Here is a 57538-nt window from a genome sequence, read left to right as displayed (position 1 = left end):
TTTGCGCGAGCTTGATCGCGGAGACCAGTTCTTCGGGCAGGTCGAGTTTGGCCAGCGCACTGGTGGGAACGTCGATCAGTGCCACGCCCAGGGCCTGCAGGGCTTCCGAGTCGCGCTTGAGTTGCGATTTGCTGATGATGTCGACTTCTTCTTCATCGCCGTAATCTGCCTCGGGGGCGGTGTCGATGAAATCGTCTTCGGGCTCGTCGTGGTGGTGCTTGCGGGCCATGGTGTCCGTCCGTCTGTAGGTTGACTGATATGATAACGGACGACCCCAATCGCCGCCCCTTTGGCGTGCGGTTTTTTGCTGGTGCGTTTGTTGCGCCGCTTATCTACTTTGCCGAGTACAAGCCTGTGACCGTTTCCCGCGATGCCGGTTTTTCCCATGCCCCTGATGCACTCAGTGCGCTGGCCGAATCGATCCTGGCCGAGGCCCGTAAGCAGGGGGCGACCAGTGCCGAGGTGGATGTATCCGAGAGTGTGGGTCAGAGTGTGACGGTGCGCTTGGGCGAGGTTGAAACCATTGAATACAACCGCGACAAGGGCGTGGCGCTGACCGTGTATTCGGGGCTGCGCAAGGGGCATGCGTCGACATCGGACTTTTCGCCAGCGGCATTGGCGCAGACGGTTAGTGCAGCGCTGGCGATTGCCCGCAATACCGCGGAAGACAGTGCCTCGGGATTGGCGGACCCGGCCCGTTTGGCCACGGCGTTCCCCGATCTGGATCTTTACCACCCCTGGGATTTGCCGGTAGAGGCGGCCATTGAGTTGGCGCGTACGGCTGAGTCTGCCGCCATGGCCGTGGATGCGCGTATCCGCAACTCCGAGGGGGGCAGTGTGTCGGCCCATATCGGGCAATCTGTGTATGCCAACTCGCACGGCTTTGTGGGCGTGAACCGCAGTTCGCGTCAGTCGATTGCGGCGACAGTGATTGCGCAGCAAGACGAGGCCATGCAGCGTGATTACTGGTACAGCATGGCGCGTGCCGCGGCAGATCTGGAGGATGCGGCCAGCATCGGCCGTCGTGCGGGTGAGCGTACCGTGGCGAGGCTGAATGCACGGCGTGTAAAGACGGGGGACTACCCGATCCTGTTCGATGCCAGCCTGGCGACAGGACTGATCAGCCACTTTGTGTCGGCGGCGTCGGGTGGCAGCCTGTATCGCAAGGCGAGCTTCCTGCTCGATGCACTGGGCAAGCCGGTGTTTTCGCCGCTGGTGCAGATTGTGGAAGACCCGTTCGTACCGCGCGGTTTCGGCAGTTCGAGTTTCGATGCCGAGGGCGTGGCCTGTGTACGCCGCGATATCGTTACCGATGGGGTGCTCAATGGCTGGTTCCTGGGTAGCTACTCGGCACGCAAGCTGGGTTTGCAAAGTACGGGCAATGCGGGCGGCAACCACAATCTGATCGTGACCCCGACGGCGGGTGATCTGACCGATATGTTGCAGCGGCTGGGTACGGGTCTGTACGTGACCGAGCTGTTGGGGCAGGGTGTCAACGGTATTACGGGTGACTACTCGCGCGGCGCGGCCGGATTCTGGGTCGAGAACGGGCAGATTGCCTGGCCGGTGGAGGAGATCACCATCGCGGGTAATCTCAAGGAGATGTACCAGTCCATCGTGGCCATCGGTTCGGATGTGGAAACGCGGGGCAGCAAGCGCGTGGGGTCGATCCTGATTGAACGGATGACGGTGGCCGGCGAGTAGGCCGGCCCCAGCAAACCCGCGAGGCCCCGGCGCCATGTTCTCCGGGGCCTTTTCCTGGTGTGCCCGGACCTGTGCACGCGCGCGAGATAGTTGTCGCGTTGCTGCGGGTTTCCATGACGCGCTGCTGATGCTTTGCAGGCCCCATGACATGGCGCGCTTGTTCAGGGCGGCGCGACTTGCTAGAACGATGCATGCCCGCCTGCTTCTCTACCCGTCTTTATCTTGCTGCACTCTGTCTGTTTTGCCCTGTGTTGGCGACCGCGGCGCCGGTATTGCTGGCAACTGGTACGGCTTACCCCCCCTTTGCCGATGAGGCTGAACCCGGTGGTGGCTTGACCGTGCAGATAGTCAAGGCGGTTTTCGCACGCATGGGGGAGGCCAGCCAGATTGAAGTGCTGCCCTGGAAGCGGGGCTATGCCGCCACGCTGGCAGGCAAGTATCAGGCTACGTTTCCGTATATCCGCACGGCGGAGCGTGAAAAGGTGTTCCTGTACTCGGCGCCCATCATCCAGAGTCAGTCCTATCTGTTCACCTTGCCCGGCCGGCAGTTTGATCTGCACCGGCCCACCACACTCAAGAAGCAGGCGCTATGTGTGCCCAACGGTTGGGCAGCCGTGGGGCAGGACAAGGTCGATGCAGCGGTGGCCATGGGCACGCTGCGGCTGGAACGGCCGAACGATATCCATAGCTGCATCCGCATGGTCAGCGCTGGCCGCGCGGATGGCATCGTCCTGATGGATTTGCTGGCCAGAACATTGTTCGCAATCAACGGCATGGAGCACCGCTTCGAGCGGTCTGCCATACCCGTGGGGGCGACCGAGCTGGCGCTGATTGCGCCGCGTGATGCGCCCGGCTCGGCGGCGCTGCTGACCAGATTCAATGAGGCCTTGATGGCCATGAAGGCGGACGGCAGCTACCAGCGCCTGTTACCGGATGCGCCGCCCGCCAAGAAAACAAAAAGCCGCTGACGAATCAGCGGCTTTTCATCTTGCCTTGCAGTGGCTTAGTCAGCCTTGGCAACACGGGTGCCGGGCCAGCCACCCCCGAGTGCCTGGTACACCGTAACTAGCGCATCCACGCGGTCTTGCAGCGCACTGACGTGATCGCGCTCGGCGGCGAGACGATCACGTTCGGCGTTGAGCAAGTCCAGATAGCTGCTGACACCGGCTTTGTAGCGCTGCTCGGTCAGTACCTTCACGCGGTTTTGCGCTTCGGCACGGACTTGCGTGGCGGCCAGCGACTCGCGTGCGCCACGATGGCCGGCCAGTGCGGCGCGGGCATCGCCATAGGCTGCGCGGGCTGCCTGGGCATAGGCGATGTCGGCGGCTTCCTTGCGTGACTTGGCGGCGTCCACCTGGGCATCGATGCGTGCCATGCCCACGATGGGTTGCAGCAGGCTGGCAGCGATGTTCCAGGTACGGGCCGGGGCGTCGAGCAGGTTGCTCAGCGAGGCGCTTTCGCCACCGGCAAAGCCGGTCAACGACAGGCTCGGGAAGTAGCGGCGGCGGGCTTCACCGAGCAGGGCTTCGGCGTAGGCGTACTGGGCTTCGGCACGCTTGACGTCGGGCCGGCGTTGCAGCAGGTCGGACGAGAGGCCGACCGGAATCTCCGGCGCCTCGGCCAGCTTGGTCAGACCGTTGCCACGTTCGATACGACCTTCCACCACATCCTTGGGGTTGCGGCCCAGCAACACGGCCAGTGCGGCCTCGGCCTGCACGCGGCCAGCGCGGGCCTTGGGCAGGGCGGCGGCTACGGCGGCGCGTTCGGTTTCGGCGAGCTTGAGCTCGTAGTCGCCAATCGCACCGACCTTGTAACGCGCGTTGGCAATCGCCAGCGATTCGTCACGTGTGGCCAGCGTTTGCGTCAGCAAGGCTTCGTTGGCATCGAGTGCGAGCAAGGCGAAGTAGCTCTTGGCTGTTTGGGCCGCCACGGCAGCGCGCGTGGTTTCCTTGGCGTACTCGCTGGCCAGCAGCATGGCGGCGGCGGCGTCCTTGGCTTTCCAGACCCGGCCCCACAGATCGAGCTCATAGCTGATGGCGATGCCGCCACGATGGTTGCTGCCTACGCCGGCCTGGCCGGGCTGCGATACCTCATTGCTAGGGTTCTGGCGGCTCGATGTGAGGCTCAGGCTGGCGTCGGGCAGCAGGGCAACGCGCGCTTCGCGCAGCGTGGCCTTGGATTGCTCGACCCCGGTGAGGGCGGTCTGCACGTCGGCGTTGTGGGCCAGGGCTTCATCGATCAGTGCTGTCAGCGTCGGGTCGTTGAAGCTGGTCCACCAGGCGTCGAGCTCAACCGCAGCTTGTTCGCTGCGGTGCTGCGGCAGTTCGACCGCGGGCGGCACGGCCGTGGCGCAGCCGGCCAGCGCGGCCGCGAGGGTCACGGCGAGCAGGCTGTGTTGCAGGTTCTTACTTTTCATCGCGATGTGCTCCTTCAACGATGCCATAGTTGTTCTCGGCACTCGGCGGCACGAGTTCTTCGGCCGGCGTTTTGATGCGCCAGTCGGTGATCAGCTTGTAGAACAGCGGGACAAAGAAGATGGCCAGGAAGGTTGCGGCAATCATCCCGCCGACCACACCGGTACCGACCGAAGTCCGCGCACCGGCACCGGCACCATGGCTGATGGCCAGCGGCAGTACGCCAAGAATGAAGGCCAGCGAGGTCATGATGATGGGGCGGAAGCGCAGACGGGCGGCCTCGATGGCAGCGGCGGCTGGCGGATAGCCTTCGTGGTGCTTCATGACGGCGTATTCCACGATCAGGATCGCGTTCTTGGCCGCAAGGCCGAGTAGCGTGACCAGACCGATCTGGAAGTAAACGTCATTGCTGTAGCCCCGCAGGAATACGGCCAGCAGCGCACCGAAGATACCGAAGGGCATGGCCAGCAGCACCGAGAACGGCAGCGACCACTTCTCGTACTGTGCGGCCAGGATCAGGAACACCATCACCGCAGCCAGTACCAGCGCGAGCGCAGAGGCACTGGTGACCTTCTTTTCCTGGAAGGCAGCGCCTGTCCATTCAAAGCTCACGTCCTTGGGCAGCACGGACTTTGCCAGACCTTCGAAGGCGGCAATGGCTTCACCCGAGGAGTGACCGGGCTTGGGGCTGCCCAGCAGCTTCACGGCCGGCAGATTGTTGTAGCGATCTACCGTATCCGGGCCGGTGCTGTACTCGACCTTGGCGAAGGCCGACAGCGGCACCATCTGGCCGTGCTGGTTCTTCACATACATATTGCCGATGTCTTCAGGACGCTTGCGGTACTGCGAATCCGCACTCATCAGCACCTGCCAGGCACGACCGTACTTGTTGAAGTCGTTCACGTAATAGGTACCCAGCGTGCCCGACAGCGTGTTGAAGGCGTCGTTGAGCGGTACACCGAGTGCCTTGGCACGTTCGCGGTCCACATCCACATACAGCTGCGGCGCGTTGGCTTTCCACAGCGTCTGTACGCCGGCCAGCACCGGGCTCTGCATGGCAGCGCCCATCACGGTGCCAACTGCCGGTGCCAGCGCCTTGGCGCCACCTTCACCCTTGTTCTGCAGGTAAACGGTAAAGCCACCGGTGTTATCCAGGCCGAAGATGGCAGGCGGGGCGAAAGCCAGTACCAGCGCTTCCTTGATGCCACCGGTCTTCATGAAGAACTCGCCGACCAGCGCCTTGGTGTCCTGGGTACGCTCGTCCCAATGCTTCTGGGTAACGAAGATCGTGGCGGCGTTGTTCTTGAAGCCGCCGCCGATGAAATCCAGACCGGCAAAGGCAATCACGTGCTCGTTGGCCGGGTTGGACTGGATGGCGCCCACCACTTGCTTGAGCACCGCGTCGGTCCGTTGCAGCGAGGCGCCATCGGGCAGGAACACCGCGCCGATGTAATAGCCTTGGTCTTCATCGGGTACCAGCGAGCCGGGGGTGATCTTGAACAGACCCGCCGTCATCACGATCATGCCGCCGAACAGGACGATGCCGAGCAGGCCACGCTTCATCATGAAGGTGACACCGCCGACATAGCGGCCGGTCATGCGGTGGAACCAGTCGTTGAACCAGAGGAAGAACTTGGCCGTCTGCTTGTGTTCGCGCTTGAGCATCAGCACGCACAGGGCAGGGGTCATGGTCAGCGCAACCAAGCCCGAGAGCACCACGGCGATGGAGATGGTGACCGCAAACTGGCGGTACAGCTCACCGGTGAGACCGCCCAGGAAGGCAATCGGGACGAATACGGCGCACAGTACAAGCACGATGGCGATGACCGGGCCGGTCACTTCCTTCATGGCTTGCAGCGCTGCTTCACGCGCGGGCAGATGCTGCTCGTGCATGATCCGTTCGACGTTTTCGAGCACCACGATGGCGTCATCCACCACGATACCGATGGCGAGCACCATGCCGAACAAGGTCAGCGTGTTGATCGAGTAACCCAGCAGATGCAGACCGGCGAAGGTACCGATCAGCGACACCGGTACGGCCAGTGTCGGGATCAGCGTGGCGCGCCAGTTCTGCAGGAACAGGAACACGACGAGGAACACCAGCACCATGGCTTCGGCCAGGGTCTTGACCACTTCCTTGATCGACACTTCCACGAAACGCGTGGTGTCGTAAGGCACGGCGTAGGTCATGCCCTTGGGGAAGTCGGCGGCCATTTCGGTCATGGCGGTCTTGACCTCGGTGGCCACATCCAGCGCATTGGCGCCCGGCTGCAGGAAGATACCCATCAGCACGGCAGGCTTGCCGTTATAGGTACCGTTGAAGTCGTTGTCCTTGGAGCCGAGTTCGACGCGGGCAATATCCTTGAGGCGCAGCTTGGCACCGTCGGACTGGCTGCGGACGATGATGTTCTCGAACTCTTCAGCCGAACTCAGACGACCCTTGGCGGTAATGGTGTAGACCATTTCCTGATTGCCGCCGTTGGGCGACTGGCCGATCTTGCCCGGTGCGAACTGGGCGTTCTGCTCGGCAATCGCAGCCGCCACTTCGGGCACGGTGACCTTGAGCTGCGCCATGCGATCGGGCTTGAGCCAGATGCGCATTGCGTAGTCCTTGGCGCCGAAGATCTGCACGCTGGTGGTGCCGGGGATCTTCTTGATCCGGTCGAGCACGTTCAGCGTCACATAGTTGGACATGTAGATGTCGCTATGCGTGTTGTCCGGCGAGTAGAAGGCCAGCACCTGCAGGAAGGCGGACGAACCCTTCTCCACGGTCACACCCTGGCGGCGGACTTCTTCGGGGAGCTTGGCATCGGCCTGCTTGACGCGGTTGTTGACGTTCTGGGCAGCCTTGTCGACATCGGTACCGATTTCGAAGGTGACGGCGATTTCCACCGCGCCGTTCGAGGTCGAGGTCGAGGCTACGTACATCATGCCCTCGACGCCGGTAATGGCGTTTTCGAGCGGAGCCGCCACGGTTTCGGCAATGGTTTCAGCCGAGGCACCGGGGTAGAAGGCGCGCACCTGAACGACCGGTGGCGAGATTTCGGGATACTGCGCGATGGGCAGGATACGCATCGCCGCCAGACCCGCGATCACGATGAAGATCGAGATCACGAAGGCGAAGATGGGCCTGTCGATAAAAAATCGGGAGAACATGGAGGCGGATTCCTTATGAGCCTTGTCTCTTTCCTTCTCTCTCAGCGAGCGGGTCTAGGTGAGGCGGCGCGGTGCAATGCGGCAACGGGCGCTTCCTTACCCCAACCCCGGTCACCGGGGGAGACGGGCTGTATTAGTGCTTGGCGGCGGGGGCGCCACCGGGCGGCTGTTGGGCGGCCTTGGCGGCTTCTTCGGGCGTCATCGGCACAATCGGCGCAAACGGGAAGAAGATGCGCGCGGTGCCATCCACGATGACCTTCTCGCCACCCTTGAGACCCTGCTTGATCAGCCAGCCGTTCGGCTCCTTGCCATCGAGGCGGACCCAGTCACCCACCACGACCGGCATCGGCACGGCGGCCGGCTTGCCATCCTGGCCGGCGCCCACGGTGTAGACGAACTTGCCTTGCGGGCCGTCCAGCACCGCGCGTTGCGGCACGGCGATGCTGTTCGGGCGCGTGGCGCCCGAGAGCACGACGCGGACGAACTGGCCGGGTGTGAGGGTGTTGTCGGGGTTGGCAAAACGGGCGCGCGAGGAATACGTACCCGTCGTCGTGTCGGCCTTGTAGTCGCTGAAGTCGAGCTTGCCGGTGTGCTTGAGCCAGTTACCGTCAGACGTCTTGAGCTTCACCGTGTAGCCGCCTTCGGGCAGCTTGATCGCGCCGCTGGCAACTTCGGCCTGCACGCGGGTGCGGTCGGATTCGGACAGAGCGAAGTTCACGTCGATCGGATCGGTCTGCGCCATCGTGGCCAGCAGGCTGTCGCCCTGGGCATTGGCCAGCGAGCCTTCCACCTTGAGCGCACGGCCAACCACGCCACTGATGGGCGCGCGGACATCGGTGTAACCCAGGTCGATGCTGGTCGCACGGGCCTGCGCCTGGGCGGCCTTGAGCGCCGCCTTGGCGATATCGAAGTTGGAGGCAGCGTTATCGAATTCCTGCTGGCTGATGGCCTTGCTTTCGATCAGCGGCTTGACGCGGTTGTAATCGCGCTCGGCTTGCTTGAGGCGGGCTTCGGCGGTGGTCACATTGGCATCGGCAGCAGCCGCCGCGGCCGCGTAGGTGGCGGGGTCGATGCGGAACAGCGAGGTACCCGCCTTCACGCGTGCGCCTTCTTCATACAGACGCTTGTCGACAATACCCGTGACACGGGCACGGATCTCTACTTCACGCGAGCCGGCGGACTGGCCGGGGTATTCGAAATCGACGGGGACATCGCCGGCCTTGACGACCTGGTACGTGACCATGGCGGGCGGCATGCCACCATGACCGCCGTCGGGCTGGCCCTTGCCGCAGGCGGCGAGCAGGGCTGTAAGAACAAGCACGGGCGTCAGGCGCAGTGCAGTGCGGGTATGACCTTGGGCGGGCATGGATTTCCTCGCTGGGAAAGTAAATAAGAAAAAGTGCGTCCGATCCGGGCGTGCCCCGTGCGGTGTAAGCAACCAGCATAGGAACTGCTTGTTACACCTGCCAGTGCGATGGTGGATCAGGTCGGCCCGTGCAGGCTGATGACCCTGTATGACGGCACCGTCTGGCCGGATCGATTGACGTTGGCCCGGATTTTAAATACATTCATGAATGTTTGTAAACCGTATCGACGTCAGGGTTTTTCCCTGCAATCTGCCGGAACCCGCTGTGGCATGTTGTTTCGCGGACCGGTTGCTTAAAGATATAAAATCGCACCATGGCACGACGAACCAAAGAACAAGCCGCGGAAACGCGCGAACAATTGCTGGATGCGGCGGAAGCCGTGTTCCTGCGCAAGGGTGTGGGCAAAACCACGCTAGACGATATTGCCCGCGAGGCCAATCTGACCCGTGGCGCCGTTTACTGGCACTTCAAGGACAAGGGCGATCTGTTCGCGGCAATGTGCGACCGTGTATCGCTACCCATGCAAGCGATGCTGGAAACGCTGGCTGCCGCACCAGGCCCCGATCCGCTCGGGCGCTTGCGTGACGATGGCGCCAATATCCTGCGTCAGGTCGGTTCCGATTCGCATACCCAGCGCGTGTTTGAAATCATGATGTTCCGCGTTGAACTCAACGACACCGTACAGAACGTGATGGCCGCCGAGCAGCAGCGTGGCGAGCACTGTCGCTCGCAATTGGCCAGCGTGCTCCGCGTGGCCCAGGAGCTGGGTCAGCTACCCCCGCACCTGAACACTTGTCTGGCCGCGTTTGCGTTGAACAGCTTTCTGGTCGGTTGCATCCACGAATGGCTGGAGCATCGCGAGTTCGATCTGGCCGAACAGGCTGATTGGCTGATGGAGACGTTTTTCGTGGGGCTGCGCAATGCGCCCCCCATGCCGGTTGCCGGCGCTGGGTGCAAAGCCATGCCGCAAGGCTGATTCAGGCGGCGCGGGCTGGGTCGAGCAGTGCGCTGAGTGAGGCGGCGGGCGCGGGTTTGCCGAACAGATAGCCCTGATAACGGTTGCAACCGATTTCCTGCAGATAGCGCCACTGCTGCTCGGTCTCCACGCCTTCGGCGATGACTTCCAGCCCCATGCTCTGCCCCAGGGTGACGACGGCACGGACGATGGCCATGTCATTGGTATCGTCAAAAATATCGCGCACGAAGCTCTGGTCGATCTTGAGTTGGGAAAGTGGCAGGCGCTTGAGATAAGACAGGGACGAGTAGCCGGTGCCGAAATCGTCGAGCGAGAAGCGGATGCCCAGCATGCGCAGTGCGTTCATCTTCGCGATCACGCTCTCTACGTCTTTCAGCAGCAGGCTTTCCGTGAGTTCCAGCTTGAGCAGGTCGGGGCGGATGCCGTGACGGGCCACTGCCTCGTGAACCAGCTGGGAGAAGCCGGCATCGTGAAACTGGCGGGCGCTGATATTCACGGCCACGGTGAGGTGGGCGCTGGCCGGGCAGGCTGCCCAGGCGGCCAACTGCCGGCAGGCCGTATCGAGCACCCAGTCTCCTAACGGCAGGATCAGGCCGGTTTCCTCGGCCAGCGGAATGAAGTCGGCTGGCGAGACCATGCCGCGTTCGGGGTGACGCCAGCGGACCAGTGCCTCGGCACCCACGATCAGGCCCTGCCGGTCTACCTGTGGCTGGAAAAACAGGGATAGCTGCTGGTCATCCAGCGCCTGGCGCAAGTCGGCTTCCAGTGCAGCGTGGGCACTGACGGCAGCCTGCATGGCCGGATCGAAAAAGCGCACGGTGTTACGTCCGGCTGCCTTGGCCTGGTACATGGCAAGGTCGGCCTGCTTGAGCAGTTCCTCCACCGTAATGGCCTGGCCCCTGAACAGGCAGACACCAACGCTAGGGGTGCTGTGATGGGCGCTGCCTTGCAAGACATAGGGTTCATTGAGTGTGGCGAGAATTTTCTTGCCCACCACTTCCACGCGCTCTGCGGCCTCCAGTGCATCGTCGCTGATGCCTTCGAGCAAGATCACGAACTCGTCGCCACCGAGCCGCGCGACGGTATCTCCCTCGCGCAGATGGGCGCTCAGGCGTTTGGCGACTTCCTGCAGCAGCAAGTCGCCTACATCGTGGCCGCGCGTGTCGTTGAGCTTCTTGAAGTTATCGAGGTCCACAAACAGCAGGGCGCCTTCCTGGCCATTGCGATCACTCTGGGCCAGCGCCTGGCGCAACCGGTCCATCAGGAGGCGGCGATTGGGCAGGTTGGTGAGCGGATCGTAGAAGGCGAGGCTGCGGATTTCATCCTCGGCTAGCTTGCGTTCGGTGATGTCGACCAGGGCATAGACCAGGTTGGTGATGGTGCCATCGGCAGCACGCACGGCTGTGACCACCAGCCAGAGCGGGAAGGGGTGCCCTCGCGCATGGCGTATCCAGATCTCGCCTTGCCAGCTACCGGCAGTCATGACGGTGCGGATGATCTGGTCGTAAAACTCGCTGTCGTGTCTGGCAGAGCGGAAGAGGTCGGGCAGTTTGCCCACCACGGCATCGGCGGGGTAACCGGTAATGCGGGTGAACGCACTGTTGACTCGCAGGATGACGCGCTGGCTGTCGCTGATCATCATGCCTTCCTGCGACTCAAACGCGGCAGCGGCTACCCGTAGTTCCTGCTCCTGCTCGGCGGCGTGGCGGCGTGCCGCTTCCATGGCGCCATAGGCGGCCGCATTGTCCAGCGCGATGGCGCCATAGGCGCAGAGGGTGCGGAAGATCGAGCATTCCCGTTCGCTGTAGGCGTGAGGATGTTCCGACTGGATGGTCATCACCCCAAGCAGGCGTTTGCCCGCTTCGAGCGGCGAGAACAGCATGCTCTCGGTAACGACCGTGCCGGGTATGGTGCGGGTGGCGACATCGTCCTCGTTATGGTCGATGACGATCTCCCGCCGTTCACGGGCGCAGCGCGCTGCCAGCGAGGTCTTGCTGGTCAGCAAGACCTGATAGGCGGGATGGGGCTGGCCGTTGTCCACACCGAAGGCCACGCTGAGCATGCCGGTGGGTTCGTCGAGCAGGTAAATGGCAAACGAAGCCGCATCAAGCAGTCGGTTGACATGGCGGTAGAGCGCTTCGAATACCGCATTGGCATCGAGGCTTGCGGTGATTTCCCGTCCGATCCGGCCCAGGGTTTCCAGGGTGGCGTTGGCTTCCTGCAAGGTGCCGGCGAGGCGCTTGTGGTGTTCGGTATCGGCGCGGGCACGGTCCACCTCGTTGCGGATCTGCATGGCCAGAGCACGCCGCTGGGCTTCTTCGCTGCGCGTACGGTTACGCGCGGCATGGGCGGCCTGACCACATTCGTAGGCCGCACGGTAATCGCCGCTGTCGGCATGGGCCTGGGCCAGCCGTGTGAACAATTCGACGGGAACGGCATAGCCGCTGATGGATTCGGCCTGCTGCAGGGCCTGCTCCAGAAAATGCAGGGGGGCTGCCGCGGCTTTCATGCCGGGTGGTGGTGGCAGCGCCGGATCGTGGTGGATTTCTGCCAGTACGATCAGCGAACGGATCTGGCCGTCGGCATTGCGATGCGCGCGCGCCAGATCCAGTGCCGCGTTGGCGCAGTCCAGTGCTTCTGTCGAGCGTCCCAGGCGAGACAGGCAGGTAGCCCGCCCACGCAAGGCCTTCATCAGCAGATCGGGCTCGCGTTGTGCGCTGAGGCCGTTTTCAAGACGCTGGAACCACGCGATCGCCTCGGTATCGTTGCCGTCGTCGAGTTCCAGTTGTCCAAGGTGGCCGAGTATCTGTTCCTGATTGCGCGAGCCGGCCAGTGCCGCCATCACCGCCAGGCCTTCCAGCAGGTGCTCGCGCGCTTCTTCGGGCCGGCCAACCTGGCGCAGTACGTCGCCGGTCTGCATCAGGCATACCCCGATACTGCCTGGCCAGCGGCTCCGTCGTGCCAGCGCCAGCGATTGCTCGCTCCACTGCAGGGCGGTGTCCAGCTCGCCCAGTGTGGCGAAGCCTTCGACCACATTGGAGGCACAAACCAGCGCCTGCCTGAGCTGACCGCTGCCCAGTGCGCCGTGGTAGGCCTCCAGATCGTACTTGAGTGCGGTACCGGGGTCGTTGGTCAGGCCCGCGACATTGGCGCGGGCAATCGCCACCAGCGCATGCAGGCCCGGATCATGGTGCTGCTTGTCGGGGAAATGCTTGGTAATGCCGGCTGCCGCCTTGTCGGGGTCGGAAAAGGCCGTCATGGCCAGTGAGCGGGCGATGCAGGCTTGTTCCCGTATCGGGTCAGCACCGGCTCGATAGGCGGCCAGTGTCTCGGCTTGCAGCGCTTCGACCTGTGCCCGGTTACCACGGTCGACTTCAATGCTGCCTTGCAGCCACAGGCAGTCTCCCGCACCGATGGGATCGTCAATGCGCTGGAACGCGGTCAGCGCGGCCTTTGCCAGTTCCTCGGCTTCGCCCAGATCGGCAAACAACGCGCGTATCTCGGCCTTCAGCAGGGTCAGGCGGGCGCGCAGTGCCATGGTGTGACGGGACTCGGTGCGATCAGCAGCCAGCAGGCCGTGCGCTTCGTCCGCGAGCTTGAGGGCACGTTCGCAGTCTCGCTGGCGCAGGTGCCATGCCAGTGGCAGCAGTGCCGACAGCCGCTCCTCGCCGGTCAGCGTGGCCAGACTCGTTTCGAGTGCGGCGACGGCCTCATCCTGTGCGAACAACTCCATGGGTTTAACTGGACCTTCCCCGCGGTAAAGCGCTAACGCACAACAAAACAGACCATCAATCCGACAGGGTTACATCAGGGGATAGCTGGGTTTGGCCGACTTGCCGGAATGGGTCGGCCGGCAACAGACCATTCAGGTATGCTTGAAAGCATATTAGGAATCTTGAATTTACGTGGCACAAAGCGTGAGCAGTGCAGCCGAAATGCCACACTGACCGGACGCCGCCTGACGATCACGGCGAAGGCTGGACCAGATGTCTGGGTGTGCCATGGGCCCAAGCCTCGATATTGCCGACCAGCTGTTCCGCCAGCGCGCTCATGGCCTCGTAGCTGGCCCAGCCCACATGCGGGGTCATGATGAGATTGGGCAGCTGGACATCCAGCAGCGCATTGCCCTGGCGCGGTGGCTCCTCAAGCAGCACATCAAACCCGGCACCACCCAGATGGCCGCTGCGCAGCGCCGCCAGCAAGGCCGCTTCATCAACGATCCCGCCACGTGCGGTGTTGATCAGCACCGTGCCCTGACGCATGTGTGCCAGCTCGGCCGCACCGATCAGCCCGCGTGTCCGGTCATTGAGCGGGCAGTGGATGCTGACGATATCGGCAGCGGCCAGGCCTGCGCCAAAATCGACATAGCCGGGCCGAACGCTTGTTGCACCCTTGTGTTCGGCAAACAGCACCTGCATGCCGAAAGCTTCGGCCAGCCTGGCGGTGCCGCGGCCCAGCGAGCCGGCGCCCACAATCAGCAGCGTACGACCACGCAGATCACGGATCGGGGCACCAAAGTGGCAGAAGTGCGGCGATTGCTGCCAGGCGCCGGCAGCCAGATCGTGCTGGTAAGCGGGCAGATTGCGCATCAGTGCCAGCATCAGCATCAATGCGTGTTCGGGCACAGTGGTTTCGGCATAGCCACGGATATTGCAGACGGCGATGCCATGAGCCTTAGCGGCTGCCAGATCAACGTTGTTGACGCCGGTGGCGGCAACCGCAATCAGCTTCAGGTCAGGCAGCGCAGCCAGCGTGTCGGCATTGAGCACGACTTTGTTGCTGACGACGACATCCGCACCGCGGCAGTGGTCGAGCAACTGGGCAGGTGTGGTAGCTGAGTAGTTGACCCACTGGTGGGGCAGATCAGGCTGACGCAGCGGGACGGGCAGACTGTCGCGGTCGAGAAAAACGATTCGGAGCATGGGGAGCAGGGCAGGGCGGCGGATGAGCGCAGTGTGCCCTGCCTGCGCTCAGACGACCAGTGCGCGGTAGGCGTGCCAGGTGGCGTGACCTACCAGTGGTGCGGTGACGATGATGCCGAGCCCGAACAGCGCAAAGCCTGCCAGCACAAGCACCACGATGCACAGGCCCCACACCAGCATGCAGGCGGGGTTGGCAACGCAGGCGCGCAGGCTCACGAACATGGCGCTGATGGTGTCGGCATCGCGGTCCAGCATCAGCGGGATCGAGACGACCGAGAGCGCGAATGCCAGCGCGGCGAACAGCGCGCCGGAGCCGAGCCAGACAACGAGGAACAGCAAGTTCTCTTCCGTCAGGAAACGTACCGACAGCATGAGCTTGAGATCGGGCACGTTATCGGTAAAGAACAGTGCAAATACCACCACCGAAACCCGCATCCAGCCGGCCACCAGCAGCGCCAGCAGGGCAGAGAAGAAGCCGATTCCGGCGATATTGTGGCGGAAAGCCGTGAAGGTGGGCGCGAGCCGCACCTTGTCGATCTTTTCGTGCAGGCGGCTGATCTCGTAGAGGCCCAGACAGGTGAACGGACCCATCAGCAAGAAGGCCGCCGTGAGCGTGAGCACATGCTCAGGTGCGCGGCCCATGATCGCGTACAGCGCCCAGCCCATGATCACGAAGGCCAGCCCGTAGAACAGGCTGCCATGTGGCATGGCACGCAGGTCACCCCAGCCGGCGCGTAGCCAGGCAAACGGGGTATGCCAGGGCAGGTTGCGGACCTTGAGCTCGTTGAGCCAGTCCGGTGCTGCCGCTGCGTTCAGTTCTTCCGCCATGATCGTCTCCTCGATTTATTGTGGGCGGTGGAATGAACAAGGGCAGCCCGAGAGGCTGCCCCAGCGTGCTTATTCGAGGCCGAGCAACTCGACTTCGAACACCAGTGTGGCGTTCGGCGGAATCACGCCGCCGGCACCGCGGGTGCCGTAGCCCAGGCTGGCGGGAATCGTCAGCTTGCGCACGCCGCCGATTTTCATGCCGGCCACGCCCTGATCCCAGCCCTTGATCACATGGCCTGCGCCCAGCGGGAACGAGAAGGGGATGCCGCGATCCTTGCTGGAGTCGAACTTTTTGCCATCGGTGAGCCAGCCGGTGTAGTGAACAGTGACTTCCTGGCCGGCTTGCGCTTCGGCGCCGTCGCCAATCTGGATGTCTTCAATCAGGAGGGTGTCGGTCATGGTGCAGCTTTCGGGTGGTTTGATCGGAAAAACAGGTCGCCATGATAACGCGCCATCGCGACGCCAGCAGCAGACCATGGTGACTTGCCAGCACCGCCGTGGTGGTGAATGATGAACCATGCGCCTCGCCATCCTGATCATGCTGGTTCTGAGCCTCCCGGCAACCGCCAGCGAGCTGACCTTCTATTCCGGCGATAACCCACCGTTCCAGCAGTTCAGCCGCGATGGCGTGCAGGTCAGCGGCTTGGCGGTGGAGGTGCTCGACGAGATGACCCGCCGCGCCGGCGTCAAGGCTCGGCATCATCAGTTGCCGTGGGCGCGCAGTGTTGCCATTGCCAAGGCGGGCCGGGATACCTGTGTCTACTCGCTGGCACGCCTGGCCGAACGTGAGGCCCAGTTCCAGTGGGTGGGGCCGATTGCTACCGCAGAATGGGCCTTCTTTGCGCGCGACGATTTCCGTGGCCCGATCCAGTCCCTGGAGGATGCGCGGCGCTACCGTGTGGGCAGTGCTTCGGGAACAGCCAGTACCTACTGGCTCAAGGAGAATGGCTTCCAGCTGATCGACCTCTCCCCGAGCGATGGCTACAACGCGCGCAAGCTCGCGAATGGCCGTTTCGACCTCTGGCTCGCCCAGGTGCACATGGCGCAGCGCTTTGCGCAGGATGAGGGCATCAACAACATCCGCCCCGTCCTCAAGGCGCGGGATGTACCTTATTACCTGGCGTGCTCGCGGCAGACCTCGGCGCAGACGGTCCGCCTGCTGCAAAAAGCGATCGATGACATGCGCCAGGATGGCACGGCCAAGCGACTGGAGGCACGCTATCAGGCTACCTGGACAATACGCGCACCGGAGAGCACCGATGCTGCGCGGCGCTGACCCGTTCCCTGATCGTATCTGCCGCTGGCTCGCTTGGGCGGGCTGGCTGCTGCTCCTGTGCAGCAGCGCTGTATTGGCCAAGCCACTTGATACGCAGGACCCCGAAGGCCGCTGGACGTTCAGAACCTATGGCCGCGAAGAGGGCTTGGGCAGCCTGCGCATCAATCTGCTGGCTCAGGACCCGGTCGGGTTCGTCTGGGCGGCGACCGATGATGGGCTTTACCGCTTTGATGGCCACCGCTTCCGCCGTTTTGGTGAGCAGGATGGCCTGCCGGGTCGGCTGATCAACGCACTGCGGCTGGATGCGCAGGGGCAGCTTTGGGTCGGTACCGATAAGGGCCCGGCACGCTGGCGTGGCGAGCGCTTTGATGCCGCCTTGCCCGGCTACCCCGACAAACTGGGTGTGGAAGACATTGGCCTTGGCCCGGAGGGCCAGCTATGGCTGGCTACCCGTGAGGGTATCTATGTCGGGACAGCCACAGGCGTCGGTCTGCTGGCGGGTGGACCCGGGGGCCGCTTTCATGCCGTGAGCCTGGACCCGGACGGACAGACCATGTGGATTGCCAAGCCGCGTGCACTCTGGCGCTGGCACGCAAGCAAGGGTTGGGAAACCGCCCATGCCGAGCTGTTCGGGGAGACCCGTGAAGAGCTGGATCAGATTATGGCCGCACCGGACGGCCGGGTCTGGGCGCGCACCTCGCATCACCATTATGTCCGGCCTGCCGGTGCCACCCGGTTTGAAGTCGTACCTGAACTCGTTCGTGCAGATACCTATCTCGCCCGCATGCAGATCGCTGCGGATGGCGCAATCTGGTTTCCGACCGAAACCGGGGTGAGTCGCTGGCAGGCGGACCATTGGCAACACTGGGGTCTTGCACAAGGCTTGCCGACGGATTTCGTGCGGGCCAGCCTGGTGGATCGGGAGGGGAATCTCTGGTTGGGCAGCTTGGGGCTGCACCGCCTGGTGGGACGGGGTGTCTGGCGGGCCCATACACCGCGACAAGGCCTGCCTGCCAACGTCTGGTCTGTCGCGCGGGACGTAAAAGGTCAGCTGCTCGTAGGCACCGAAACCGGTCTGATACAGGCGCGCGCGCGCGCCTGGCAGCGCGTCCCCGACACCACTGATAAACAGGTACGCGCCCTGCTGCCACTGGACGACGGCAGTGTGCTGTTCGGTGGCAAGCCTTATGGTTTGTGGCGCTGGGATGGACGGCAGCTGCAAGCCATCCCCCTGCCCGATGATGGCCAGCGTGTCTTGCGTTTGCTTGCGGATGGCGGGGTTGTGTGGGCCGGGACCTACCATGCGGGCCTGCTGCGGGGCGTGCGCCGCAATGGTAGCTGGCAGTTTGTGCGCGAGCCTGTGCCAGGCGGAACCATTGATGAGCGGATTGCCCATCTGCTCAAGGATCGCCAGGGCCGTGTGTGGGCAACCGGCAGTGATGGCTTGGCTTGCCTCGAAGCAGGCCGCTGGCATCGTTATCGCGCTACGGATGGTTTGGCCTCGAACAAAACCCTGTATCTGGCCGAGTCGGCGTCCGGGCACTTCTATCTGGCCTATCTCGACCAGCCGGGGCGTATCAGCACCTTTCCATCGCCGGCCCGCTGCGGGGATGCCCTGCGTGTGGGCGCGGGGCCCAAGATGCCGGAGCGGGATATCTACCTGCTGGGTGAAACGCCCGATGGGGCTCTGTGGGTGGGGCATACCGCAGGTCTGACACGCTTTGCCGCGCCCCAGGCGAGCGAGCCGCATGCGTTCCGGTTCGGGCTGGAAGATGGCCTGCTGGACGAGGAACTCAACGCGATGGCCATGCTGGCGGAGGCGGATGGCCGTATCTGGCTCGGGACGCGCAGCGGCCTGGCCGAGTTTGTACCCGCACATTTTGCCGGCCAGCCCGCGCCACCCCGAGTCGCCTTGCTCAGTGCCCGGCTGGGGCAGGTCGGCTTGCAGGCTGATGGCCGCGAAGTCACGGTGGCACACCGGCACAATGTGCTGGAGGTTGAATTTGCCGCGATGAGTTTTCTCGACGCTGCCAGTGTGCATTACGAAGTGCGCCTGCTGGGTCAGGAGACGGCCTGGCGCGACACCATGAACCGCGAGTCGCGCTATACCGCCTTGTCGCCCGGCAGTTATCGCCTGGAAGTGCGTGCCCGCTTCCGCGAGGGCGCATGGGGTCCGGTGACCGCGCTCGCCTTCCAGATTGAACCACCCTGGTGGCGTACCCGTCTGGCCATGGGCGCGGCAGGTTTGACCCTGGTGTTGCTGGTCTATCTGGCCCTGCGCTGGCGCTTGCACCGGCTGCAGGTACGCACCCGTGAGCTGGAGCTGATGGTCACCACGCGCACCACGGAGCTGGCCAAGGCCAATCAGGCCCTGCAGGAGCAAAGTCTGACCGATCCGCTGACCGGTCTGCGCAACCGGCGCTTCCTCGGGCAAGCCCTGCCCACCCACCTCGCCGAGGTCAACCGCGATTACGCCCGTCGGGCAGATGGTCTGGGCCATGGCGCGGATTTGCTGCTGGTGCTGGTGGATATCGATCACTTCAAGCACATCAACGACCAGTATGGTCACGCCGCCGGTGATCTGGTCCTGCAGCGCATCGCAGGTGTGCTGACGACCACGGTGCGGGAGTCCGACATGGTGGTGCGTTGGGGCGGTGAAGAATTCCTGCTGATCATGCGCCACACCTTGCGTCAGGACGCGGAGATCGTGCTGGAGCGTTTGCGCCAGGCGGTGGCCAGGATGGTGATTACCCTGCCGGACGGACGAACGTTGAGTTGCACCTGTTCCACGGGGTTTGCACTCTATCCTTTTGCGGTGGATGACCCGGCCCGCTTTGACTGGGAGGTGCTCGTCGCACTGGCGGACCGCTGTCTCTATGTGGCCAAACGCAATGGTCGCAACGCTTGGGTAGGCTTGCATCTGGCCGATCAGGATTTACCGGTGGCAGCCTTGAGCCAGCCGCTGGTGGACCTGCTGGCGCAGGGCAAACTGCGCCCCAGCAGCAGCGTAGAGGGTGAGCTGGATTGGGATGAGCCCGGCGCGCCAGCTGGGTAGCCTTAGTGTCGCTACTGCCTCGGGCAGGAATCAAGACATTAAAAAGGCCCGCCAATCGGCGGGCCCTTTTTTGGACGTAGGCAGACGGCGATCAGCTGCCGATCTTGCCGCCATCCTTCTTGGTGATGACCACAGTCGCCGAGCGCGGCCGACCACCCGCCGCGTCGGGCCACTTGCTGAAGGCCAGCGGGTTCTGCAGCGCGTAGACATCAGCGCTGGTGCCGGCCGGTACCGTGGGGCGATTCGGGTGGCTGCCGTATTCGCCCGGATGCTGGATGTTGACCCACACGGTCTTCATATCCGGCGCAAAGGTGATGCCGGTGACTTCACAGCCGGCAGGGCCCACCAGGAAGCGACGGATTTCCTTGGTCTTCGGATCGCCGATCAGCATCTGGTTATTGCCTTGGGTGGCATAGCCGCCCGTGTTGGCAAACGAGCCATCCGTCTGGATCCACAGGCGGCCTTCAGGGTCGAACGCCAAGCCATCCGGGCTGTTGAAAGTGTTGTCGGCATTGATGTTGCCGGAACCGTTTGAAACCAGCGGGCTGGCCTTGGGGTTGCCGGCAAGAACAAAGTGATCCCATTCGAAGGTCAGTGCGGCAGCATCGCCACCAGCTTCGCGCCAGCGGATGATCTGGCCGTAGATATTGGCGGCGCGCGGGTTCGCGTCGTTCACATTGGCGGCGCTGCGGCCTGAGTTGTTGGTCAGCGTGAGGTACACCTCCTTGGTGGTGGGGTGCACAGTGACCCACTCGGGGCGGTCCATCGGTGTTGCACCCACCACGGTACCGGCCTGGCGCGTGTTGATCAGCACCGTGGCCTGATCGGGGAAGTTCGCATCGGCGGCCAGTGCGGCGTTGGCGACCTTGTCGAGCAGTACCCACTCGCCGGTGCCCATGCTGTCGCCCTTGGTGGCGCCGTCGTTGAACTTGGCCACATAGAGCTTGCCGCTATCGAGCAGATTGCGGTTGGCGTTGGGGTTGGCGGCATCGTACTTGCCGTCGGACACGAACTTGTAGACGAACTCGTTGACCTGATCGTCGCCCATGTAAACGACCACGCGGTTGTCGTTGGCCAGTGCATAGGCCGAGTTCTCGTGCTTGATGCGGCCCAGCGCGGTGCGCTTCTTGGGCGTGGAGGTCGGGTCGAACGGGTCGATTTCCACCATCCAGCCGAAGCGGTTCGATTCGTTCGGCTCCTTGGCCCAGTCAAAGCGCGTATCGAACTGCTCCCAGCGATAGCCCGAGAGGCCCGACGACAGGCCATAGCGGTTCATCAGCGGTGTGCGCGTCGCGCCGGCTACGGTGGTGCCGAAGTAACCGTTGAAGTTCTCCTCGCAGGTCAGGTAGGTGCCCCAAGGCGTGTGGCCGTTACCGCAGTTGTTCAGCGTGCCGTAGACAAAGCTGCCGAACGGATCGGCGCTGGTCTTCATCAGCGCGTGGCCAGCCGCCGGGCCGGTGATGGTCATCGGCGTATTGCCGTGGATGCGGCGGTTGTAGGCCGAGTCGGCCACAATCTGCCACTTGCCGGCGCTGTCCTTCTTGATATGGATGACCGAGACGCCGTGGGCGTGCTGGGCCTTGCGCACCTTGTCGAGGGTCCAGGTGCCGAAGACGTCGGTCTGGCCGGCCTCGTAGGCGTAGAAGTATTCGGGGTTGATGTACTCGTGGTTCATCACCAGCAGGCCTTCGGTGCTGCTGTTGGCGCTGATGGGGAAGAAGTGCATGCCGTCGTGGTTGTCGCCCACTTGCAGGGCCTGGTCGGCACCGGAGTTGCTGCCATCGGGTTTCCAGGCAGGTGCGCCCTTGACCAGCGGGGTGCCCCAAGGCGCCATGATCTCGGCCTGATAGCCCTCGGGCACGACAATGGTGTCACCGCTGCCGGCGGCCACGGCCTTGAAGTTGATCAGCGGTGCTGCCGGAGTTGTCGGCGGGGCAATGGGGGCTTCGGGTACCGGATCGCTGCTGTTGCAACCGGCCAGGCTGCCACCCAGAAAAGCAAAGGCACCCAAACCCAGACCACTTTTCATGACCCCGCGACGGCTGATCACGCGTTCGACCAGCTGGTTGAAATGCTCGGCAGAAGTCGGGTTGACCGACTGGTTCTCGCTGTCTTCGATATGGCTCATGGCACGCTCCAGGACGTTGTGTGTTTTGGAGCGGCGATTGTGGCGAGTGCGTATTACCGGGGATTGACGCTTTTGTTGCGGTGAACCGCGGGCAAGGGCTCCGCGCCCCGCCCGCGCTGTCGGCATGCCCGTGCTTCAGGCCCTTTGTTGGGACGCTGCAGCGGGGGAGGGCATTGCGTCGGCAGGTGGCGGCATGCCGTGGCCCTGACGAAACTGGGCCAGTGCATCATGCAGCTCGGCGGTCAGTGCATCGATACGGGCACACAAGGCCAGTGCAGACTGTTCGTCGGATGTACTGGCTGCGGGTGGCGTCGTCATAGGGATTCCCCGTTTGAAAGCTGTCGGCAGTCTAGGCCAGCGTGCTACGCTTGCCATCATCCAAATGGGTGAAATCGCTGATTTTGTTGGGGGACGGGGTGTTCCTGACCAAGCAATCGACTAGCGTGATGCGGCGATGGCCTGTGGCGGGCATCGCGATTGCCTGTCTGCTCCTCACCCGCATGCTGATGGTGCCCGCGCACGCCGAGGTATTGGTTTACCCCAAACGCGCCCACGCCGGTCACCCGCAAGTCGATTATCCGGTCGATCTCCTGCGGCTTGCCCTCAAAAAAGCGGGCAGCCCGGCCACCCTCTCACCGTCTGCCCTGGTCATCCCGCAAAGCCGCGCGCTACGCGAACTGGCGGCCGGGCAAGGGGTGGACGTAATGTGGAGCGTGACCACCCGGGAACGCGAGCATGATCTCCTGCCGGTAAGGGTGCCTATCTATAAGGGCCTGATGGGTTGGCGCGTTGCACTCGTGCGTGCTGATCAGCGCGAGCTGTTGGCGAAGGTGCGTACGATTCACGACTTGCGCCGCTTCACGGCTGGCCAGGTGGGAACCTGGCCGGATAGCGACATCCTGATCGCCAACGCCCTCAATGTGCAGACGGCAGTCAGTTTTGACAGCCTGTTTGCCATGCTGCGCGCAAGACGCTACGACTATTGCCCGCGCTCGGTCGTGGAAGCCTGGCGCGAAGCGGAGACCTTCCGTGCACAAGGGATAGTGGTGGACGAGCACCTGCTGATCCGCTATCCGGCAGATTCGTACTTTTTTGTCTCCCGCAAGCAACCACAGCTGGCCCGGACCATTGAACGAGGCCTGATGCTGGCCCTCGCGGATGGCAGCTTTGATGCCCTGTTCCGGGCGCGGTTTGCCGATGTGCTCAAACACCTTGAATCCTCGAACCGGACGGTCATCCGCCTGGATAACCCGCTCCTGCCCGAGCACACACCCTTGAACGACAAGCGGCTCTGGTATCGGCCTTGATGCAATGATTCAGCCGTTAGCCGGGTAAGTCGTAGTCGAACGTGTACAGATGCTGGCCGTCGATGATCCGGATGCTGAACTCACCACGGATGCCGGCCAGCTCACCCACGCCTGAATCGGCCACCACCGTAATCGACAACTGCTTCTCGCCGCGAGTCATCGTGCCGCTGTGCTGGAATACAAAACCACCCTGGCGTCCATGCAGGCTGCCGCTGAAGCGTTCGATCGCCACATAGCCGGCTGAGCCTGGCGTCTGCGTCATCGCCGTCAGCATCTCGCCCTTGCCCGTACCGGCCAGATCGCCCTCGAACACCTTGTCCAACGCCATCCGCCCCAGATTGCTGACGCCATCGGTGGAACCGGTCTCGGCTTGCGGTGTCATGGTGACCTGGAAGCGGCCTTGGGCGATGGGCATGGGTGATCCTTGCGTGCTGGAGAGGCGTGCTTGGTGCGTCAGCCGCGACGCTGCGGCTCGGACTGATGCAGGAACTTGGTATACAGCTCGCGCGGCGGCGCAACGCCGCACTGTGCAAGGATGCGGCCCACCGCGCCGCGATGGTAGCCGCCATGGGTGATCACATGGAGCAGCATTTCCTCATGCGTCATCGTGCCAGCGTCGCCGTCGGTAAAGGTGAAGCGCATTGGCTGGGCCAGATCGGTGGGGCTGAGTCGGGCCACGTAGTCCTGATACCAGCGATCGGTCTCGTTGGCCGCACGCTGCAAAGCGGCCAACTCGGGCGTTTCGGGGGTGTTGGTCGCGGTATAGCCGTGTGCGACCCCTTGCAGATTGCCGACGAAGATGCGGTCCACCACATGAATATGGTTGAGGATGCGGATCGCCGTATGGCGGGCCTCGGCGTACTGCTCGGCCGAGAGTGTCGCGACGGCCTCAAACAGCTCGGTCTGCGCCCAGGTCTTGAAGCCGAACAGCGAGATGAGGGTGCTGGACATGATGTGCTCCGCGAATTCAGAGTGAACCGAATACCTTCTTGAGCAGCTTGCTGGCCTGACCCATCGGGTCGGCGCGGATTTGCTGCTCCTCCTTGGCGATCATCAGGAACAGGCCGTCCATGGCCTTGCGCGTGACGTAGTCATCCAGATTGGCGTCTTCGGCGCGGATCAGACCCAGGCTGGCTGCCTTGCCCGCGTAGGCATCGTAATGCTGGGCGACTTTAACCTTGGCGGTGGCCTTTTGCACTACCGGCTTGAAGCGGGCGGCGATGGCCTCGCTGGTGGTGCGACGGAAGTAGTCGGTGGCGGCGTTGTCACCGCCGGTGAGGATGCCCTTGGCATCCTGCCAGCTCATCTTCTTGACCGCATCGACGAGGATGGGCTTGGCTTCCTTGACTGCACCTTCGGCAGCGCGGTTCATGCTGGTGATCAGCTCGTCGGCCTGTTTGCTCATGCCCAGTTTGCGCAGCATCTTCTCTGCTTTTTGCAGGCGCTCGGGCAGGGGAATGCGCACCTGTTCATTACCCAGAAAACCATCGTTCTGATCGAGCTGACCCACGGCCACGCCGGCGGCTTGTACCAGTGCCTCCTTGAGGCCGGAGGCGGCATCCTTGTCGCTCAGCGCATCCAGTCCGCCAGCTTGGGCGGGCAGGCAAAGGGCCAGCAGGGTGATCAGCAGGGTACGCATGGTGTGAGGCTCCGGATTCAGACTTTGACAGGACGCTGCTGGTGGCCGCGGTAATCAGGCACCAGTCGATCATACGGCGTATCCAGCAGGCTGGACGAGATCAGGAAATCGGCCGAGGCGCGGTTGCAGGCCATGGGGATATTCCATACCACTGCCATACGCAGCAGGGCTTTCACGTCGGGGTCGTGCGGTTGGGGTTCGAGCGGGTCCCAGAAGAAGATCAGGAAATCGACTTCACGCGAGACGATGGCCGCGCCGATCTGCTGGTCACCGCCCAGCGGTCCGCTCTCGTAGCGTTTGACCGGCAGGCTCAACTCGCGCTCGATCAGGCTACCCGTGGTGCCGGTGGCAAACAGATGGTGACGGCTCAGCGAGCCCCGGTTGTAGCGCGCCCATTCCAGCAGGTTGGCTTTCATATTGTCGTGGGCAACCAAGGCGATGCGCTTGGTAGCTTGCATGGGGAGGGAGATCAGGCTCATGAAGACTCCGGCTGGGCTAAGATGGCGTTCTGAAACGATATTACCGATAGCCTGCGCTGAAGGCAGGCAAATTCTCGCTACGAAGATTATGCGGACGGGTTGGTAATCCGGAAACGCAGCGCCCCACCCGGCAAAGCCGGGTGCTTTGAGAGCCGGGGGGAATCCATGTGTTATCGCTATTTGATTCCACCCCCCCTCGCCAGCGGTGCATGGACCAGGTTCCAGGCGCTAAGCGCCAAGAACTCTGGGCATCGCCGCCGCGAGGGCCTCGCTGACGCTCGAGAGTTAAACGAATAAGCACTTCTTCTTTAATGGACTGGCCATGCTGATCAACTGCGCTGCCTACCGCGCCGGCAAAAAGATTGCCGATATCCCCGTCGAGGACATCAGTGATTTCCTCACCCAGCCCGATTGTTTTGTCTGGGTGGCGCTCAAGGACGCGAGTCCCGATGAAATCACCACCATGGCCGAAGAATTCGATCTGCATCCGCTCGCGGTGGAAGATGCGCGCCACGGCCACCAGCGCCCCAAGATCGAGGAATACGGCGACATGCTGTTTTGCGTGGTGCATGCGCTGCATGTGGAAGAGGCCGAGCTGGAAGTGGGTGAGGTGGCGATCTTTGTCGGCAAGAACTACATCCTGTCGATCCGCAACCGCTCCAGCATGGGCTTCCTGAACGTGCGCGAGCGTTGCGAGCGTGAGCCGGAACTGCTCCAGCATGGCTCGGGCTTTGTGCTCTATGCCTTGCTGGATGCGATTGTGGATCGCTATTTCGGCGTGATCAGCCAGTTTGAAACCGAGCTGGATGCGATTGAGGACAGGCTGTTCTCGCGCCAAGGCCAGGGCCGGCTCAATGTAGAAGAGCTGTACGAGCTCAAGCGCAAGCTGGTCAAGCTCAACCATGCTGCCTCGCCGCTGCTGGAGGCCGTATCGCATCTCGATGGCGGCCGCGTGCCCGGCGTGTGCATGGGCATGCAGGAATACTTCCGCGATGTGTACGACCACCTAGAACGCATCGTCCGCTCTGCTGAGTCACTGCGCGAAATGCTGACCACCGCCATCTCGGTGAACCTAGCCATGATCTCGCTTGATGACTCGGCCGTGAGCAAGAAACTCGCCGCCTACGCCGCCCTGTTTGCGGTGCCGACCATGATCGCCGGGGTATACGGCATGAATTTCGAGCACATGCCGGAACTCAAGCAACCGCTCGCATATCCGATCACGCTAGCCGTGATGGTCGTCATCGACCTTGCCCTCTACCTGCGTTTCCGCCGCGCGGGCTGGATCTGATTGCCCGCTCGTCTCCTCCTCGAAAGCTGATCATGCAACCCTGGACCCATCACCTGCTGAGCCTGTGCCTGCTGGGCGCCGCCTTGCCGGCAATGGCTGGCGAAACGCTCGCTACGCTGAAGAGCGAGCACTACGCGCTGCGTGTGGAACGCTTTGCGGAGGGTCTCGCCAACCCTTGGGGTGCCGCCTTCCTGCCGGACGGCCGGATGTTGGTCACCGAGCGCGAAGGCCGCCTGCGCCTGATCGACAAGGATGGCAAGGTTTCCACGCCACTTGCTGGACTGCCGGCCATTGCCGTCACCGGACAAGGCGGCTTGCTGGATGTGGCCGTGGACCCGGCTTTTGCGCAGAACCGCACCGTCTACCTGAGCTTTGCCGAACCTCGTGGCGGCAGGACCAACAGCACCAGCGTGCTGCGCGCCAAGCTGGGCGACAACGGCCTCAGTGAGGTCAAGGTCATCTTCCGCCAACAACCTGCGATTGATTCGGCACTGCACTTCGGTTCGCGGCTGGCGTTTGCACCCGATGGCAAGCTGTTCATCACAACGGGGGATCGTTACAGCCAGAAGAAGCGGGCGCAGACACTCGATAACCATCTGGGCAAGGTCATCCGCGTCAATAGCGATGGCAGCGTGCCCAGCGACAACCCTTTCGTGAAGCGCGAGGGCGCATTGCCCGAGATCTGGAGCTACGGCCACCGCAACCTGCAAGGCGCGGCCATCCATCCGCAAACCGGCCAGCTGTGGACGAACGAGCATGGCGCCAAGGGTGGCGATGAGGTCAATCTGACTCAAGCCGGGCGTAACTACGGCTGGCCGGTGATTACCTGGGGCGTGGACTACAGCGGCGCCAAGATCGGCGAGGGCACCACCAAGTCCGGCATGGAACAGCCGCTGCATTACTGGGTACCCAGCATTGCCACATCGGGCATGGCGTTTTATGGCGGCCAGCCATTCGCGAAGTGGCGCGGCAACCTGCTGGTGGGCGGCCTGCGCGGCCAGATGCTGGCGCGACTGGAGCTCGACGGCACGCGCATCGTGAGTGAGGAGCGCTTGCTGACCGAGATCAAGCAGCGCATTCGCGATGTACGGGTGGGGCCAGACGGATTGATCTATCTCTTGACCGATGAGGCGAAGGGCAGCGTGTTGCGGGTGAGTCCGCAGGCGAACTGAGGCCTTAAAGGGGCAACGCGGCCGGAGGCCTTATTGCACCCTACGCCGTGGGCTGAGCCAATACCCGATGCAGAACGGTCGCGGCGTGCTCGATATCCGAGCTCGTCGTGAGGATATCCGGACACAGCCTCAGCCCGGCAGAGCGCGCATCGCCGTTGATACCGGCCGCGTGCAGGCGCTTGGCCAGTGCCATCGGGTCGGCATGCGGGATCGTCACATAGGCGCCGTAAGCTGCATCAGCACCGAAGTGGTCGATACCACGCGCAGCCAGTGCTGCGGATAACGCGCGCTTCTGGGCCAGCGAATAGGCGCGCAACCGAGCCACGCCCAAACCACTCACCAGCGCCAGACCCGAGCGCGCCTGATAGAACCCCAGCGGATTGAAGGTGGACTCCATCCAGGCATCGCCACCCTCGGCGAACTCGGGCGGCACGGGGCGCGCATAGGCAAACGGCTCGCGCTTGGCGAACCAGCCGGTATCGAGCGTGTGTGCGCCATCGGCCAGATGCTGCGGTGCCACGTACAGCCAGCACACACCGGGCCCGCCGCGCAGGTATTTGTAGCTGCCCGCAATCGCGTAATCGGCGCCCAGTGCGGCGATATCGACGGGGATTACGCCATAGCTGTGATACAGATCCAGCATCACCCGGGCACCGGCGGTGTGCGCGGCATCGATCAGCTTCTCCACGTCGGCCAGCACCTGGCCGGTGGCAAAGAACACGTGCGACACCACGACCAGGTCGATGCCATCGAGTCTGGCGATCAGGTCATCCACCGCATAGCGGCCATCGTCGCGCGCGCCGACCCATTGCACCTCGGCGCGGTTACGCGCCTGGTACTGCTTGAGGATATGGTCGATGGAGTCGAACTCTCCCGTAGTGCTCAGCACGCGCGGGGTGTTGTCGTAGTGATTGAGCACGGCGCGCAGGCCTTGGCCGGCGCTGGTCTTGGGCACGATGCAGTCGGGGCGGGCCGCGCCCAGCAGTTGCGCGGTATTGGTCCGCCAGTGCGTCATCTCGTTCCACCAGGGCATCCAGGCGTCGTCGAGACGGCTGTACCAAGCGGCGGCGCCTTCGGCCAGGTCACTCGCCATCGCATCAAGCGGGCGGCCCAGTGAGTGATTGGCGAGGTAGGTCTCCTTGGGGCCCTGGTTGAGCACGCGCTGGAACAGCCGATGAATGTGCTCGCGCAGGCTGGCTTCGGTGAGCGGGGCGGTGCCAAGAGCGGCGAGGGCGGTCTGGAGGGCGGCGGTCATGGTGGGCGCTTGCGGATCGGTGCGGGGATCGCGGGTGGCGAGGTGCACAGGGGTTGTTCGGGTAGGCACAAGCCTAACCGAGTGCGACAACGACGAACAGGGTAGAGACGTTCGGGCAGGTGCGATTCGAATAGGGCGCAGTAAGCACAGCGCATTGCACCCCGCGCCGTGAAGCTAGGCGTAGGCGCTGATCAGCGAGGGCTGAAGGGTGGGGGATTGCTGCGCGGCATAGGCCCGGCTGGCGCGATTGCTGCGCGTGTCGTCTTGTTGCGCTGATGCCGAGGCCGTCGAGGCTGGGTCGGCGTTGGCTGCGCCAGCCTCTTCCTTGTCCTGCGTGCTCAGTTCGATGCGCGCTTCCTGCGCCATCTGCCGGGCTTGCGCGGCCACAGCCTGATCCTGGCCCGAGGGATCTTTGGGTGCCAGCGCGGCGCGCTCGATCTGCTGGGCTTTTTCGAGTGTTTCTTCGGGCGTGCGGCCCGGCGAAACATCAATGCTGACTTCGCCACCGATGGCATAGCTGACGCCATCCGGCCCGCGCTGATAGGTATAGCTGGGGGCGGATACGGCCAAACCTGCGGCGGCAGCCATATGTGCCTGTTCGTGCTGACGCACCTGGCGATCACGGGCGCGCAGCTTGGCGATCTGCTGTTCTTCCTCGGACGAGAGTTCACTACCCAGTTTGACGCGGGTGCTTTCGGTGCTGAGCTTGCCGGGTTCTTCGAGCTTGCTGGCGGTGTCGACCGGTGCCGGGCTGCACAGCGAGCAGCTACAACCCGGCGTGTGCAGCCGGGCGGTGGTGTAGAGCGAGTTGGTGGAACCGGCGATGTTCATGATGGTCTGGTCAGAGTGCAGGGTCGGTCCGAGTGTCAGCCAGTTGCGCCGACAGCTCGATTTTACGGCGAATATATCCGGGCTGGAAACGCCGGATGTCGCATAAATCCTTGTTTTGACTTGCCCCGGGGCTGGCAGCGAACGTCATGCAATGACGGCCGCAGCCATGCTCGCTACACTGCCCATCGTGCTGCCCAAAACTTCCCGCTTGTCCTTGCTGATCGCCGCGCTGCTGAGCACTCCGCTGCTTGCGGCCGGACTCGACTACCGGGTGGATATCGATGCGCCCGGCGATTTCGATACCTTGCTGGAGGATAACCTCGGCATCGTGCGCTGGCAGGGCAGTGATTATCTTGATCGCGAACAGCTGGATCGCCTCTATGCAGCCACGCCGGCTGAAATCCAGACCCTGCTGGCGCCGCAGGGCTATTTCCGCCCCAAGATCGAATCGCGCATGGTCACCGAGGGCCAAGGTCTGCGCGTGCGCTTCAAGGTCATCCCCGGCGAGCAGGCGCTGATCCATGATGTGGATGTGCGCGTGGAAGGCCCGATCCGCGACGAACCTGATTTCCAGCCGCGCTGGGCCGAACTGCTCGAAGTGTGGCCGCTGCCCATGGGTGCCTACTTTACCCAGCCCGATTGGGATGCCGCCAAGCGGCGCGGCCTGCAGGCCATGGTCATCGACCGCTTCCCCGCGGCCAGCATTGCCGACAGCACGGCGCGCATCGACCCTGACAAAGACGCCGCCGAACTCTCGGTGGTCTATCACTCCGGTCCGCGTTTCACCTTGGGGCAGACCGAGATCAACGGCCTCAAGCAGTACCCGCGCGTGCTCGTCGAGCGCTTGCAGACCTTTGCGCCGGGGGAGCCCTATAGCCAGCAGAAGCTGCTGGATTTCCAGACCGCGCTGCAGAACACGCCGTACTTCTCCAATGTGTTCCTGGATGTGCCGATTGATCCAGCCAAGCCCGATAACGTGCCGGTACGCGTCGAACTCACCGAGGCCCCGCGCTACAAGACCGAAGCCGGTATCGGCTACGACACCGACAAAGGCCCGCGCACCAGTCTGGCCCTGCGCGACAACAATCTGCGCGGCCGTGGCTGGATAGGCGATGTGGGGGTGAAGCTGCAGCAGCGTGAGCAGACCTTCAACGCCGGGGTGCAATTGCCGCCTGATGATGATGCCTATCGCTACGGCGCCAGTTTCAAACTGAACCGTGAAGATGTATCCGGCCTGATCACCACGACGCGCACCCTCGGTACGCAACGCAGCCGGCTCAAGGGCCGGATTGAAGTCACTCAGGCCTTGCAATACACCTTGTCCAACGAATACATCCAGGGCTTGCCGGCTGAACGCAACGCCGCCTTGGTGCTATCGCAATCCTGGACCCGCAATGCACTGGATGTACCGAATGACCCGCGCCGCGGCATGCTGCTGAGCTGGCAGTTTGGCGGAGCAGCCAAAGCATTGCTGTCGGACAGTAACTTCGTGCGTGCGTGGGGGCGTGCCGCCTGGTATACGCCGCTGGGCGAAGCGGGTCTGGTGTTGTTGCGTGGCGAGGCCGGGCAGGTGCTCACCGACAGCACGGCCTCCATCCCTACCGACTGGCTGTTCCGTGCTGGCGGATCGGGTTCGGTGCGTGGCTATGCCTACCAATCCCTCGGCCCGCGCGACGAAGGCAGTGGTGCCGTGCTCGGCGGCCGGGTGTTGGCCACGGGTAGCGCGGAATATCAGCACCGCATCGTGGGCAAGTGGCGTGGTGCCGTGTTTGCCGATGTGGGTGGTGCAGCCTATGACTGGTTGCAGTTCAAGGCCGTCAAAGGCGTGGGCGTCGGGGCGCGCTGGGCCAGCCCGGTGGGACCGGTGGCGCTAGATCTGGGCTATGGCCTGGATGAGCGCAAATTGCGCTTTCACTTTTCGCTCGGGGCCGGGTTCTGATGCGCGGCTTGCATGCCTTGCGGGCAAGGTGGCGGCAGTATCTGGCCGGGCGCACGGCTTCGCGTCAGACAGGGCAAGCTGCGTCACCGGCAGCGGTTTCGCGGCGTTTCCGCCTCGGGCCGGTGTGGCTGGAGCTATTGCTGTTCATGCTGGTAAGTGGCCTCGCAGCGTTCATCCTGCTGGCGGCCAGCCCTACCGGTACACGTGGCTTGTTTGCGCTGGCGGGCCAGCTATCGGGTGGGGCGTTCAGCGTGGCGCAAGTGCAGGGCAGCCTGTGGCGCGATCTGGTGCTTCTGGATATACGTGTCCGCACCGCCAGTGCCGATGTCCGGCTCGACAGCGCCCGCTTGCGCTGGCAACCGTTGGCCCTGCTGGGCGGGGAGTTGCGTGTCCACGAACTGGCGCTGGGCGCCATGGCGATCCGCACCCGGCCCAGCCATGAACCCACGGTGGTGCCCGACTCCCTGGCGCTCCCGTTAAGCGTCAGGCTGCAATCCGCCACACTGGTCAGCCTGATGGTGGATCAGCATCCTGTGCTGGGGTCCACGCGTTTGCGCGCCGAGAGCGATGGCGATCATCACCAGCTCTGGCTCGACGCGACGCAAACCCCCTGGTTTGCCGCCAGCGGCCAGTTGCGGCTCGATGGCCACCGGCCATTTGCCATCCGGGGCCATCTGGGTCTGCAAGGCACGGCCAGCGATGCGCCCTGGCAGCTGGCGGCCTCACTGGGTGGCAGCCTGGAGCGGCTGGCACTCAAGGCCCAAGCCAGTGGCGGTCCGCAGGGCGCCAAACCATTCCGTGGCGCGATGGATCTCACACTCAGACCGTTTGCCAGCAGCCATCTGGGCTTGCTGCAGGCGGGCCGTATCGATACCGAAGCCATGGATCTGCGCGTGCTGTCCCCGCGCCTGCCCCGCACCGCGCTCGACCTACAGGTTCAGGCCCAACCCGGGGCCAACCCCGCGGCCGAGCAGGTGCGGGTAGACATTGCGCTGCGCAATCCGCTGGCCGGCCCCCTGCAGAGCGAACGCTTGCCGCTGGAACGCATCGACGCACGGCTACAACTTGACCCCGCCCGCGTGACGCTGCAGCGCTTTGATGCCCGGCTAGGGCGTGGCCGGCTCAGTCTCAGTGGCACGGCCGGCACCGATCAACTCGCGCTCAATGCGCTGTTGGAGGCCATCGACCTCGCCCAGTTCGGGGCGCCCCCCATGGTGCTGGGCGGCAAGATTGCCGTGCAGGGGGCACCAGCGCAACCCAGGTTCCAGGCCGATATCGGTGACGCCCAGCTTCGCTTGGTGCTCGATGCCGCCTTGCGTGGCACCGATCCCGCCGCGCGTCTGCTCAAACTGGAGAGTGTGCGCCTGCTGGCGAACCGCGATGGCGCCCGTGGCGAAGTCAGTCTGCGTGGGGAACTCGGTCTCGCAGGCAAGCGCCGCTTCGTGCTCGATGGGCAGATCAAGGAGTTTGATCCCGCCACCCTGAGCACGCTGGCTGGCCACCGGATTGCCTCCGGGCGTATCGGTGCCACGCTCTCGGCCAGTGGCCAGCTTGGGGCGCCAGTGGGTGGGCAATTCAAGCTGGTGCTGACGCCCAGCCGCTTCAACGATCAGCCTCTGTCGGGACAGGCGACGGCCACCTTGCGCGGCGAGGTGCTGCAGGATGTGGCCGTGGCCGCCGTGCTGGGTCCCAATCGGCTCAATCTGCAGGGCGGTTTTGGCCGCAAGGGCGATCAGCTGAAGGTGGATATCCAGATGCCCGATATCGGCGGTCTGGGCCCCGGTTTTGGCGGAGCCGCCACGGCGCAACTCACGCTGGCGGGCAACTTGCGCCGCCCCACCATAGAGGGCACGGCGCGGGGCGACAAACTCAAGCTGCCCGGCGAGGTCACGCTGGCACATGCGGAGCTGGCTGCGCGACTCGATGCCAGCCCGAACAAGCCGGCCAACAGCCCCTTGACCCTGCGGCTGGGCATCGACAACCTGCAGGCCCCCAAACTCACGCTGGCGCGCGCGCGCTTTGGCATTGCTGGCACCCAGGCGGCCCATCTGGCAGAGCTGGACGGTACCGGCACGCTGGCGGGGCAAGCCATTGATGTCCGTATCCGTGCTGCAGGTGCACTGGATCAGCACACCTGGCGCGGCCGCGTCGAGCAGCTTGATAGCCGTGGCGACTGGCCGATCAAGCTCGCGAACCCGGCGCAACTGGTGGTGCAGACCAGTGGTGGCAGCCTGGCCGGGCTGGACGCGACCATACTTGGCGGCAATCTGCGCATCAGCCGTCTGGAATGGCAGGGTGGGCAGTTTGCTGCCAAGGGCGAGTTGCGTGCGTTTGCACTGGCCGAGTGGGTAAAGCGTTTCCCCGATGTGGCCCGGCGTGTCGATACCGATCTGGTGGTGGCTGCGCGGTTTGATCTGCAGGGCGACAAAGCGCTATCGGGCAACTTGGTGGTGGAGCGCGAAGCCGGCGATCTGGCCCTGCGGGTGGAGGACCCCAGCGTCAAACCCATGCCGCTGCGCTTGGCCAACGCACGGGTCCAGCTGGATCTGGCGGGCCATCTGGCCGCCCTTGCGCTGGATCTGCAATCCGAATCGTTTGGTTGGGCCAAGGGCCGGATTGCGACCCGGTTCGAGCGCACCCCCGCGGGCTGGCGCCCCGAGCCCGCTGCGGCACTGGAAGGCCGTTTGCAGGCCGAGATGCCCTCCTTGGCGTGGATAGGCCCGCTGTTGGGCCCTACCGCCAAGGTCGAGGGCAAGCTCGCGGCCGAGATGAGTGCCAGTGGCAGCAATGCTGTCCCGCGCTGGTTTGGCCGCTTCAATGCGCAGGATGTGGCAGTGCGCATGCCGGATGCCGGCATCCATTGGCACGAAGGCAAGGTCGAAGCCACGCTCGATGGTGACACCGCACAGCTCGCCACGCTCTCGCTCAAGGCGGGCAAGGGCGGCCTCACCGGAGCAGGCCGCATGGCCCTGCGCGATGCCGGCCCCGAAGGCGCGCTGGAAGTGAAGTTTGATCACTTTGCCGTGCTGAGCCGGCCTGACCGTAACCTGGTGGTCTCCGGCAACACCAGCTTGGGCGTGCTGGGCGAGGCACTCACGCTGACGGGTAAGCTCACTGCGGACGAAGGCTATATCGAGCAGATCAAGAGCAGCGCGGCCGTGCTCGGCGACGATGTGATCGTGCTGGGTCGCGGTTCGCAAACCAGACCCAAGCCCAAACCCACGCCGCTGACACTGAAGCTGGACCTCGATCTGGGGAACCGCTTCGTTTTCAAGGCCTATGGTCTGGACGCGCGTTTGTCCGGATCAGTACGCATGTCGGCCAGCCCGAAGCAATCGTTGGGTGGCAGTGGCTCACTGCATGTGGAGGAAGGCCGCTATGCCGCTTACGGCCAGAATCTGGCCATCACCCGCGGCATTCTGACCTTTCAGGGGCCGCTCGATAATCCGGCGCTCGACATTCTGGCCGAACGCAAGAACCTGCCGGTGGTGGTGGGGGTGAAGATACTCGGTACCGCCCGCGCACCGAGCGTATCGCTGACTTCCGACAGCGGCATGACCGACGCAGAAAAGCTCTCCTGGCTGGTGTTGGGCCGGGGTTCGGCCAGCGGCGGAGGGGACGCCGATTTGCTGATTACCGCGGCGGATGCCTTGCTGTCGGCTGGCGAGTCAGTGGGTCTGCGTCAGCAAATGGCGGGTAAGCTGGGGCTCGACGACATCAGCCTGGGCCGCTCGGATGCCTATACCGATACCAGTAAGACCGATGCCGCCGGCAATGCCCTGGCGGGGCGGGTGGTGAGCCTGGGCAAGCGTTTGTCGGATCGTGCCTATGTGAGCTACGAACAGTCGCTCGATGGCGTGGGCTATGCGGTGAAGCTCAGTTACCAGCTGACGCGGCGGGTATCGGTCGCGCTGACCACGGGTCTCACCAGCTCGGTGGATGTGCTGTACTCGTGGACGTTTGACTGAGGGCGCAGCAAGGTTACTGGCAACGGCCCTGATGCCTGAACACAGCGAGCGCGTCGGTAGTGCCCCAAGGACGTGAGACAATCCTCACTCGCTCACCCCATGCATCATCATGCCCAGCCTGCTCGACCAACCCTTTGTCTTCGTCGACCTCGAAACCACCGGGGCCAACGCCCAGCGCGATCGCATCACCGAAGTCGGCATCGTGGAGTGGGATGGCAACACTGCCACCGAGTGGAGTTCGCTGGTCAACCCTGAAACCACGATCCCGCCGTTCATCACGCGGCTTACCGGCATTAGCGACGCCATGGTGGCCGACGCGCCCGTGTTTGCTACGCTGGCGCCCGATCTGCTCGCCCGCTTGCAGGGCCGCGTGTTCGTGGCCCACAACGCGCGCTTTGATTACGGCTTTTTGCGCAATGAGTTCAAGCGCGCCGGGCTGGATTTCAAATCGCGCGTAGTGTGCACGGTCAAACTCTCCAAGAAGCTGTTTCCGGGCGAGTACAAACACAATCTGGATGCGGTGTCCGAGCGCAATGGCCTGGTCGTCAGCGGCGAGCGCCACCGGGCGCTGACCGATGCGCAGCTGATCTACCAGTTCCTGGTCAAGATGAAGGCCGAGCGGCCGCGTGATGAGCTGGATGCCGCGCTCGAAGGCATCAGCCGCCAGCCCAGCCTGCCGCCGGGGCTGGACCCCGATGTACTCGATGACATCCCGGATAGCCATGGCGTGTACCTGTTCTACGGCGAGAACGATTTGCCGCTATATATCGGCAAGAGCAACAACCTCAAGAAGCGTGTGCTCTCCCATTTTGCGGCCGATACCCGCGCCCACAAAGAGATGCGGATATCCCAGCAGATCACCCGTATCGACTGGATCGATACGGCTGGCGAGCTCGGTGCGCTGCTGCTGGAAGCGCGCTTGATCAAGGAGCAGCAGCCTACGCACAACCAGCGTTTGCGCCGCAATACCGACCTTTGCGCCTGGCGTTATCAACCCAATGCCGATGGCAGCGCGCAGCCCGAGCTCGTGTATGGCCGTGATCTGGACTTTGGCCGGCAGAACGATCTTTTCGGCCTGTACACCAGCCAGCGCGAGGCCACCAACACGCTGCGCAAGCTCGCTGAGGTGAACAAGCTCTGCATGGTGGCGCTGGGGCTGGAGCGCGCCAGCCGTCGTGCGGGTACGCCGTGTTTCGGCATGCAGATCGGCAAGTGCCGGGGTGCCTGCGTGGGGAAGGAGCCGCTACTGACGCATCAGGCCCGTGCCTGCGCCGTGCTCGCACGGCTCAAGCTCGCCAGCTGGCCGTATCGCGGCATGATTGCCGTCAAGGAAGTCAACGCGGCCAGCACGGGCGCGGATATCCACCTGATCGATCACTGGTGCCATCTGGGCACCGTGCGCAGCGAGGCCGAACTGGCTGAGTTGATCGAACACCCGCCTAAACCAGTGTTCGATCTGGATACCTACAAGCTGCTGACCAAGCATCTCAAACCCGGCCCGGAGCTGGAGATCATTGCTTTGGGCGGCCCGGATGGCGCGCAGGGCTTATAATCGGGACTTCCCGACTTGAAAACGGGTGCGCCGGGCAGCATCTGCTCCGGCATTGCACACCGAGCCACGCCATGCCCGCCACCATTTCCCCGATTCCCGAGCTGATTGCCGAACTTGCCGCCGGCCGCATGATCATCCTGATGGATGACGAAGACCGCGAGAACGAAGGTGATCTCGTCATGTCCGCCGAGCATGTCACGCCCGAGGCAATCAACTTCATGGCCAAGCACGCGCGTGGCCTGATCTGCCTGACGCTGACTGAAGCACGCTGCAAGCAGCTGAACCTGCCCTTGATGGTGAGCAAGAACGGCGCATCGCACGGCACCAACTTCACACTGAGCATCGAAGCCGCCGAAGGCGTCAGCACTGGCATCTCGGCCGCCGATCGCGCCCGGACCGTGCAAGCTGCTGTGGCCCGCGATGCCAAACCCGCCGATATCGTCCAGCCTGGCCATATCTTCCCGCTGATGGCACGTGAGGGCGGTGTGCTCGCACGCGCCGGTCACACCGAAGCCGGATGTGATCTGGCTCGCATGGCCGGTGGTTTGCCGGCCTCGGTGATCTGCGAGGTGATGAACGACGACGGCACGATGGCCCGCCTGCCCGAGCTGCTTGAGTTCGCCCAGCAACACAACCTCAAGATCGGCACGATTGCCGACCTGATCCAGTACCGCAGCCGCACCGAATCGCTGGTCGATAAAGCCGGCGAGCGCATGGTGCAGACGCCGGCCGGCGAGTTCCGCATGGTGGCTTTCCGCGAACAGGGCGGGGCGGCCACGCACTTGGCGCTGGTCAAGGGCGATATCCGCGCCGATCAGGAAACCCTGGTGCGTGTGCATGAGCCCGTGTCGGTCATCGACTGGCTGGACGCCGGCCAGACTCGCCATAGCTGGGGCATCTACCCCAGCCTCAAGGCCATCAATGAAGCCGGTAGCGGCGTGGTGATCCTGCTGCACCGTGATGAAACCGGTGACGATCTGCTGGCCCGCGCGCTGCCCGAGCTGGGCTTGAACAACCCCACCAAATGGGATTTACGCACCTATGGCGTGGGCGCACAAATGCTGCGCACATTGGGCGTGGGCAAGATGAAGCTGCTCTCCCCGGCCCGCAAGATGCCGAGCATGGCGGGCTTCGGGCTGGAAGTGACGGGCTTTCTGGAGCCTTGAATTTTTGACCGATCCACGGCAGACCTCTAGAATTCTGCCCTTTTTTCAACGACCTACGAGTGGGCTCTGCCATGCCGCATTTTGATCATCTGCCCGAAATCGCCCCTAACCATGATGGCACTGGCCTCAAGGTGGGCATCGTCATGGCCCGCTTCAACTCCGATGTGTGCGAAGGTTTGCTCACCGCCTGCCGCGACGAGCTCAAGCGCCTGGGCGTGCTGGAGGCCGACATGCTGCTGGCCACAGTGCCCGGTGCACTGGAAGCGCCGCTGGTCTTGCAGACCATGGCAAAGTCCGGCCAGTTCGATGCGCTGGTGGTGCTGGGTGCGGTAATCCGTGGCGAGACCTATCATTTCGAACTGGTATCCAACGAATCCGGTTCGGGCGTCACCCAGGTCGGGCTCGATGCCGGCATTCCGATTGCCAACGCGATCCTGACCACCGAAAACGATGATCAGGCGCTGGTACGCATGCAGGAAAAGGGCGCCGATGCTGCCCGTGTCGCCGTGGAAATGGCGCGTTTGCAGCAGGCCTTGCGTACCCGTTTCCGCCTGTAAGCACGCCACAGACAGGCCGGTAGCCGCAGTGATTGCCGCGCCGGATCCCGTATGCAACTAACCAGCCCGCGTGGCTGAAGCCGCTCCTACAAGAGTGTGCCGCTACACTCAGGAACAGGAATACCCCATGACCCAAGCCCCCGAACAGAACGAAGCCAAGAAAACCCCGCAAAAGTCGGCCCGCCGCCGTGCGCGCGAATTTGCCGTGCAGGGCCTGTATCAGTGGCAGCTCACCGGGGATAACGTCGCCAATATCGAGCGCTTCCTGCGTGACAACAACACCAGCTTTGGTCGCGCCGATGAAGCCCTTTTCCGCGAACTGTTCTACAACGCCGTGCGCGATGTGGAAATCCTCAAGGCCATCTACGGCCCGCATCTGGATCGCGAGGAAGCCGAAGTCAGCCCGGTGGAGCGGGCCATCCTGCTGGTGGGTACGGTAGAACTGACCCAGCGCCTCGATACGCCTTACGCCGTGGTCATCAACGAAGCCATCGAAATCGCCAAGACCTTTGGTGGTACCGATGGTCACCGCTTCGTCAACGGCGTGCTCGACAAGCTGGCCATTGCCATCCGCCCCGAAGAAGTTGAAGCCGGTCGCAACAAGCGTCGTTGAGCAGCAAGCATGTAGGGTGCAACAAGGCCCAAGGCCGCATTGCACCGCATATGTGACGGCGTTTGGTGCAATGCGCTGCGCTGATTGGCACCCTACGAATCTCCCATGCCCCTCGACGAATTCAGTCTGATCCAGCGCTACTTCACCCGTGCCACGCCCGGCACGGTGCTCGGTGTCGGTGACGACTGTGCGCTGATCGCGCCCACGCCCTGTATGCAGCTGGCCATCTCGACCGACACCTTGGTCGAAGGCCGTCATTTTTTTCCGGATATCGATCCTGAATCGCTGGGCTGGAAAAGCTTGGCGGTGAACCTCTCCGACCTTGCTGCCATGGGCGCAAAGGCCCGCTGGTTCACCTTGTGCCTAACGCTGCCGCAGGCCAATGAGACCTGGCTGTCCGGCTTTGCGCGCGGCCTGTTTGCCTTGGCCGATGCGCATGGCGTGGACCTGGTCGGTGGCGATACCACCCGCGGGCCACTGACCATCAGCATCCAGGTCATGGGCGAAGTCGCACCGGGTAAGGCGCTGCGGCGTGATGCCGGTAAAGCGGGGGATGATCTGTGGCTGTCTGGCCCGACCGGTGCGGCTGCGCTGGCCGTGCAACAGCGCTATGGCAAGTTGACGCTGGCGGCGGCCGACAGCCAGTACTGTGCTCAGCGACTTGATCGACCCGAACCGCGGCTTGCGCTCGGACAAGCACTTGCCGGCCTGGCACATGCGGCAATCGATATCTCCGACGGTTTGCTGGCTGATATCGGCCACCTCGCGGCACGCTCCAAGCTGCAAGCGAGGCTGATGCACGCCACGCTACCCACGCCGCCGCTCTCGGCCGACTTGTTGGCGCAGCCTGCCTTTCTGGCTGCCCAGTTGGGTGGTGGCGATGATTACGAGCTGGCATTCAGCGCGCCCGTCACGGCACGCGCACAGATTGCCGTACTGGCCGATACACTGGGCCTGCCGCTGATGCGTATCGGCACGCTGGCAGCTGGCGAGGGCGTCGTCCTGCTCGATGCCAACGGTCAGCCCCAGCCCTTGCCGCAAACCGGCTTCAACCATTTTTCCTGAACCCATGTCCGCCATTCGCCAGCCCGACCTGCGCTTTCTGCTTGCCCACCCCAGCCACTTTGTGGCGCTGGGTTTTGGCAGTGGGCTGTCGCCCAAAGCGCCGGGTACGCTGGGTTCGCTGGCGGCGATCCCGCTGTATCTGCTGCTCGCCACTTTGCTGACGCCGGCCCAGATTGCGCTGCTGGCGCTGCCGCTGTTCCTGATCGGCATTCCCGTCTGCGGCCGTGCCGGCAGAGCGCTGGGTGTGAGCGATCACGGTGCCATCGTCTGGGACGAGATCGTCGCTATGCTGCCACTGCTGGCGCTGGCCCCACAGACGTTGGCCGGCTTTGCGCTGGCATTCGCATTGTTCCGGGTGTTCGATATCACCAAGCCCTGGCCGATCAGCTGGTTTGATGCGCGCATCAAGGGCGGCTTTGGCGTGATGCTGGATGATGCGCTGGCCGCCATACCCGCTGCGGCGCTGTTGTACTGGCTTGCGCCACTCGTTCAGTAAATCCGATCGTTCGGCTCAATTCATTCCGCTATCTGCTGACCATATGCCCGGATAGCATGACACCTGTCCATTCAGTTTTTCAGGAGTAGTGTCATGCTCGAAATCCGCCCAAGCCATCAGCGTGGCCACGCCGATCACGGCTGGCTCAAATCGCAACACAGCTTCTCGTTTGCCGATTATTACGACCCGGCCCGCATGGGCGTGGGGGCACTGCGCGTGATCAACGAAGACCGCGTGGCACCTGGTGGTGGCTTTGGCACGCACGGCCACCGCGATATGGAAATCATCAGCTATGTGCTCGACGGCGCGCTGGCCCACCGCGACAGCATGGGCAACGGCTCGGTGATCCGCCCCGGCGATGTGCAGCGTATGAGTGCGGGGCGCGGCATCATGCATTCGGAGTTCAACCACTCATCCGACGCCGGTGTGCACTTCCTGCAGATCTGGCTGCTGCCCAATGCGACCGGCATTGCGCCTAGCTATGAGGAAAAGCGTTTCGAAGCTGCCGAGAAGCGCGGCCGATTGCGCCTGATTGCCAGCCCCGATGGAGCGGATGGTTCCGTACTGATCCATCAGGATGCGCGCCTTTACGCCGGCTTGTTTGAGGGTGCCGAGACCGCCACGTTGCCGTTGGCACCAGGCCGCAAGCTCTACGTGCACCTTGCGCGTGGCCAGCTCAGCATCAACGATGTGGTACTGCATGCCGGGGATGCGGCGATCCTGAGCCAGGAAAGCGCACTGACGTTGAGCGCAGGCCAGGGTGCCGAAGTGCTGGTATTTGACCTCGCCTGAGTCCGCTTTGCCGATCCACTGCGCCTGCGCAGCATCACGAAAGGGAAACCATCATGACCGTTACCGCCAGCAAGGCCGACACCGGCCGCTATCACACCCAGCTTGAAGCCGAGGCCGCGCGCTGGCTGGCTGATGCAGACACCCCGCTGGGCGACGGCACCTTGCCCGATCCGCACCAGTTGCTTGATGCGGCGCTGGCAGCCTGCACCGCCATCACGCTGCGCATGTATGCCGAACGCAAGGGTCTGGCGCTGGACGATGTGCGCGTGCATATCGACCATACCGAAGCCGGCGGCGTGTACACCCTGAACCGCCGCATCGAGCTGGTGGGCGAGATTGACGATGCTGCGCGCCAGCGGCTGATGGAGATTGCCGACCGCTGCCCGGTGCACAAGACACTGAGCGGGCAGATCGTGATTGCCACCCACGCCGCCTGATCGGTTAGGGCACGTTTGGGTTTGATGGTGGTCTCAGGTGTATACGCGCCGCCGCCGGTTCAAAGCCGGCGGCATTCGCGCTAGGATTTGCCCATCGTCGATACGGAGTCACCATCATGAAGCGACACCTGACCCTGATCCCCATGCTGGCCTTGCTGGGCGCCTGCGCCACCTTGCCGCCGCAAGTGTCGGTGGACGATGCGCTGCGCATGAGCAAGGAGGGCGTGACGCCCGACGCGCTGATCGCCAAGATGCGCGAAACGCGTTCGACCTACCGGCTGACGGCCAGTGACATCATCCGCCTCAACAAGCAGGGCCTGCCCGAGCCGGTGCTCGATTACATGCAGCAGACGCAGATCGACGATGTACGCAAGGACGAGCGCCTCAATACCTGGGAAACCCGGCCGCGCTATGGTTTCTGGGGCTGGTGGCGCTTTTAGTCCCGCTTAACTGCGTACGATGTGGCGGCCGGTCTGCATGGACACGGCACCGGCCGAGCCGCCATTGATGATCTGCGTGTATCCCAGTTGTTGCAGCATGGCCCCGGCCGAACCCGAGCGCATGCCCGACATGCAGTAGAGCACCAGGGGTGTGGTCTTGTCGGGCACCTGCGTGCCGATCTGGAACTGGATCGTATCGAGCGGCAGGTTCAGCGCACCTTCCACATGGCCGCTGGCGTATTCGCCCGGCGAGCGCACGTCGATAAGGATCGCGTTATCGGGGATGGCGGGTGGCGGCGGGTTCAGGGTCGTCATCAGTTTTTTCAGCCAGTTCATGTCTTGTCGTTTCAATACTTGATTTGCCCGCGCGCCCAGGCCAGCAGCTGCGATGCCTGCATCACGCCGCTATGGCGCGCGATTTCGCGGCCCTCGTGCCAGAGGATCAGCGTGGGAATGCTGCGGATGGCAAAGTGGGCGGCCGCTACCCGTGCCTGATCGGAATCCACCTTGATGAAGCGGATATCCGGTGCCTGCGCGGCGGCGGCTTCGAACTGCGGCGCCATCATCTGGCATGGCCCGCACCAAGTCGCCCAGAAGTCGATCAGTACCGGTAGCTCGGTATTGGCCAGATAGGGCGCCAGCTGTGCGTCGCTGAGCGAGACGGGCTCCAGTGGCAGCAAGGCCTGATGGCACTTGCCGCAGTTGGGGGCATCGTTGAGGCGCTCGGTCGGTACGCGGTTGACCGCGCCGCAGTAGGGGCAGGCGATATGCATGGGAAACGCTCCGTAAAACCCGCAGTTTAATCGCCCGCGCGTATGCCGAGCTTGCGCAAGATGCTTTCCATCAGGCACCAGCGGGTCAGCCCGCTTTGCAGCAGGTTGATGCCCACAAAGGCGGTAAAGGCCAGCCACCATTGCGAAACGAAGATCGGGCTACTGGGAATGCCTAGCCCGAGGCTCAGCAGGATGAAGGTGCCGGCGACAATGCGGACGATTTGCCAGGAAGTCATGGTGTTCTCCTTGTTCAAGCAGGGTTGGCCGGTGCCGCAACGCGGTGCCGGAACGATACGTAGTACAGCAGTGGAATCACGACCAGAGTCAGCAGGGTCGAGACGAAGATCCCGAAGATCAGCGAAATCGCGAGGCCGTTGAAGATCGGGTCGTCGAGGATGAAGAACGCACCGAGCATGGCGGCAAGGCCGGTCAGCGCAATCGGCTGGGCCCGTGTGGCTGCCGCGCTGACGACAGCGTCGCGCAGGTCCATGCCCTGTTTGACCTGCAGCTGGATGAAATCCACCAGCAGGATGGAATTGCGCACGATGATGCCCGCCAGCGCGATCATGCCGATCATGCTGGTGGCCGTGTATTGCGCGCCCAGCAGGGCATGGCCCGGCATCACGCCGACGATCGTCAGCGGAATCGGCGCCATGATGATCAGCGGCACCAGGTAGGAGCCGAACTGCGCCACCACCAGCAGGTAGATCAGGATCAGACCCACGCCGTAGGCGGCGCCCATGTCGCGGAAGGTTTCATAGGTGACCTGCCATTCGCCGTCCCACTTGAGGCTGTAGCCACGGTAGGGATCGGTAGGCTGACGGATGAAGAACTCTCCGATCTGGCCACCACCGGGCGGGGTGATGCGGGCAATGTCGCCGCGCATGCCGAACATGCCGTAGAGCGGGCTATCGACCCTGCCGGCCATGTCGCCGACCACGAACACCACGGGCAAACCATCCTTGTGATAGCGCGGCTGCTCACGCAGGGTGTCGCTCACGCTCACCAGTTCACGCACCGGCACCACTTTGCCGCTGGCCGATTTCACCCCCAGTTGCAGCAGGGTATCGAGGTTGCCTTGTGCCGATTCGGGCAGGCGCAGCACGGTGGCGGCCGGGTATTTGCTGCCGTCGTGCAGATAGCTGGCCGCATCGCCGCTCAGGCCCGCACGCAGGGTGGCGACGATGGCTTGTTGCGATACGCCCAATAGCGCGGCTTTGCGTCTATCCACCAGCAGTACCGAGCGCGGCGCGGCGGCAATGCTGCTGTCGTCCACATCCACGACGCCGGGCGTTTTCTTGAACACGGCGCGGACCGACTTGGCCACGCTGCGGCGTCCGGCTTCATCGGGGCCGTAAATCTCGGCCACGATGGGGGCAAGCACGGGCGGGCCGGGCGGCACTTCCACCACCTTCACATTGGCGCCGTATTTGCGGCCGATTTCCTGCAGCGCCGGGCGCACACGGCTGGCAATGGCGTGGCTCTGCTCATCACGATGGTGTTTATCGACCAGATTGACCTGGATATCGCCCACGTCGCCACCGGCGCGCAGATAGTACTGGCGCACCAGACCGTTGAAGTTGATGGGGCTGGCCGTACCCGCATAGGTCTGGAAGTGCAGCACTTCGGGTACGGTGGCGAGGTGGTCGCCCAGTTCACGCAGCACCGCGTTGGTTTCTTCCAGCGGCGTGCCGGCGGGCATGTCCACCATCACCTGGAATTCGGATTTGTTGTCGAAGGGCAGCATCTTCAGCTGCACGAGCCCCACAGCCGGCAATACCAGCGAGAGGCCGATCAGCGCCAGCACCCCCAGACCCAGCTTCTTGCGGTTGGCTGCGGCCTTGTCGGCGTAGATGAAGGGCGAGAACACGCGCTGCGAGAGGCGGTTGAGCTTGGCATTGATGCCTGATTCGTCATGACCGTCATGATGCCCCGAGCGCATCCAAAGCCTTGCTAGCCAAGGCGTCACTACGAAGGCAATCGCGAGCGACAGCAGCATGCCCATGCTGGCATTTATCGGAATCGGGCTCATGTACGGGCCCATCAGGCCGCTGACAAAGGCCATGGGTAGCAGCGCGGCAATCACGGTGAGCGTGGCCAGGATGGTCGGGCCGCCGACTTCATCAACCGCACCGGGAATGATCTCGATCAGTGTCTTGTTGGGGTAGAGCTGCTGGTGGCGGTGGATGTTCTCGACCACCACGATGGCGTCGTCCACCAGAATACCGATCGAGAAGATCAGCGCGAACAGCGAGACGCGGTTCAGCGTGAACCCCCAGGCCCAGGATGCAAACAGTGTCACCGTGAGGGTCAGGATCACGGCCAGACCCACAATCGCAGCCTCGCGGCGGCCCAGGGCAAAGAACACCAGAGCAACCACCGATGCGGTGGCGAACAGCAGCTTCTGGATCAGCTTTTGCGCTTTGTCGTTGGCGGTTTCGCCGTAGTTGCGGGTGGTGCTGACTTCGACCTCCGCCGGGATCACCGTGTTGCGCAATTCGCTCACGCGCGCCATCACGGCATCGGCCACCTCCACTGCATTCTGGCCAGGTTGCTTTGTGATCTGGAGCGTCACGGCCGGGTACATGCCGCCGTCCTTGCCGGCCACACCGTGCCAGACGGCACGCGATACGGGCATCGCGCCATCACGCACGCTGGCTACATCGGCCAGGTACACAGGGCGGCCATTGCGCGCACCCACGACGAGTTCGCCGACTTCCTTGGCATCTTTGAGATAAGGGCCGGCTTCGATCGCCACGCTGCGGTTACCGGCCACCAGCTCGCCCACCGGCAAGCCCAGATTGGCTGATTGCAGCACCTGGCGTAGTTCGAGCACGGTGAGGCCGCTGGCAGCCAGACGCGCCGGATCGATCTCCACATTGATGGCACGGCCCGGCCCGCCGAGTGTGGTGACTTCGCGCGTGCCGCGCACGCGCTTGATATCGGCTTCGAGGCTATGCGCCACGCGTTCCAGATCAAATGCGCCGGTTTCAGCCTGCTTGCTCCATAGCGTCAGCGAGACGATCGGTACGTCGTCGATGCCCTTGGGTTTGACGATGGGCTCGCCCACGCCCAGACCGGCCGGCAGCCAGTCGCGGTTGGCGGCCAGCGTATCGTGCAAGCGAACCAGCGCTTCGGTACGCGGTACGCCCACCTTGAACTGTACGGTCAGCACGGCCACGCCGGGGCGGGCGACCGACATCACGTGTTCCACATCGGCAATCTGGCTCAGCACCTGCTCGGCCGGGGTGGCAACCATGCTTTCCACATCGGCTGCGCTGGCGCCGGGGAAGGGCACCAGCACATTGGCCATGGTCACATTGATTTGTGGTTCTTCCTCGCGCGGGGTGACCAGCACAGCGAACACGCCGAGCAGAAAGGCCACCAGCGCCAGCAGCGGGGTGATCTGTGCGGTCTGGAAGAAGGCGGCGATACGGCCGGAGATACCCATCTTGTCGCTCATGATGGCTCCTTATTGCACCTTGGCCGCAGCAACCGGATCGAGCGCGACCTTTTCACCGGCGCGCAGGCCAGCCAGCACTTCAGTCTCCACGCCTTGGCTGATGCCGGCCTTGACCTGACGAAGCAAGGGCTTGCCCTGTGCCGAGACCACATAAGCCAGCTGCATCTCGCCACGGCGGAACAGCGCGCTGGTGGGCACGAACAAGCGGCCTGATGCCTTGCCTGCTTGCTGTGGCAACCACGCGCGGGCAAACATGCCCGGTGTGGCGCTCGCGTCTTTGGGCAAGTCGAGGCGAATCTGCACGGTTTGGGTACTCTGGTCGGCCGTGGGCAACACGGTGACCTTGCTGGCAGTGAGCCAGCGCTGCTGGGCAGGCAAGGAGGGTAGTTCCACGCGCACTGCGGCGCCGCTGGCCAGTTCCGCCACTGCGGCTTGCGGCACGCTGGCGGTGACACGCAGCGCAGCGGGGTCGTAAACGGTGGCGATGGTGCGGCCCGGCATGGCCATCTCGCCTGGATTCACCGGTACCTCGGCCACGATGCCCGCGTAAGGGGAGGTGAGGGTATAAAAGCCGGCCTGGGTGCGCGCCGAACCGGCCGTAGCCAACTGAGCATTGGCCTGCGCGCGCGCCGCCTTGAACTGCGCCTCGGCCCGATCCATCGCGGCCGCGCTGATGAACTGTTTATTGAATAGTTGCTGCTGCCGCTCGTATTCCTTGCGCGCCACGTCCAGACCGGCCTTGGCGGCCTCGGCCTGGGCGCTGCTGGCCTGTGCACCTTGGTCTGCCGCGCGGGCATCGAGCTGGGCCAGAACCTGGCCGGCACGTACCGCTTCACCGGGTTTGACCATCAGCTGGGTGACGGCACCGGGCACCTGCGCGGCAATTACGCTGAACCGGACGGCTTCGACCACCCCTTCGGCTGCGCGCAGCGGTGCAGTCTGGTCGCTGCGTACGCTGGCGGTGGCCAGATTGGCGGCCAGCGTCGTATGGGTACCCAGCACGGTGGCAAGCAGGAACGCGGTTCGGATAGAGAGAGGCAGCATGGTCAGACTCCGTGGCATTGGTCGTCGCGCATGACATCGGCGACATTTCATTTTATTATTTGCGTAAATGTGCAAATAGTCAATAAAGCAAATTGTCATGGGCAAACCGCTAGTCCGGGGGCATCATCATGAACATCGCAATGCAGGACGTATGTGGCGTTATGGAAGGTTTGTCGGATCAGGCGCTGGAGCAGGTGGCGCAGTATTTCCAGGCGTTGGCGGAGCCCAACCGCCTGCGCATCCTCAATCTGCTACGCGCGGGTGAGCGCAATGTGGGCGAGCTGGCGCAGCTATGCGGGATGACCAATGCGAATGTATCGCGTCACCTGAGCACGCTGGCCAAGAACGGGCTGGTACTGCGCGAGGGGCGAGGGACGAGTGTGTACTACCGGATTGCCGATCCGGCCATTTACCAGCTGTGTGATCTAGTCTGCAGCAGCATTGCCAGCCGGTTTGAGCGGCAGGCGGCGGGGTTCTAGTCCGCACCGGCGTGTAAAGACAAACAGGGCGCCATTGGCGCCCTGTTTGTTTTGCTGCGTACGGCGGCTTACTTGCCCACTTGCGTCGGGTAGGGCGGGGCTTCCTTGCGGATGACCGGCTTGGCCGTGGGGAGTTGCTGCATCAGGTGGTCGATAGCGGCATCGAGCTGGCTATCCTTGCCGGCGTTCACGCCCACCGGGTCCAGATCCACCTCGATATCGGGTGCAACCCCTTCGTTCTCGATCCGCCATTCACCTTCGGGCGTATAGAAGCGGAAGAACGGCACGGTGAGATTGCCGCCGTCGATCAAGTCGGGGTTCGCCGAGATGCCGATCAGGCCACCCCAGGTGCGTGTGCCGATCAGTTTGCCCAGGCCCAGGCGCTTGAAGCCATAGGGCATGAAGTCACCGCCCGAACCGGCGTCCTGATCAATCAGCATGGCCTTGGGGCCCCAGATGCCGGCGGCCGGCGTGTGGAAGGTCAGGCCTGAGCGGTCTTTCCAGCCGGCCAGATACGGGCGGCTCAGCAGCTCCAGCACATAGTTGGCGGCTTGGCCGCCGCCGTTGCGGCGGTCGTCCACGATCAGGCCGGCGCGGTCGCGCTGGGCGAAGAACAAGCGGTTGAAGAAGGTATAGCCGGCATCGGCGGTATCGGGCATGTACACGTAGGCGAGCTTGCCGCCGCTCTTGCGGTCCACATACTCGCGGTTGCGTTCCACCCAATCCCACTGGCGAAGCGCGGCTTCACTGGCTACCGGTACGACCGTGGCTGTTTTCGTGGTTTTCCCATCGCGGCTGTAGCTCAGGGTGACCTGCTTGCCCACCGTGTCTTCGAGCGCGGCGAACAGGTTGGTGCCGCCGTCGAGCGTCCGGCCGTTCACGGCCAGTAGCGTGTCGCCCTCGGCAATGCCAACGCCGGCAGCCGCCAGCGGAGCGGGCAGGAAGGGGTTCCAGCGATCGCCTCGGTAGATCTTGCTGACCACATAGCGGCCGTTCTTGAGTGCAAAGTCGGCGCCCAGCAGGCCTACGCTGGCGGGGCGCTCGGTATGCACATCGCCGCCGCGCACATTGTTGTGGGCCACTTGCAGCTCGCCGATCATGTCGGCCAGCAACTCGTTCAGGTCTTCACGGCGCGGTACATGTGGCAGCAGGGCGGCGTAGCGAGCGCGCACGGCTTGCCAGTCCAGACCGTGCAGCTTGGGGTCGTAGAAGAAGTCGCGCTGCATGCGCCAGGTTTCGTCGAAAATCTGCGCCCATTCGCGGCGCGGATCCACCAGCATGCGCAGGCCGCTCACATCCACAGGCTTGCCATCGAGCTTCTCGCCGGCATCGGCGACTTCGAACTTGCCTTCGCCGGCCGAGATCAGCAGCTTCTTGCCATCAAGGCTGGCGCTGAGATCGGACACACCGCTTTTCAGCAGTTTCTCGCTGCGCTCCTCACGGTTGTAGCGATACAGGTCGGCATTGGCGCCGCGGGCGTTGTTGTCGGGTTCGATGGAGCTGCCGGGCTGCTTGCGCGCCAGATAGAACAGTGCGCCGTCGGCGGCGGCTGTGAGGCTGTCGTAGTTGCGCTCGGCAACGGGCAAGGCAACGATGCGGTCTGCAAGGCCATCGAGATCCACCTTGGTGGCCTTGGCCGGCTTGGCTTTGTCACCGGCCTTTGCATCACCCTTGTCTGCGGGCTTGTCGCTGGCTTTGTCAGTAGACTTATCGGAAGACTTGTCGGCTTTGGGCGCTTCTTCATCGCCGGTCTTGGGGGCGAGGGGCGAGATGCCATCGGCCGCCAGTACGGCTGCATAGATGCCCTTGCGCACCGGGCGTTCCTGGGTGGACATGTCGAGCCGCACCTGCGCGGGGCCGGCATTGGTGGAGGCGGTGAAATACAGCAGGCCGTCGCTGGAGAACACCGGGTTGTCGGTTTCGACCAGATGATTGGCCAGCTCGGCTTTGCGGCCGCTGGCAAAGTGATACAGCTTCACCCGCGTGAAGTGGTTCTCGCCTTCCACCGTGTAAGCCAGCCACTGGCCATCCGGGGAGAAGGCCGGTGCAAAGCCGCCACGGCGCTCGCGCTGGTCGATTTCGCTGATCGCGCCGGTATCGAGCTTGAGCGCAAACAGGCGTAGCTGGTTGTCGTGGAACAGGATGCGCTGGCCATCGGGCGACCAGCTCAGTAGTTCGTAATAGCCGGGGGCGGGCAGGGCGTGGCGCACGGGGGTATCGAGGCCATCGGCACCACGGACCATCACGCTGTGCACCCTGCCTTCGTCGGACAGGTAAGCCACTTTCTGGCCATCGTGGCGCCACAGTGCATTGGCTTCGCGCACGCCGTCGGTCTTGCTCAGATTGCGTACCGAGCCGTCCTTGACCGGTACGCTGAACACATCGCCGCGCGCAGTCATCAATACGCGCTTGCCGGTAGGCGAAAGCTGCGCCTGGGTGATGGCCTTGCTGGCGTCCTTCCATTGCGGGCGCGCTTGCGGTGCCTGAGCGGCCAGGCTGATGGGCAGTGCGCTGATGCTGCCGGTGTCGAGATCGATCTGTTTGAACTCGCCACCCACCTCATACACCACGGTGCGGCCTTGCACGCTTGCGTGGCGCACATCCCAGACGGTCTCGCGCGTCAGCTGGCGCAGTGCCTTGGTGCCGCTGTGCCAGGCGTAGAGATTAGCCGCGCCATCGTTGCGGTCGGAGATGAAGACGACTTCGTCGCCAGCCCACAGCGGGTTGAAATCCGATGCGTTGACATGCGGCAGCTTCTCGAGCTTTTGCGTGGCCGGGTCAATGATCCAGATCGGTGGTGTGGTGCCGCCGCGCGATTGCCGCCAGCCGGCACCGGCGTTGTGCGCCTTGCGGAATGGGCGATAGGCGAGGCGCTTGCCATCCGCGGACCACACACCCTCGGTTGCCAGTGCCGCCATCAGCTTGGTTTCCGGGCCGCCCGTGTAGGGCACTTCATACAGATGCTCGCTGCGGCCGTTGGCCACTTCACGCGCCGAGGCAAACAGCACGCGCTTGCCGTCGGTACTCCAGCCGCTGACAGTATCTGCACCCGGATGCCAGGTCAGCCGCTGCGGCTGGCCGCCGCTGGCGGGCATCACATACACATCGGTGTTGTTGTCGTAGCTGGCCGAGAAGGCGATCCAGCGACCATCGGGTGAAAAGCGCGGCTGGAATTCGCTGGCCGGGTGTGCGGTGAGGCGGCGCGGGTTGCTGCCGTCGCGCTGGGCAATCCAGATATCACCGGCGTACACGAAGGCGAGTTGGTCTGCCGATACGGTGGGCTGACGCACCAGCTTGGTGGCGCTGTCGGTGGCAGGCGCGCCGTGGGCAAGGGCGGAAACCAGGGCGAGGCTGAGGGTGCTCAGACCGAGGCGATACGGGTTCATGCGGGTCCTTTCATGAGGAGTCGGCATCGTGCTCGCGGATAACCATGCCGGGCACGGGAGTCGTTGGCCGGCGCAGGTAGGCGAGGCTTGAACATAAGCATACCGTAGGGTATGTGGTGTCCGGCAAGGGCCGGAATGCCGTTCAGCCTTCGTAGGCGGCGAGCCGCAGCTGCTCCTGCGACGTAAAGCGGCTGTCGCGCAGGGTTTGCAGCGCTTGCTGGCGTGCCGGCGCATCCAGATCGGTGCGGCCGAGCAGGGCGCGGCGCTCGCCCAGGTATTGCTGGATACGTTGTTGCCAGGCGGCTTCTTCGCGATCCAGTGCTGCAAGGCGATCGGCGGCGGCTTCGCCTACTTGGGTGGCTCGCCAGCGCTGGATATCTGCTTCGCTCTGGCCTTGGGCGCGGGCCTGGGTGGCGTGGTCGGCCAGCAACAGGTGCTGTACCGGTTGTTGGCGGGCAGTCAGCATGGCGGGGTCGAGTTGCTTATCCAATTCAGCCAGACGCGCCTGTTTTTGCTGCTCGTTGAGGCTGGCATCGGCGGCGATTTGCTGGCGTGCCAGGGCATCGTCGTCGTAGCGATCCTCCCAGCCAAACAAGGCGTCGATTTCGGCCGGACTGAAATACTGGCTGCGCAGCGCGCGGGCAGCATCGAGACGGCGGCGTGCCTGCGCGGGCGTGCTGCCTTGTAGATTAGGATCGGCGTCCAGTGGCTGCAAGGCGCGGCGGTAAGCGAGGAACTGGCGGAACAGGCGTTGCCTGTCCTGGGAGATGGCGCTGGGGAAGCGCTTGGCCAGCTCGGCGTCGATCTGGCGGGTAATCGCGTCAAGCGTTTGTTCGCCTTCAGTGCTCAGGTAGTAATCGAACAATTCCTTGAGGCGCTCATCGGCGCGAGGCACGTCCGTTGTGGTGGACGTGCCGGCGTCGACTTGCGTGCCCGTTTGTGTGGGGCTGCTGCTGCCCGCCGGGGCTGTAGCCTCCGGGGTGCTCACCGCCCAACCTGCCAATAGCAGCAGGGGCAGGGCGATGAGGGGCAGCAGATAACGCGGGTAGGGCATGGGCAAGGCTTACAGACCGGCGTTCTTCAGGCGGTTGGCCTGCTGGCGATACAGCGTGACCGGGTTGGTCTCGAACAGATGCACCAGACCAAAGAAATGATTGATCTCATCGAGATGGTTCATCCGGTAGTTGTCGCGTATCACTTGGCCTAGGCGACTTGAGCAGGTGCCCACCAAGCCATCGTTGGCTTCGCCGTAGATCAGGCCGGTCAGACCGAGCAGGGCATCGCTGGCATCGAGGATATTGGTCACCGTGCTGCCCCCACTCCATGAGTAATAGCGGACGCCGTTATGCACGTACGCCCCTTCGCCACAGGCACTGGTCGGCACGCCGCCAGGGAAGCGGCGGTTGAAGTCAGCCAGCTTCTGGGTGGTGAGTGCTTCGAGTGCCTGTACCGGGTCTTGCGGCAGGCTGCTGCCGCCCGAGGCCAGTGAGATCAACCCGGCCAGGCCCTTGGCCACACCGGCAGCAACGGTTTCAGAGACCGAGCCGGGTGGCAGGGTGCCGCGCACCAGATCCGCAATCTTGGAACCCTTGTTCACACCACCCACGGTGGTGACCGAGGCCACCAGTTGGGGTGCCACGCCGGCCACATAACGCACCGTCGGGCCGCCGTGGCTATGGCCGATCAGGTTGACCTTGGTCGCGCCGGTAATGGCGAGGACCTGTTTGACCTGGCTCAGCAGCTGCTCGCCACGCAGTTCGGTGCTGTTGGTCGCCGACACCTGAGCGATATAGACCTTGGCGCCATCGCGCTGCAGATCGGCCGGGATGCGGTAGAAGTAGTCCACGCCCAGCGCTTTGTCCCAGCCGAACAGGCCGTGGACGAGCACGATGGGATACTTGGTCTGGGTGTAGCCGGTACTGGCATGCGCGGGGAGCGTCAGGGCAACAGCGAGCCCCAGCGCCGCCAGCAGGCGGGCAAAGGTGTGCATCGGGTTGTCTCCGTTAAGTGATTGATCCGCCTTGTTTTTGGCGGTAGGCGAAACTTAGGCAAGCGCTTGCTAAATGTCTAGAGCAATCGCTCGATTGGTTGGTTTTGTTGCAGGAATGTGCGGGACTGATACGCATCAAGGCAGCTCGGAACGGCGCTCACTATGCTGATGGGCAAACGTATTGCCTGGACAGGGCGTACCCTGAGGCAACGAGCCGATAAGGAAGAAACGTGCTGGATCTGAACCTCTTGCCGGGTTTTGCCCTGAGTCTGGCATTGGGCTTTTTGCTGGGGCTGGAGCGCGAACGCAATCCGGCCGCCTTGGCAGGCGTACGTACATTTGCACTGACGGCCCTGCTGGGCACCTTGTCGGCAATGCTGTCAGAACGCTGGGGCAGCCCTTGGCTCATCGTCGTGGCCTGGCTAGCAGTGGCCATGGCCATCGTGCAGGCCTATCGCGACCGTGCGGCGCAAACGTCGGACCCCGGTACCACCACGGAAGTGGCGCTGCTGTTCTGCTTTGGTTTGGGCGTGCTGTGCTGGCTGGGCGAGCACGGCCTGGCGATTGCGCTCGGCGTAACGGCAACGGCCCTGTTGCACTTCAAGACCGAGCTTGCAGGCCTGGCACACCGTTTTGCGCCGGATGACATCCGTTCCGTGCTGCAGTTTGCGGTGCTGAGCCTGGTAATCCTGCCCATGTTGCCGGATCGGCAATTCGGCCCTTATGGCGCGTTCAACCCCTACCGGACCGGTCTGCTGGCTGTACTGATATCTGGCATCAGCCTGGGCGGATTCATCGCCCAGCGCGCCTTCGGTGCCCGCGCTGGTGCGCGGCTGGCGGGTGTGCTGGGTGGGCTGGTGTCCAGCACGGCCACCACGCTGGCGCAGGCAAGGCTCGCCAGGGCGACGGATGCCACGACGCAGGCGGCGCTGGTCACGGTGCTGGCCAATCTCACTGTGTTGCCCCGGCTGGCCCTGACGGGCTCACTGGTCGCCCCGGTGCAGGCGCCTGCCTTGCTGATCATCATGGGCGGGGCTTTACTGGCTGGCTTGCTGGCCGCCTGGCCCTTGCTGCGAGCGCAACCTGCGGCAATGGCTGCCAGCCCGGCTGGCAACCCTGCTGCCATCGGTCACGCCGTGATGTTTGCGGCGCTCTACAGCGCGGTGCTCCTGGCTGCGGCTTGGCTCAATGACGTGGTGGGGCACGGCGGCTTGTATCTGCTGGCGCTGCTCAGCGGGATGACGGATGTGGATGCCATCACGCTATCGAGTCTGCAGATGGCCAAGCAGCAACAGCTGGCAGGGAGCACGGCGCTGTTGCTGGTGGTATTGGCGCTGGCATCGAACACGGTATTCAAGCTCGGCATGGCTTTCATGCTGGGTGGCGCAGCGTTTGGCTGGCGCATCTTCAAACCACTGGCATGGTCGCTGACGGTTGCTGCCGCCCTGGTGATGGCGATGGCGCTTTACTAGATTTGCCGATGCGGGTTTGATGACTCGGCTAGTGCGTGCGGTGCTCTGGTCATGCCCTAGAGTGCATTCAGCGGAATGCGCAGATAGCGCACCCCATTGTCGTCCGCCGGTGGCAATTCACCCGCGCGGATATTGATCTGGATCGCAGGCAGGATCAGCGTGGGCATGCCCAGCGTTTTGTCGCGGGCGGTACGCATGGCGATGAAATCTTGCTCGGTGGTGCCCGCGTGCAGATGGATATTGGCGGCTTTCTGTGCACCCACCGTGGTTTCCCAGACGGGCTTGCGGCCCTCGGGCGGGTAGTCGTGGCACAGGAACAGGCGGGTCTCATCGGGCAGGCTCAGGATGCGCTGGGCCGATTGATACAGCGTTGCCGCATCGCCACCGGGAAAGTCACACCGTGCCGAGCCCACGTCGGGCATGAACAGCGTATCGCCCACAAATACCGCATCGCCGATCTGGTAAGCCATGTCGGCCGGCGTATGGCCGGGGACGAACAGCGCCGTGGCGGTCAGCTCGCCGATGCGGAAGGTTTCGCCATCGCGGAACAGATGATCGAACTGGCTGCCATCGGTGGCGAAGCTCTCTTCCAGATGGAACAAGCGTTTGAACACCCCCTGCACCTGATTGATGTGCTCGCCGATGGCGATCTTGCCGCCCAGCCGAGCCTTGAGCCAGGCGGCGGCAGACAGATGATCGGCGTGGGCATGGGTTTCCAGTATCCAGACCACGCTCAGATCGTGGGTGAGCACGTAGTCGATCAGCTTGTCGGCGTTGGCCGTGCTGGTGCGGCCGGATTTGGGGTCGTAATCCAGCACCGGGTCTATCAGCGCCGCGTGGCCGCCGCATTGGTCGTACACCACATAGCTGATGGTGCCGGTGACCGGATCATAGAACGGGGCAATCTGCGCTTGCATGGCGATACCTGATGGGTGGATGCTGTCAATTTATTAACAAATAAAATGTCAGTCAATAAATTGAATGGTATATTTTTACCATTCTGTTTCTTAGCTGCTTACGTTATGGACCAGCTGGACCTGACCCGCATGCGCCAATCCGCCGATCGCGCTGTTGAGCTGATGAAGGTGCTCGGCAATCCCGAACGCATGATGCTGGTGTGCCAGATCGCCCAGGGTGAACGCAATGTAGGCGAGCTGGAAAGCGAACTGGGCATCCGCCAGCCCACTTTGTCGCAGCAGCTGGCCGTATTGCGCCGTGCCGATGTGGTGGAAACCCGCCGCGAAGGCAAGCAGATCTACTACCGCGTCAGCAGCCCCGAGGCCCTGCGCGTGATTGAAACCCTGTACGCCCTGTATTGCCTGCCCGATGGGGCCGCGTGCGAACCCAAGGTTGAGGCGTGATGCCGGCTTGGCTGCGGGCCTACCAGCGTGCCGATCTGCCGCATGATCTGGTCGCCAGCTTTACCTTGCTGGTGCTGCTGGTGCCACAGGGCCTGGCCTACGCGTTGCTGGCCGGCTTGCCGCCACAAGCGGGCCTGTATGCGAGCATCCTGCCCGCGCTGATCTACGCTTGGCTAGGCTCCAGCGCCACGCTATCGGTCGGCCCGGCGGCCTTGCCGGCTTTGATGACGGCAACGGCGCTAGCGGGCCTTGCCGTACCGGGCAGCGGCCATTGGGTGATGCTGGCGGCCTTGCTGGCCTTGCTGTCGGGCGTGTTGCGGCTGGGGCTGGCCTGGGCGCGCTTCGGTTTTCTGGCCAACTTTCTTTCCCAGCCGGTGGTCGGTGGCTTCGTGGCCGGCTCAGCCATGCTGATCGTGCTCTCGCAGTTGCCACAGATGCTGGGTGTGCAGGCGCACGGCCCCACCGTGTGGGCATTGGGGCGTGATCTGCTGGCCGTGCTGCCGCAAACCGATACCAAGGCGCTGATGCTGTCGCTGGTTGCGCTGGCGTTGTTGCTGGCCGGCAAGCGCTGGCTGCGGCCGCTGCTGATTCAGACCGGGCTGGCCGATAACACGGCCGACTTGCTTGCCAAGGCGTTTCCGATTGTGGTGGTGGCGCTCGGTGGCTTGGCCGTTCACTGGGGCGGGATAAGCGTACGTGTGGTGGGCGATCTGCCGGCCGGTTTGCCACCCTTGAGTCTGCCTAC

General features: G+C 63.6%; 48 protein-coding genes (2 of these 48 cut by a window edge). 23 read left to right on the top strand and 25 right to left on the bottom strand.

Annotated features, from left to right (window positions below; all coding sequences use genetic code 11):
- Positions 1-229 carry the 5' end (the start) of a ribosome biogenesis factor YjgA gene (gene yjgA / locus O9X62_RS13895; RefSeq protein ID WP_269533508.1) on the bottom strand. It extends 389 nt beyond the left edge of the window, so the window shows 229 of its 618 coding nt (coding positions 1-229); it begins with the start codon at positions 227-229; its stop codon lies off the left edge, out of view.
- 29 nt (positions 230-258) lie between these two features.
- Here yjgA and pmbA point away from each other — a divergent pair, with 29 nt between their 5' ends.
- On the top strand, positions 259-1704 hold the full coding sequence (gene pmbA, locus O9X62_RS13890) for a metalloprotease PmbA (RefSeq protein ID WP_269533507.1): 1446 nt from the start codon (positions 259-261) through the stop codon (positions 1702-1704).
- Between the two features lie 191 nt (positions 1705-1895).
- Positions 1896-2672 carry an ABC transporter substrate-binding protein gene (locus O9X62_RS13885; RefSeq protein ID WP_269533505.1) on the top strand — a complete coding sequence of 259 codons (777 nt, stop codon included), beginning with the start codon at positions 1896-1898 and terminating at the stop codon, positions 2670-2672.
- Positions 2673-2707: 35 nt separating this feature from the next.
- Here O9X62_RS13885 and O9X62_RS13880 read toward each other — a convergent pair whose 3' ends face one another.
- The 3 genes from O9X62_RS13880 to O9X62_RS13870 form a co-directional block, all read right to left on the bottom strand.
- A complete protein-coding gene (locus O9X62_RS13880; RefSeq protein ID WP_269533504.1) occupies positions 2708-4120 on the bottom strand; it encodes an efflux transporter outer membrane subunit in 1413 nt (470 codons plus the stop codon).
- Complete coding sequence (locus O9X62_RS13875) at positions 4110-7274, bottom strand: efflux RND transporter permease subunit (protein WP_269533503.1); 3165 nt, start codon at positions 7272-7274, stop codon at positions 4110-4112. Before O9X62_RS13875 ends, O9X62_RS13880 begins: the two co-directional genes overlap by 11 nt.
- Positions 7275-7407: 133 nt before the next feature.
- Entirely contained in the window at positions 7408-8640 is a 1233-nt protein-coding gene (locus tag O9X62_RS13870) for an efflux RND transporter periplasmic adaptor subunit (protein ID WP_269533502.1), read from the bottom strand.
- A 314-nt stretch (positions 8641-8954) separates the two neighbouring features.
- Between O9X62_RS13870 and O9X62_RS13865 the strand changes: the two genes are divergently transcribed.
- Positions 8955-9617: a TetR family transcriptional regulator gene (locus O9X62_RS13865; protein ID WP_269533501.1), complete on the top strand. Its 663-nt coding sequence runs from the start codon at positions 8955-8957 to the stop codon at positions 9615-9617.
- A gap of 1 nt (position 9618) precedes the next feature.
- Here the strand turns inward: O9X62_RS13865 and O9X62_RS13860 are convergent, their stop codons facing one another.
- From O9X62_RS13860 to O9X62_RS13845, 4 genes are all read right to left on the bottom strand, one after another.
- Positions 9619-13350, bottom strand: coding sequence for an EAL domain-containing protein (locus tag O9X62_RS13860; RefSeq protein ID WP_269533499.1), 3732 nt, complete (start codon positions 13348-13350; stop codon positions 9619-9621).
- 232 nt (positions 13351-13582) lie between these two features.
- A complete protein-coding gene (locus O9X62_RS13855) occupies positions 13583-14539 on the bottom strand; it encodes a D-2-hydroxyacid dehydrogenase (protein ID WP_269533498.1) in 957 nt (318 codons plus the stop codon).
- Between the two features lie 48 nt (positions 14540-14587).
- Entirely contained in the window at positions 14588-15367 is a 780-nt protein-coding gene (locus O9X62_RS13850) for a DUF2189 domain-containing protein (protein ID WP_269533497.1), read from the bottom strand.
- A 69-nt stretch (positions 15368-15436) separates the two neighbouring features.
- A complete protein-coding gene (locus tag O9X62_RS13845; protein ID WP_269533496.1) occupies positions 15437-15766 on the bottom strand; it encodes an FKBP-type peptidyl-prolyl cis-trans isomerase in 330 nt (109 codons plus the stop codon).
- 118 nt (positions 15767-15884) lie between these two features.
- Between O9X62_RS13845 and O9X62_RS13840 the strand changes: the two genes are divergently transcribed.
- Together O9X62_RS13840 and O9X62_RS13835 are read left to right on the top strand one after the other, a co-directional pair.
- A complete protein-coding gene (locus O9X62_RS13840; RefSeq protein WP_269533495.1) occupies positions 15885-16643 on the top strand; it encodes an ABC transporter substrate-binding protein in 759 nt (252 codons plus the stop codon).
- The gene (locus O9X62_RS13835; protein ID WP_269533494.1) at positions 16627-19698 is read left to right on the top strand and encodes a diguanylate cyclase; all 3072 of its coding nucleotides are present in this window, start codon (positions 16627-16629) and stop codon (positions 19696-19698) included. Before O9X62_RS13840 ends, O9X62_RS13835 begins: the two co-directional genes overlap by 17 nt.
- Positions 19699-19789: 91 nt before the next feature.
- On the opposite strand, the gene O9X62_RS13830 is transcribed toward O9X62_RS13835, so the two are convergent.
- Both O9X62_RS13830 and O9X62_RS13825 read right to left on the bottom strand, forming a co-directional pair.
- Entirely contained in the window at positions 19790-21826 is a 2037-nt protein-coding gene (locus tag O9X62_RS13830) for a PhoX family phosphatase (protein ID WP_269533492.1), read from the bottom strand.
- A 135-nt stretch (positions 21827-21961) separates the two neighbouring features.
- Positions 21962-22144, bottom strand: a complete 183-nt coding sequence (locus O9X62_RS13825) for a hypothetical protein (RefSeq protein WP_269533491.1) — start codon at positions 22142-22144, stop codon at positions 21962-21964.
- A 68-nt stretch (positions 22145-22212) separates the two neighbouring features.
- Here O9X62_RS13825 and O9X62_RS13820 point away from each other — a divergent pair, with 68 nt between their 5' ends.
- Positions 22213-23133, top strand: a complete 921-nt coding sequence (locus tag O9X62_RS13820; protein ID WP_269533490.1) for an ABC transporter substrate-binding protein — start codon at positions 22213-22215, stop codon at positions 23131-23133.
- 16 nt (positions 23134-23149) lie between these two features.
- On the opposite strand, the gene O9X62_RS13815 is transcribed toward O9X62_RS13820, so the two are convergent.
- Genes O9X62_RS13815 through O9X62_RS13800 form a run of 4 tightly spaced genes read right to left on the bottom strand, consistent with a single transcriptional unit; the run spans position 23150 to position 25251 of the window.
- Positions 23150-23548 (bottom strand): DUF3224 domain-containing protein, encoded by a 399-nt coding sequence (locus O9X62_RS13815; protein ID WP_269533489.1) that lies wholly within the window; start codon positions 23546-23548, stop codon positions 23150-23152.
- A 38-nt stretch (positions 23549-23586) separates the two neighbouring features.
- Positions 23587-24084, bottom strand: a complete 498-nt coding sequence (locus O9X62_RS13810; RefSeq protein ID WP_269533488.1) for a DinB family protein — start codon at positions 24082-24084, stop codon at positions 23587-23589.
- Positions 24085-24100: 16 nt separating this feature from the next.
- The gene (locus tag O9X62_RS13805) at positions 24101-24772 is read right to left on the bottom strand and encodes a DUF4197 domain-containing protein (RefSeq protein WP_269533487.1); all 672 of its coding nucleotides are present in this window, start codon (positions 24770-24772) and stop codon (positions 24101-24103) included.
- A 17-nt stretch (positions 24773-24789) separates the two neighbouring features.
- A complete protein-coding gene (locus O9X62_RS13800) occupies positions 24790-25251 on the bottom strand; it encodes a methylglyoxal synthase (protein WP_269533486.1) in 462 nt (153 codons plus the stop codon).
- 322 nt (positions 25252-25573) lie between these two features.
- Here O9X62_RS13800 and corA point away from each other — a divergent pair, with 322 nt between their 5' ends.
- Both corA and O9X62_RS13790 read left to right on the top strand, forming a co-directional pair.
- Positions 25574-26542 carry a magnesium/cobalt transporter CorA gene (gene corA, locus O9X62_RS13795; RefSeq protein ID WP_269533485.1) on the top strand — a complete coding sequence of 323 codons (969 nt, stop codon included), beginning with the start codon at positions 25574-25576 and terminating at the stop codon, positions 26540-26542.
- A 32-nt stretch (positions 26543-26574) separates the two neighbouring features.
- Complete coding sequence (locus O9X62_RS13790; protein WP_269533484.1) at positions 26575-27714, top strand: PQQ-dependent sugar dehydrogenase; 1140 nt, start codon at positions 26575-26577, stop codon at positions 27712-27714.
- A gap of 40 nt (positions 27715-27754) precedes the next feature.
- Here the strand turns inward: O9X62_RS13790 and O9X62_RS13785 are convergent, their stop codons facing one another.
- Together O9X62_RS13785 and O9X62_RS13780 are read right to left on the bottom strand one after the other, a co-directional pair.
- On the bottom strand, positions 27755-28969 hold the full coding sequence (locus O9X62_RS13785) for an aminotransferase class V-fold PLP-dependent enzyme (RefSeq protein ID WP_269533483.1): 1215 nt from the start codon (positions 28967-28969) through the stop codon (positions 27755-27757).
- Positions 28970-29143: 174 nt separating this feature from the next.
- Positions 29144-29800 (bottom strand): putative metalloprotease CJM1_0395 family protein, encoded by a 657-nt coding sequence (locus O9X62_RS13780; RefSeq protein WP_269533482.1) that lies wholly within the window; start codon positions 29798-29800, stop codon positions 29144-29146.
- 166 nt (positions 29801-29966) lie between these two features.
- Here O9X62_RS13780 and O9X62_RS13775 point away from each other — a divergent pair, with 166 nt between their 5' ends.
- The 11 genes from O9X62_RS13775 to O9X62_RS13725 all read left to right on the top strand — a co-directional run bounded on the left by O9X62_RS13775 (position 29967) and on the right by O9X62_RS13725 (position 42825).
- Positions 29967-31739, top strand: a complete 1773-nt coding sequence (locus O9X62_RS13775; protein WP_269533481.1) for an autotransporter assembly complex family protein — start codon at positions 29967-29969, stop codon at positions 31737-31739.
- Entirely contained in the window at positions 31739-35707 is a 3969-nt protein-coding gene (locus O9X62_RS13770; RefSeq protein WP_269533480.1) for a translocation/assembly module TamB domain-containing protein, read from the top strand. The genes O9X62_RS13775 and O9X62_RS13770 overlap by 1 nt, the downstream gene beginning before the upstream one ends.
- A gap of 109 nt (positions 35708-35816) precedes the next feature.
- Complete coding sequence (locus O9X62_RS13765) at positions 35817-37259, top strand: 3'-5' exonuclease family protein (protein ID WP_269533479.1); 1443 nt, start codon at positions 35817-35819, stop codon at positions 37257-37259.
- 71 nt (positions 37260-37330) lie between these two features.
- Entirely contained in the window at positions 37331-38425 is a 1095-nt protein-coding gene (gene ribBA, locus O9X62_RS13760; RefSeq protein ID WP_269533478.1) for a bifunctional 3,4-dihydroxy-2-butanone-4-phosphate synthase/GTP cyclohydrolase II, read from the top strand.
- Between the two features lie 71 nt (positions 38426-38496).
- On the top strand, positions 38497-38982 hold the full coding sequence (gene ribH, locus O9X62_RS13755; RefSeq protein WP_269533477.1) for a 6,7-dimethyl-8-ribityllumazine synthase: 486 nt from the start codon (positions 38497-38499) through the stop codon (positions 38980-38982).
- 127 nt (positions 38983-39109) lie between these two features.
- The gene (gene nusB, locus O9X62_RS13750; RefSeq protein WP_269533476.1) at positions 39110-39595 is read left to right on the top strand and encodes a transcription antitermination factor NusB; all 486 of its coding nucleotides are present in this window, start codon (positions 39110-39112) and stop codon (positions 39593-39595) included.
- A 105-nt stretch (positions 39596-39700) separates the two neighbouring features.
- Entirely contained in the window at positions 39701-40660 is a 960-nt protein-coding gene (gene thiL / locus O9X62_RS13745; RefSeq protein ID WP_269533475.1) for a thiamine-phosphate kinase, read from the top strand.
- Between the two features lie 4 nt (positions 40661-40664).
- Positions 40665-41156, top strand: a complete 492-nt coding sequence (locus O9X62_RS13740) for a phosphatidylglycerophosphatase A (RefSeq protein WP_269533474.1) — start codon at positions 40665-40667, stop codon at positions 41154-41156.
- A 93-nt stretch (positions 41157-41249) separates the two neighbouring features.
- Complete coding sequence (locus O9X62_RS13735) at positions 41250-41948, top strand: pirin family protein (RefSeq protein ID WP_269533473.1); 699 nt, start codon at positions 41250-41252, stop codon at positions 41946-41948.
- Between the two features lie 53 nt (positions 41949-42001).
- On the top strand, positions 42002-42385 hold the full coding sequence (locus tag O9X62_RS13730) for an OsmC family protein (protein ID WP_269533472.1): 384 nt from the start codon (positions 42002-42004) through the stop codon (positions 42383-42385).
- Between the two features lie 116 nt (positions 42386-42501).
- Entirely contained in the window at positions 42502-42825 is a 324-nt protein-coding gene (locus O9X62_RS13725) for a hypothetical protein (protein ID WP_269533471.1), read from the top strand.
- A 6-nt stretch (positions 42826-42831) separates the two neighbouring features.
- Here the strand turns inward: O9X62_RS13725 and O9X62_RS13720 are convergent, their stop codons facing one another.
- From O9X62_RS13720 to O9X62_RS13700, 5 genes are read right to left on the bottom strand one after another with little or no spacing between them, the layout of a single operon-like run.
- Complete coding sequence (locus O9X62_RS13720) at positions 42832-43161, bottom strand: rhodanese-like domain-containing protein (protein ID WP_269533470.1); 330 nt, start codon at positions 43159-43161, stop codon at positions 42832-42834.
- Between the two features lie 11 nt (positions 43162-43172).
- Positions 43173-43598, bottom strand: coding sequence for a thioredoxin TrxC (trxC, locus tag O9X62_RS13715; protein ID WP_269533469.1), 426 nt, complete (start codon positions 43596-43598; stop codon positions 43173-43175).
- Positions 43599-43624: 26 nt separating this feature from the next.
- On the bottom strand, positions 43625-43834 hold the full coding sequence (locus tag O9X62_RS13710) for a DUF2892 domain-containing protein (RefSeq protein ID WP_269533468.1): 210 nt from the start codon (positions 43832-43834) through the stop codon (positions 43625-43627).
- A gap of 14 nt (positions 43835-43848) precedes the next feature.
- Complete coding sequence (locus tag O9X62_RS13705) at positions 43849-47061, bottom strand: efflux RND transporter permease subunit (RefSeq protein ID WP_269533467.1); 3213 nt, start codon at positions 47059-47061, stop codon at positions 43849-43851.
- Positions 47062-47070: 9 nt separating this feature from the next.
- Positions 47071-48105 carry an efflux RND transporter periplasmic adaptor subunit gene (locus O9X62_RS13700; RefSeq protein ID WP_269533466.1) on the bottom strand — a complete coding sequence of 345 codons (1035 nt, stop codon included), beginning with the start codon at positions 48103-48105 and terminating at the stop codon, positions 47071-47073.
- 128 nt (positions 48106-48233) lie between these two features.
- Between O9X62_RS13700 and O9X62_RS13695 the strand changes: the two genes are divergently transcribed.
- Positions 48234-48584 (top strand): metalloregulator ArsR/SmtB family transcription factor, encoded by a 351-nt coding sequence (locus tag O9X62_RS13695; protein ID WP_308446482.1) that lies wholly within the window; start codon positions 48234-48236, stop codon positions 48582-48584.
- 68 nt (positions 48585-48652) lie between these two features.
- On the opposite strand, the gene O9X62_RS13690 is transcribed toward O9X62_RS13695, so the two are convergent.
- The 3 genes from O9X62_RS13690 to O9X62_RS13680 all read right to left on the bottom strand — a co-directional run bounded on the left by O9X62_RS13690 (position 48653) and on the right by O9X62_RS13680 (position 53960).
- Positions 48653-51970, bottom strand: coding sequence for a S41 family peptidase (locus O9X62_RS13690; RefSeq protein ID WP_269533465.1), 3318 nt, complete (start codon positions 51968-51970; stop codon positions 48653-48655).
- Positions 51971-52112: 142 nt separating this feature from the next.
- Positions 52113-53024, bottom strand: coding sequence for a lipase secretion chaperone (locus O9X62_RS13685; RefSeq protein ID WP_269533464.1), 912 nt, complete (start codon positions 53022-53024; stop codon positions 52113-52115).
- Between the two features lie 9 nt (positions 53025-53033).
- Positions 53034-53960, bottom strand: a complete 927-nt coding sequence (locus O9X62_RS13680) for a triacylglycerol lipase (protein WP_269533463.1) — start codon at positions 53958-53960, stop codon at positions 53034-53036.
- A gap of 230 nt (positions 53961-54190) precedes the next feature.
- Between O9X62_RS13680 and O9X62_RS13675 the strand changes: the two genes are divergently transcribed.
- The gene (locus O9X62_RS13675; RefSeq protein ID WP_269533462.1) at positions 54191-55432 is read left to right on the top strand and encodes an MgtC/SapB family protein; all 1242 of its coding nucleotides are present in this window, start codon (positions 54191-54193) and stop codon (positions 55430-55432) included.
- A 56-nt stretch (positions 55433-55488) separates the two neighbouring features.
- Here the strand turns inward: O9X62_RS13675 and O9X62_RS13670 are convergent, their stop codons facing one another.
- On the bottom strand, positions 55489-56349 hold the full coding sequence (locus O9X62_RS13670) for an MBL fold metallo-hydrolase (protein WP_269533461.1): 861 nt from the start codon (positions 56347-56349) through the stop codon (positions 55489-55491).
- A 129-nt stretch (positions 56350-56478) separates the two neighbouring features.
- Between O9X62_RS13670 and O9X62_RS13665 the strand changes: the two genes are divergently transcribed.
- Both O9X62_RS13665 and O9X62_RS13660 read left to right on the top strand, forming a co-directional pair.
- Positions 56479-56793 (top strand): helix-turn-helix transcriptional regulator, encoded by a 315-nt coding sequence (locus O9X62_RS13665; RefSeq protein ID WP_269533460.1) that lies wholly within the window; start codon positions 56479-56481, stop codon positions 56791-56793.
- Positions 56793-57538 carry the start of a SulP family inorganic anion transporter gene (locus O9X62_RS13660; protein WP_269533459.1) on the top strand. Its footprint extends 952 nt past the window's final position, so only the first 746 of its 1698 coding nucleotides appear in the window; its start codon is at positions 56793-56795; its stop codon lies off the right edge, out of view. Before O9X62_RS13665 ends, O9X62_RS13660 begins: the two co-directional genes overlap by 1 nt.

Source organism: Chitinimonas sp. BJYL2 (assembly GCF_027257935.1).
GTDB lineage: Bacteria > Pseudomonadota > Gammaproteobacteria > Burkholderiales > Chitinimonadaceae > Chitinimonas.
The sequence above is the reverse complement of the archived record's forward strand: the minus strand, read 5'-3'. Positions and strand labels throughout refer to the sequence as shown.

Excerpts from the sequence above, each read along its gene's own strand:
- O9X62_RS13860 (WP_269533499.1), bottom strand. The coding sequence starts at position 13,350 with ATGGAGTTGTTCGCACAGGATGAGGCCGTCGCCGCACTCGAAACGAGT.
- O9X62_RS13790 (WP_269533484.1), top strand. The coding sequence starts at position 26,575 with ATGCAACCCTGGACCCATCACCTGCTGAGCCTGTGCCTGCTGGGCGCC.
- O9X62_RS13720 (WP_269533470.1), bottom strand. The coding sequence starts at position 43,161 with ATGAACTGGCTGAAAAAACTGATGACGACCCTGAACCCGCCGCCACCC.
- O9X62_RS13735 (WP_269533473.1), top strand. The coding sequence starts at position 41,250 with ATGCTCGAAATCCGCCCAAGCCATCAGCGTGGCCACGCCGATCACGGC.
- O9X62_RS13885 (WP_269533505.1), top strand. The coding sequence starts at position 1,896 with ATGCCCGCCTGCTTCTCTACCCGTCTTTATCTTGCTGCACTCTGTCTG.
- ribH (WP_269533477.1), top strand. The coding sequence starts at position 38,497 with ATGCCGCATTTTGATCATCTGCCCGAAATCGCCCCTAACCATGATGGC.
- O9X62_RS13845 (WP_269533496.1), bottom strand. The coding sequence starts at position 15,766 with ATGACCGACACCCTCCTGATTGAAGACATCCAGATTGGCGACGGCGCC.
- O9X62_RS13770 (WP_269533480.1), top strand. The coding sequence starts at position 31,739 with ATGCGCGGCTTGCATGCCTTGCGGGCAAGGTGGCGGCAGTATCTGGCC.
- O9X62_RS13800 (WP_269533486.1), bottom strand. The coding sequence starts at position 25,251 with ATGAGCCTGATCTCCCTCCCCATGCAAGCTACCAAGCGCATCGCCTTG.
- trxC (WP_269533469.1), bottom strand. The coding sequence starts at position 43,598 with ATGCATATCGCCTGCCCCTACTGCGGCGCGGTCAACCGCGTACCGACC.
- nusB (WP_269533476.1), top strand. The coding sequence starts at position 39,110 with ATGACCCAAGCCCCCGAACAGAACGAAGCCAAGAAAACCCCGCAAAAG.
- corA (WP_269533485.1), top strand. The coding sequence starts at position 25,574 with ATGCTGATCAACTGCGCTGCCTACCGCGCCGGCAAAAAGATTGCCGAT.
- O9X62_RS13835 (WP_269533494.1), top strand. The coding sequence starts at position 16,627 with ATGCTGCGCGGCGCTGACCCGTTCCCTGATCGTATCTGCCGCTGGCTC.
- O9X62_RS13810 (WP_269533488.1), bottom strand. The coding sequence starts at position 24,084 with ATGTCCAGCACCCTCATCTCGCTGTTCGGCTTCAAGACCTGGGCGCAG.
- O9X62_RS13685 (WP_269533464.1), bottom strand. The coding sequence starts at position 53,024 with ATGCCCTACCCGCGTTATCTGCTGCCCCTCATCGCCCTGCCCCTGCTG.
- ribBA (WP_269533478.1), top strand. The coding sequence starts at position 37,331 with ATGCCCGCCACCATTTCCCCGATTCCCGAGCTGATTGCCGAACTTGCC.
- O9X62_RS13870 (WP_269533502.1), bottom strand. The coding sequence starts at position 8,640 with ATGCCCGCCCAAGGTCATACCCGCACTGCACTGCGCCTGACGCCCGTG.
- O9X62_RS13690 (WP_269533465.1), bottom strand. The coding sequence starts at position 51,970 with ATGAACCCGTATCGCCTCGGTCTGAGCACCCTCAGCCTCGCCCTGGTT.
- O9X62_RS13705 (WP_269533467.1), bottom strand. The coding sequence starts at position 47,061 with ATGAGCGACAAGATGGGTATCTCCGGCCGTATCGCCGCCTTCTTCCAG.
- O9X62_RS13730 (WP_269533472.1), top strand. The coding sequence starts at position 42,002 with ATGACCGTTACCGCCAGCAAGGCCGACACCGGCCGCTATCACACCCAG.
- O9X62_RS13865 (WP_269533501.1), top strand. The coding sequence starts at position 8,955 with ATGGCACGACGAACCAAAGAACAAGCCGCGGAAACGCGCGAACAATTG.
- O9X62_RS13680 (WP_269533463.1), bottom strand. The coding sequence starts at position 53,960 with ATGCACACCTTTGCCCGCCTGCTGGCGGCGCTGGGGCTCGCTGTTGCC.
- O9X62_RS13780 (WP_269533482.1), bottom strand. The coding sequence starts at position 29,800 with ATGAACATCGCCGGTTCCACCAACTCGCTCTACACCACCGCCCGGCTG.
- O9X62_RS13725 (WP_269533471.1), top strand. The coding sequence starts at position 42,502 with ATGAAGCGACACCTGACCCTGATCCCCATGCTGGCCTTGCTGGGCGCC.
- O9X62_RS13840 (WP_269533495.1), top strand. The coding sequence starts at position 15,885 with ATGCGCCTCGCCATCCTGATCATGCTGGTTCTGAGCCTCCCGGCAACC.
- O9X62_RS13815 (WP_269533489.1), bottom strand. The coding sequence starts at position 23,548 with ATGCCCATCGCCCAAGGCCGCTTCCAGGTCACCATGACACCGCAAGCC.
- O9X62_RS13785 (WP_269533483.1), bottom strand. The coding sequence starts at position 28,969 with ATGACCGCCGCCCTCCAGACCGCCCTCGCCGCTCTTGGCACCGCCCCG.
- pmbA (WP_269533507.1), top strand. The coding sequence starts at position 259 with ATGATAACGGACGACCCCAATCGCCGCCCCTTTGGCGTGCGGTTTTTT.
- O9X62_RS13665 (WP_269533460.1), top strand. The coding sequence starts at position 56,479 with ATGCGCCAATCCGCCGATCGCGCTGTTGAGCTGATGAAGGTGCTCGGC.
- O9X62_RS13855 (WP_269533498.1), bottom strand. The coding sequence starts at position 14,539 with ATGCTCCGAATCGTTTTTCTCGACCGCGACAGTCTGCCCGTCCCGCTG.
- O9X62_RS13700 (WP_269533466.1), bottom strand. The coding sequence starts at position 48,105 with ATGCTGCCTCTCTCTATCCGAACCGCGTTCCTGCTTGCCACCGTGCTG.
- O9X62_RS13670 (WP_269533461.1), bottom strand. The coding sequence starts at position 56,349 with ATGCAAGCGCAGATTGCCCCGTTCTATGATCCGGTCACCGGCACCATC.
- O9X62_RS13825 (WP_269533491.1), bottom strand. The coding sequence starts at position 22,144 with ATGACGACGCCACCCGCAGCCAGTACATCCGACGAACAGTCTGCACTG.
- O9X62_RS13830 (WP_269533492.1), bottom strand. The coding sequence starts at position 21,826 with ATGAGCCATATCGAAGACAGCGAGAACCAGTCGGTCAACCCGACTTCT.
- O9X62_RS13695 (WP_308446482.1), top strand. The coding sequence starts at position 48,234 with ATGAACATCGCAATGCAGGACGTATGTGGCGTTATGGAAGGTTTGTCG.
- O9X62_RS13875 (WP_269533503.1), bottom strand. The coding sequence starts at position 7,274 with ATGTTCTCCCGATTTTTTATCGACAGGCCCATCTTCGCCTTCGTGATC.
- O9X62_RS13805 (WP_269533487.1), bottom strand. The coding sequence starts at position 24,772 with ATGCGTACCCTGCTGATCACCCTGCTGGCCCTTTGCCTGCCCGCCCAA.
- O9X62_RS13880 (WP_269533504.1), bottom strand. The coding sequence starts at position 4,120 with ATGAAAAGTAAGAACCTGCAACACAGCCTGCTCGCCGTGACCCTCGCG.
- thiL (WP_269533475.1), top strand. The coding sequence starts at position 39,701 with ATGCCCCTCGACGAATTCAGTCTGATCCAGCGCTACTTCACCCGTGCC.
- O9X62_RS13850 (WP_269533497.1), bottom strand. The coding sequence starts at position 15,367 with ATGGCGGAAGAACTGAACGCAGCGGCAGCACCGGACTGGCTCAACGAG.
- O9X62_RS13765 (WP_269533479.1), top strand. The coding sequence starts at position 35,817 with ATGCCCAGCCTGCTCGACCAACCCTTTGTCTTCGTCGACCTCGAAACC.
- O9X62_RS13740 (WP_269533474.1), top strand. The coding sequence starts at position 40,665 with ATGTCCGCCATTCGCCAGCCCGACCTGCGCTTTCTGCTTGCCCACCCC.
- O9X62_RS13710 (WP_269533468.1), bottom strand. The coding sequence starts at position 43,834 with ATGACTTCCTGGCAAATCGTCCGCATTGTCGCCGGCACCTTCATCCTG.
- O9X62_RS13775 (WP_269533481.1), top strand. The coding sequence starts at position 29,967 with ATGCTCGCTACACTGCCCATCGTGCTGCCCAAAACTTCCCGCTTGTCC.